Below are 56,903 nucleotides of genomic sequence, written 5' to 3' on the forward strand. Positions count from 1 at the left end.
CGGCAAGGAGGGGTGCGGGATCGCCATGGGCGACATGGATGCCGACATCGTTTCCCGCATCCGGCAGATGACTTGCGACGAAGGCTTTCGCATCCTCCCGCGCCAGGTTCGCCCGGCCTCGCTCGGAACCATCCTTGTCGTCGAGGAAACCGCGGAACGGCATGTCGAAGGCGTGGAAAAGCGTGATGTGGGCCGGCGGGAAGAGCAGGGCGCCCATTTCGAGCGCGCCGGTGGAGGCTTCGGAAAGGTCGCTGGCCACCACGATACGGCGATAGGCCTGCCGCACCCGCTTCTTCACCACCAGCACCGGCAGGCCGGCCTGGCGCACCACGCTTGCCGTCGTGCCGCCGACCAGCATGTGCCCGAGCGCATCGTTGCCGGCAATGCCGGTGACGATCATGTCGCAATTCCTTTCGCGCGCGACGGCGAGGATGACGTCGGCCGGCTCTCCCTCGCGGATGTCGATATCCCAGGCGATATCGCCGACATCTGCGAACTCGCGATCGAGATGGCTGGACGCGCGCCGCCTGGCCGCGGCGAGGATGGTGGAGGTCGTGCCGGTCATGCTGACGACGTCGAGCGCATGCACGATCGTCAGCTTCGCCTTCCATGCCCGGGCAAGATCGAGCGCACGGTCCTGCGCCCTGTCGCAGCGTGCGCTGAGGTCTGTCGCCAGGAGAAGGTGACGAGGGGGATTTTCGGTCATGGGCAAGCATCCTTGTCGTGTTGGCGCAGCGGGACGGTGCGGTTGCTGGCGGCGGTCACCTCGCGATGCCCTCCAGGATCGAGACGGTTTCCTCAGCGATCACCTGCTCCTCGTCGGTAGCGATGACGAAAGCGGTGATGCGGCTTTTCGGGGTGCTGATGCGGGTGGCGTTTGCGGCATTGGCGGCGGGATCGAGGTCGAGGCCGAGCCAGCCGAGCCGCTGGCAGACATCGGCCCGGACCGCCGGCTGGTTCTCGCCGACGCCGGCGGTGAAGACGACGGCGTCGAGACCGCCGAGCGTGGCGGCGAGCCGGGCGATCTCGCCGGCGATGCGGAAGGTGAAGAGCTCGATCGCCTCCCTCGCCTCCGGCGCATCGCTGGCGAGAAGATCGCGGCTGTCGGCGCTGATGCCGGAGACGCCGAGAAGGCCGGACTTGTGATACAGGAGATCCTCGACATCCCGCAGAGTGCGTTCCCCAGGCCCCAGGAGATGCAGCAGCACGCCGGGATCGAGTGCGCCGCATCGCGTCGCCATCGGAATGCCGTCGAGGGTCGAAAAGCCCATGCTGGTGTCGCGGCTGGTGCCCTCGTTGAGGCCGCACAGGCTCGCGCCGCTGCCGAGATGGGCGACCACGACCCTGCCGCTGGCCCTTTCGGGCGCAAGGCGGGTGAGTTCACCGGCGATGAACTTGTAGGAGAGGCCGTGGAAGCCGTACCGCTTGATACCGTGCTCGTGGAGGGCGCGCGGGATGGCGAAGCGGCGCACGAGCGCGTCGTTCGTCCGATGAAAGGCGGTGTCGAAGGAGGCAGCCTGCGGCAGGTCCGGCAGCACGCTGCCGATCGCCCGGATCAGGCGCAGGCTCTGCGGCTGGTGGAGCGGCGCCAGTGCCGTCAGCGCGTCGATCGCCGCGATCGTTTCCGCATCGAGGCGCACGGGACCGTCGAACCTGTCGCCGCCGTGCACGACGCGATGCCCGACGAGCGCGACCTTCCCGAGGTCGAAGTTGCGGCCGAGGATGGCGAAGGTCTCTGAGAGGATGTCGCTCAGGTCCTCGTCCGGCCGGGCCTCCAGCGTGGTTTCGATCCGCTGCTCACCCTCGCCTGCCCGCAAGGTCAGCGGATCGTGGCGAAAATCTATCACGCCGCGCGCGATCCGGGCAGGACCGGCGACATCAAGCTCGAACAGGCCGATCTTCACGGTGGAGGAGCCGGCGTTGAAGGTCAGCAGGGTTTTCCGGCTCATGCGGACAGTCCTTTCATCGGATACGGCGTTCCGGCCATCTTGGCGGGCAGGAGGCCGACCGTCCACAGGCCATGGGCGACGAACCGGGCGATCGAGGCGGTATCGCCGGGTCGAGGTGCGCCGAAGGTCCTGTTGCGGAGAATGTCGGCCAGCGGAGTTTCACCTTTGCAAAACATAGGTCCCCGGAGCATCGGCGAGCGATCTGTTGCCCTTGCGGCGGGCGCCCATCGCCGGTGCTGCGACCCGCTCCGGCGCCGAACGCGCGGCAAGCCATCTCGTCCAGGCCTCCCACCACGAGCCCGGTCGCCCCTCGGCGGTTTCCGCCCATTCGTCTGCGCCCACGCATAGCCCTTCGGCCGCGCGCGTGGCGATGCGGTAGCGGCGGCGCGGGTGGCCCGGTTCGCTGACGATGCCGGCATTGTGGCCGCCGCTGGTGAGGACGAAGGTGAGGTCGGTATTGCTGAGGTAATGGATCTTGTAGACCGATCGCCAGGGCGCGACGTGATCGCGCTCGGTGCCGACCACGAACATCGGCACACGGATGTTCTGGATGGCGGCAGGGTGCCCGTCGACCAGGAAGCGCCCGGCGGCAAGCTCGTTGCCGAGATAAAGGCGTTTCAGGTATTCGGCATGCATCCGGTAGGGCATGCGGGTGGAATCGGCGTTCCAGGCCATCAGGTCGATCATCGGCGTGCGCTCGCCCATCATGTGCTCGTGCACGATGCGCGACCAGACGAGGTCGTTCGAGCGCAGGAGCTGGAAGGCGCCTGCCATCTGGTCGGCCGAGAGATAACCGCGGTTCCACATCATGCTTTCGAGCACATGCAACTGGCTGTGGTCGATGAAGAGCGCGAGTTCGCCGGGCTCCGTGAAATCCGTCTGCGCCGCAAGCAATGTCAGGCTCGCCAGCCGGTCGTCACCCCGGCGTGCCATGTCGGCGGCTGCGATGGACAGCAGCGTGCCGCCCAGGCAATAGCCCGCGGCATGGACCCTGCGGCCGGGAACGACGGCATCGACCGCCTCGAGCGCCGCCATCACGCCGAGCCGGCGATAGTCGTCCATCGTCAGGTCGCGGTCGGCCGCCGTCGGGTTGCGCCAGGAAATGCAGAAGACGGTGTGGCCCTTCTCCACCAGGTAACGCACGAGCGAATTGTGCGGCGAAAGGTCGAGGATGTAATATTTCATGATCCAGGCCGGCACGATCAGCACCGGTTCGGCCAGCACGGTTTCGCCTGCCGGCGCGTACTGGATCAGCTCGATCAGGTGGTTGCGGTAGAGCACCTTGCCCGGCGTTGCGGCGACATCCCGGCCGACGACGAAATTCTCCGTGCCGGCCGGCTGCTGTCCGGTGGCGAGGCGCCCTACATCCTCCATCCAGTTGCGCAGGCCGTCGAGGAAATTCATGCCGCCGGATCGGATCGTCCTTTCCAGCACCTCCGGATTGGCGAAGGGCAGGTTGGAAGGCGAGAAGACATCGAGGATCTGGCGCGCGGCGAAGGACACGATATCCTGGTGATGCGGCGCCACACCGGGCACCTCGTTCGTGACATTGTGCCACCATTGCTGCTGGAGCAGGAAGGCCTGCGCCCAGATGCTGAACGGCGGCTTTTTCCAGCGCGGGTCGGCAAAGCGGTAGTCTCCGGCGAGAGGCTCGATGCAGGGCGGTGCATCCGGATCGGCTGCCGCTGCCGCGAGATGGCAAAGCAGGCGGACGGCCTTGCGGTTGGCCTTGTCGAGGAGTTCCAGCCGCTTGCCGGGCGCGGAGGCGAGATGGATCGACCAATCCATGAGGGCAAGCGCGAAGGCGGCAGGCGACAGGCCCGCGCTGAACTGCCCGGTGAACGCCTCCCGCATGCGGTCGATCGCGCGGAAGGCTTCGCTTCCCAGCTCCTCCATGCGCGGAACGGGCGGCAGGCCTGCCGCGTGCCGGAAAGGCAATGTCTCGCTCATCGGGCTGTTCATGGATGTCTCCTTCGGCAGGTTCATGTGCACTGCTGGAAGCAACCGCATTCGCATTGCGACCCCATGACCGGATGGCGGATCGAGCGCCACCCTATACAGGGCAGTCTCCATCTCCGTTGACACAGATCAAGTTTCATTGTGCGAAATCGCCTAGAATGAAATGATGTCGAAACGGGAAAAAGGGAGTTCGTCATGCCTGAAGTCAATGCGACGGATGCGGAGCGGGTTGTTGCGGCCTTTGCCCCCATGGCGGCCGATCCGCTTCTCCTGACGCCCTTCGAGATCGGAATGGCGATGTACCGGCACTGGCTGGGCGCGACGTCGCGCCTGCTCCAGGACCAATCCGCCCATCTGCAGAATCTCGCCGAATGCGACAATCCCTTCAACATGCTGGTCTATCAGACGTAGTTCGCCGAGAAATCCGTCGCGGCCGGCCTCGATGAACTGCGCCGGGGCGTCGATACGGTCACGGAAGCCGCCCGTGGCCATATGGCCGTCGGCGGGACGTTGCCGCAATAGGACCGTGCCGTTGCCGGAGCAAACCGGAGGGTATGGGCGTTGAAGCCTTCGAACAGGCGACAAGGAGAGAGGGCATGGCGAACGATCCTGACACCGGGGACCTCGCGCTGATTGACCGTTACTGGCGGGCGGCCAACTATCTTTCCGTCGGCCAGATCTACCTGATGGACAATCCGCTGCTCCGCGAGCCGCTCAAGGCGGAGCATGTGAAGCCGCGCCTTCTCGGCCACTGGGGCACCACGCCGGGTCTGAATTTCATCTACGCCCACCTCAACCGGATCATCAAGGCCCGCGATGCCGACATCCTCTACATCTGCGGCCCCGGCCACGGCGGGCCTGGCATGGTGGCCAACACCTATCTGGAAGGCACCTATTCGGAAATCTATCCGGAGGTGGGCGAGGACGAGGCAGGGCTGAAGAAACTCTTCCGGCAGTTCTCCTTCCCCGGCGGCATTCCGAGCCATGCGGCGCCCGAGACGCCCGGCTCGATCCACGAGGGCGGCGAGCTCGGTTATGCGCTGGTGCATGCCTATGGCGCGGCCTTCGACAATCCCGACCTCGTCGTCGCCTGCGTGGTGGGGGACGGCGAGGCCGAGACCGGCCCGCTCGCCGCCGCCTGGCATTCCAACAAGTTCCTGAGCCCCGTCAGCGACGGCACGGTGCTGCCGATCCTGCATCTCAACGGCTACAAGATCGCCAACCCGACCGTGCTGGCACGCCTGCCGGACGAAGAGCTTGCCCATCTCTTCACCGGCTATGGCTACGATCCGATCTTCGTGGAGGGCCACGAGCCGCAGGCCATGCACCGGGACATGGCGGCGGCGCTCGACACGGCCTTCGACCGCATCGCGGCCATCCGCGCCGCAGCGAAGGGCGAACCCGCCCGAAGGCCGCACTGGCCGATGATCGTGCTGCGCAGCCCCAAGGGCTGGACGGGGCCGAAGGAGGTGGACGGCAAGGTGGTCGAGAACCATTGGCGCTCGCACCAGGTACCCGTTTCCGAATGCCGCTCGAACGCCGCCCATCGCGACATCCTCGAAGCCTGGATGCGCAGTTACGATCCGGAAGATCTCTTCGACGCGGCCGGCCGCCTCAAGCCGGACCTGCGGGCGCTCGCGCCGACAGGGGAACGCCGCATGGGTGCCAGCCCGCACGCCAATGGCGGCGTCCTGCGCAAGGCGTTGCGCACGCCGGACATTCGTGACTATGCGGTCGCCGTCGACAATCCCGGGGCTATCGACGCGCAGGCGACGAAGGTTCTCGGCGACTATCTGCGCGACGTGATCCGGCTGAACGCGGCGGAAAGCAATTTCCGCGTCTTCGGCCCGGACGAGACGGCCTCGAACCGGCTCGGCAGCGTCTTCGAGGCGACGGATCGCGCATGGATGGCCGAGACGCTGCCGACGGACGATCATCTTTCGCCGGACGGCCGCGTCATGGAAGTCTTGAGCGAGCATCTTTGCCAGGGCTGGCTGGAAGGCTATCTCCTCACCGGCCGCCACGGCTTCTTCTCCTGTTACGAAGCCTTCATCCACATCGTCGATTCGATGTTCAACCAGCATGCCAAGTGGCTGAAGGTCGCGCGCGAGCTGTCCTGGCGCAAGCCGGTCTCCTCGCTCAACTACCTGCTGACCTCCCATGTCTGGCGGCAGGACCACAACGGCTTCTCGCACCAGGATCCCGGCTTCGTCGACCTCGTCGCCAACAAGGGCGCGGATATCGTGCGCGTCTACCTGCCGCCGGACGCCAACACGCTGCTTTGGGTCGGCGATCATTGCCTGAAGACCTGGAACCGCATCAACGTCATCGTCGCCGGCAAGCAGCCGGCGCCGCAATGGCTGGCCATGGATGAGGCGGTGCGCCATTGCGAGGCCGGGCTCGGCATCTGGGACTGGGCGGGCACGGAAGAGGGGCTTGGCCCGGACATCGTGATGGCCTGCGCCGGCGACGTGCCGACCATGGAAACGCTCGCCGCCGTCGATCTCCTGCGCCGGGCGCTGCCGCACCTGCGCATCCGCGTCGTCAATGTCGTCGACCTGATGGTGCTGCAATCGCCGCAGCACCATCCGCACGGCATTTCGGACGCGGCTTTCGACCGGATCTTTACCCGCGACCGGCCGGTGATCTTCGCCTATCACGGCTATCCCTACCTCATCCATCGGCTTGTCTACAAACGCACGAACCACACGAACGTGCATGTCAGGGGCTTCATCGAGGAGGGCACGACCACCACGCCCTTCGACATGGCCGTGATGAACGAGCTCGACCGCTATCATCTCGCCATCGAGGCCGTCGAGCGCCTGCCGGCTCTGGGTGAAAAGGCGGCGGATATCGTTGCCGCGCTGAAGGGGAAGCTTGCCGAGCACCACGCCTATGTGCGCGAGCATGGCGAGGACATGCCGGAAATCCGGGACTGGAAATGGCCCTATCCGCGGCAGTAGCCGTGCCGTGGGCAAAGCGGTCCGTGAGGGGAGGGGATCATGCTGTCACTGAAATCGCTCGGCGGCGCCGGAACCGTCACCGGTTCGAAGCATCTGCTTTCCCTCGGCGAGCATCGCATCCTGGTCGATTGCGGTCTCTTCCAGGGCCTGAAGAACCTGCGTGACCTCAACTGGACGCCCCTGCCGGTCTCCCCGCACGCCATCGATGCGGTGATCCTCACCCATGCGCATCTCGATCATAGCGGATACCTGCCGCGTCTGGTGCATGCGGGCTATCGCGGCAAGGTCTATGCAACGCCGGCCACCCGCGACGTCGCCGAACTGATCCTCATGGACAGCGGCCACCTGCAGGAAAAGGATGCGGACTTCCTCAACCGGCACAAGTTGTCGCGCCACCAGCCGGCCCTTCCGCTCTATGGCGTGCGGGACGCGCAACGGGCCGTCGAGCACTTCTCGACCGTGGAGTTCGGACAGGCGGTGCGGCTTGCCAACGGCGCGACCTTCCGCTTCCGTCCCGCCGGGCACATTCTGGGCGCAGCGAGCGTGGACCTCGAATGGGGCGGCCGCCGGATCGTCTTTTCCGGCGATATCGGGCGCTACAGCGATCCGCTCATGCCGGACCCGGCTCCGCCGCCGGAGGCCGACTATATCCTCATCGAATCCACCTACGGCAATCGCATCCACGACAGGACCGACCCGGCCGATGCCCTGCAAGCGGTCATCGACCGGACGGTCAGGCGCGGCGGCACGCTCGTCGTCCCGGCCTTCGCCGTCGGCAGGGCGCAGGAACTGCTCTACTATTTCTGGAAGCTGAAGCGGGCGGGCCGTCTTCCGGCCGTTCCGCTGTTCCTCGACAGTCCGATGGCCATCGACGCGACGGGGCTTCTGGGCCGGCACATGCAGGATCACCGTCTCGATATGGAAACCTGCAAGGCCGTGTTCTCCATCGCGCGCTACACCGACGACGTCGAGGCTTCGAAGGCGATCAGCGCCAACCGGTTTCCCAAGATCGTCATTTCGGCTTCGGGCATGGCGACGGGCGGGCGCGTCCTGCATCATCTCAAGGCGTTCGCGCCCGATGCCCGCAATACGATCCTGCTTGCCGGCTTCCAGGCGGCCGGCACGCGAGGCCGCTCGCTCCAGGAAGGCGCGAGGGAGCTGAAGATCCATGGCTCCTGGGTGCCGGTCAATGCGGAGGTGGCGCATCTCGACATGCTCTCGGCCCATGCCGATGCCGACGAACTGATGCGCTGGCTCTCCGCCTGCCCGCGCCCGCCGCGCAAGGTCTTCATCGTGCACGGCGAGGCCGAAGCCTCCGAAGCGTTGCGCATCCGCATCGCGCGGGAGCTTGGATGGGCGAGCGTCGTGCCGCGGCTCGATCAGGAATTCGTGTTGTGAGCCCGGCAGGCCGGGTTCAGGCGGAGCGGAGGTCCTTGCGGATCAGGACGAGGGTCGCGTCGTCGGGATAGGGGATCGCGACGAAACCCTGCTCCCGTTCGAGTTCAATGGCCTCGTGGTTTTCGCGGCTTTCGAGCGATTCCAGGGTCTCGACGCCGCGAGACTGCGCGTAGCGGGCCGCATGGCGCAGCATTTCCCAGGCGATGCCCTTGTGCTTGTCCTCGGCGCGAACGGAGATCGCCACCTCCGCCTTCGTCATCGACGGATCGCAGGCAACCATCGCCGTCGCGACAATCGCCTTGCCGTCATCGGCAAAGGCAAGGAAGTGCTCGGTCGCGCGATGATCGACCTGCGTCATGGCGAGGAGACGTTCATGGCTCATCTCGCGCACGCCGCGCGAGGAGACGTTCATGGCTCATCTCGCGCACGCCGCCGAGGAAACGGAAGCGTAGGTCTGCGGGCGCCACATGGGCGAAGAACGCGGCCAGAAGCGCCTCGTCCTCGGGGCGGACCGGGCGAATGTGGAGCACGAACCCGGTGCGGGTCACCAGATCGCAGCTCCAGAGGTCGGCGGCCGGCCGCACGGATGAACCGCCCGCTCGTTCCGGTTCCTCGTAGACAAGTGCTATCATCGCATTCTCCTTCGCAAGGTTCGAGATCGATTTCCGATATCGGCCATTGTGCACCCGCTGCCGCAACCGGGCTTTGATGCGGGTCAAGGTGATGCGGAGGGACCGGGTGCAGTCTTTCCACATTTTCGAATGCCGGGAGGCGGTGCCGTGCCTGACGCAGAACATGGCCGCCAGGGCCGCGGCGGGGGCCACTGCATGACCTGCCCCATCGCGCGCGATCCGATCTGACAGAGGAGAAACCAACATGCCCGTCAATCTGCATGGCTGCAGTGTGCTGACGCTGGACGATTTTTCCGGCGCGGAGATCCGCTACCTGCTGCGTCTTGCCGCCGAGCTCAAGGCGGCGAAGCAGGCCGGCACGGAGGTGCCGCGTCTTGCCCGCAAGAACATCGCCCTGATCTTCGAAAAGGAATCCACCCGCACCCGCTCCGGCTTCGAGGTCGCGGCCTACGATCAGGGCGCGCACGTCACCTATATCGGCCCGTCCGGCAGCCATATCGGCCACAAGGAAACCATGAAGGACACGGCGCGCGTACTCGGACGCATGTACGACGCCATCGAGTTCAGGGGCTTCAGCCAGCATCAGGCGGATGTGCTGGCCGCCTATGCCGGCGTGCCGGTCTATAACGGGCTGACCGACGAGGCGCATCCGACCCAGGTTCTCGCCGACTTCATGACGATGCGCGAATTCACCCACAAGCACCTGTCGGACACGACGCTCGTCTTCGTCGGCGCGGGGCGGGACAATGTGGCGACGTCGCTCGCGATCGGCGCGGCGAAGGTCGGCATGGACATGCGCATCGCTTCGCCCCGCGCGCTCTGGCCGGACGATGCGTTCTGCGATCGCGTCCGGTCCATGGCAGAAGCGAACGGCGGCAGCTTCCGGCTGGATGAGGATGTCCATGCCGCCGTGCTCGGGGCTGATTTCGTCTATACCGACGTCTGGCTTTCCATGGGCGAGAACGAGAGCGCCTGGCGGGAAAGGATAGAGCTCCTGACGCCCTATCGCGTGACCCGCGCGCTGTTGGCCGCGACGAGAACGCCGCATACAAAGTTCATGCATTGCCTGCCGGCCTTCCACAATGCGGAGACGGAGGTCGGGCAGGACATCGCCCGAAGCTACGGCATCGATTGCATGGAGGTCACCGACGAGGTCTTCGAATCCGCCGCATCGATCGTGTTCGACCAGGCGGAAAACCGCATGCACACGATCAAGGCGATCCTCGTCGCCACTATCGGAGCGTGACATGAGGATCGGTGCCCGGCGGGTTTGCTGCACTTGATCGGCGTCAAGGTGACGTTTTGCATGTGCACTATCCTTTACCCAGATAGAAAACAGGACGGAGGAGCAGTCCGATGAGCTACAAGTCCATTCTCGTGAATCTGGATGTCGACGGGCCGATCGGTCCGGTCGTGAAGGCGGCGCGTGCGCTGGCGCAGCGATGGAACGCCAGGCTGATCGGATTTTGCGCGGCCGACGTGTATCTGCCGGTCACCGGGCCGGAGGGCGCGACGCTCGCCGCGGAAGTCTGGCAGCAGATGCGCGACGACGACGAGCGCCGGTTCAAGGAACTGCGCAAGGAATTCGAGACCCTGGTTGCCGGCGCCGTCGAGACCGAATGGCGCGAAGCCCTGGAAAGACCGACCTACGCCCTTGTTCAGGCATCGAGAGCGGCCGATCTCGTCGTCATGCAGGCGGCCGATGGCGCCGCGACGCGGGATACGGCGCGCCGGTCCGATCCGGGGAGCGTCGTCCTGCAGGCGGGGCGTCCCCTGCTGATTGTCGGGACGGAGGCGGAACACAGGCTCGGCAGGAAGATCGTGGTCGCCTGGAAGGACACGAAGGAAGCGCGGCGGGCGGTCCTCGATGCCGTGCCGCTGCTCCAGGCGGCCGACGATGTCATCGTGGTCACGGTGGCGCCCACCATCGATCAATGGGCTCGCGAGAGCATGGCCGACGTTACTGCGTTTCTCGCCCGCCATGGCGTGGCCGCGCGCAATGAAACCATGGAGAGCTACCACGAGAGCGACAGCCTGATCGCGCTCGTCGACCGCTACGATGCCGATCTCGTCGTTTCGGGCGCCTTCGGGCACAGCCGGCTCAGGGAATGGGCTTTCGGAGGCATGACCCGGTCGTTGCTCGACGAAGTCCGGCTCAACCGTTTCATGTCGAGCTGACCGGGCCGCTTGCGGCTGAACAAGGAACGCATGGTGGAAGGGTTTCGCAGTTCTGATTGTTGCAGCGCAAGCTCTGCGGCAATTCGGCAGGTAAGGAGCCTTTTCATCGCGAGGCACGATTGGTAAGCCTTGCGGGAGAGGTTTCGATGAACAAGCGTCTGCAACAAAGCCGGATTGGAATGGTGGCCTTCGCCGTCGCCATCCTGATGGCGTTGCAGGTGCTCCTCAGCCCGTTCGCCGTTGCAGCCAGCGCCGCCACGTCGCCGGTCGATGCCTTCGGCAACCCGCTCTGCATCACGCATATCGAGGAGCAGGAACCGGCGTCCGCGCCGGGCAAGGAGCGTTCGCTCGCTCCCGATTGCTGCGTGCTTGCCTGCGGCTCGGCCGCAGCCTTCGTGCCGACGCACCACGCCGTCCCTATCCTGTTCAATCCGCTTGCCCAGCCATCGCAGCGGATCCTCGATGGCTATGGCGACACTGTCCCGTCGGTGTATGACGCGCTCCCCGGACATCCGCGCGGTCCCCCCACGAGCGCCTGATCGCCAGGCAGCGACCGTTCCGCGGCCATGATGATCAATCTGCCTTGGGCCCATTGACGGGCAGGGCAGGTGACGTCGCGCGCCTCCTTCTTCCTTCAAATCTTGCCGGCAGGGATGACCGGCCTCATGGAGACTGACTATGCTGAAAAGAATGCTTGCAACCGTTGCCGCCCTCGCAATCGGTTCCGGAACCGCCTTCGCCCATGTTTCGCTGCAACTGAAGGAGGCGCCGGTCGGCTCGACCTACCGCGCGATCTTCCAGGTGCCGCATGGTTGCGAAGGCAAGCCGACGAATGTGGTCCGCGTGCAGATCCCGGAAGGCGTCATCGCGGTCAAGCCGCAGCCGAAGGCCGGCTGGACGCTCGAAAAGATCAAGGGCGCCTATGCGAAATCCTACGACTACCACGGCACGCCGACCAGTGAAGGCGTGAAGGAGATCGTGTGGAGCGGCGGCAGCCTTGGCGATGACGAATATGACGAGTTCGTCCTGCGGGTCTATCTGACGAAGGACCTGAAAGCGGGCGAAACGCTCCACTTCCCCGTGGTGCAGGAGTGCCCGGATGGCATGGCCGAGCGCTGGATCGAGATTCCGGCCGAGGGCCAGTCGGCCGACGATCTCGAGCTTCCCGCGCCCGGTGTGAAGTTGCTGGAGGCCGCAGGCGGCCACTAAAGCATGTCGCAACGGCGCGAAGCGGTTTTGCGCTCGCAATTGCGGAGAAGCAAAAAGGTCAGGGTGGTGTTTCCGCGGTTCGGTGAAAAGCGGAAGACATCCTGACCCCGTGAAGGCCGGCGCCATCGGGGTGCCGGTCGCATCTGTCCTTCGGAGATCGTTCGTGCGGGAACATCTTGGCCGATCCTGTATCCGGGTATTTCTAACCGGCATCCTCTGGTGCTGCCTCATCGTGGCGGCGATGGCGCATGCCGCGCTGACGGGGGCGGTGCCGGCGGATGGGGCGGTCGTCGAAACACCCCCGAAATCCTTGTCGCTGTCCTTCAGCGAGCCGGTTTCGCCGCTCGTGCTGAGGCTCATCCTGCCGGATGGCCAGGCAAGGACGCTCGGGACATTCGTCCTTCGAGACCGCGTGCTTGAAATCGCGCCGCCGGATGACCTCGGGGCCGGTACCCATGTCCTTGTCTGGCGCGTCGTCTCCGAGGACGGGCATCCGGTTGCGGGTTCCACGGTCTTTTCGATCGGTGCGCCAGGCAACGTGCCGCCCGTCGCGGAAGGGTCGGTCGACTGGCCGGTCAGGATCGCGCTGTGGGTTGCGCGGGTCGTGAGCTATGCCGGTCTTTTCTTCGGGATTGGCGGCCTCTTTGCCGTCCGCTGGCTGATCCCGGGCGGGGCCGATGGCCTGCGCGTCATAAGGGCGGCAACGCTGCTCGGTGCGGTGGCGACCATCCTCTCCCTGGGTTTTCAGGGGCTGGACGCACTCGGCGCTCCCCTGTCTGCTCTCGCGGATAGAGCGGTATGGCAAGCCGGCCTCGCCACGCGTTTCGGCTTGACCGTCATGGCGCTTCTGGCGGCATTCTGTCTGGCATTCGTTGCCCCTTCGAGGGCGGGATTTGCGGGCCGGGCGGCATCCCTGGTGTCTCTCGTCGTCGGAAGCGGCGCCTTGGCGTTGAGTGGCCATGCAAGTTCGGCCGCGCCGCAGTGGCTGATGCAACCTGCCGTCCTTGTGCATGCGATCACGATAGAGGTCTGGATCGGCGCCCTTCTGCCGCTGGCCTACGCCCTGCGGCGGGGCGGTGATGCGGGCCGGCAGGCGCTCGGCCGATTTTCACGCCTGATCCCCGTCTGCGTTGCCGTCCTGACCGTGGCCGGCCTGCTGCTTGCGGTCGTTCAGGTTCAGCAATTCGGCGCGCTTTTTTCAACGGCCTACGGCAACGTGCTGCTGGTCAAGCTGGCGCTGCTTGCCGTCCTGTTTGCGCTCGTGGCTCTCAACCGCTGGGTTTTCACCAGGTCTGCCGTGCGTGGGGATCGCGGCGCAGCGCGGCGGCTCGGGCGCGCGATCATTGTCGAGACCATGATCGTCCTTGCGATTTTTGCCGTCGCTGCGGCGTGGCGGTTCACGCCGCCACCGCGCGCACTGGCGCTCGTGGCGGCGCAACCGGTCTCGACCCACATCCATTCGGACAAGGCGATGGCCGAAATCACGCTCACTCCCGGGCGCTCCGGTCCGGTCCAGGTATCCGCCGTCATCTTGTCGCCGGACTTCACGCCCCTGACCCCGAAGGATGTCACGTTCGTCTTCTCGAACCCGGAAGCGGGCATCGAGCCGATGCGCAGGCGAGCCGTCCTACAAGCCGACGGGACCTGGCGGGCCGTGGACGTCGTGATTCCCCTGGCCGGGCAATGGCGCGTGAGGCTCGACGTTCTCATCAGCGATTTCGAACTCGTGCGGTTACAGGAAACGGTTGAAATCGCGCCCTAGAACATCCGGCCCTCCACGGGGAAGTCTACCACGTATAGCTCAGGTTCGCCTTGACGGCTCGGCGGTTTCCAAACAGGACGGTGTCGGAATAGAAACCGGGCGTGAAGTATTTCTCGTCTGTCAGGTTGCTGCCCGAGACGGTGAACTTCAGCCCGTCGAAATCCGGGTTCCGCGCGCCGAAATCATAGCTGACCGCCGCGTCGAGCAGCGTATAGCCCGCAACCTTGACCTGCGCGCCCGTGCCTCCGTCCATCACCGCCATCGAACTTCCGACGAAGCGTACGCCGCCGCCGACCGTCAGGCCCGACAGCGCTTCCTGCTGGAAGGCATAGTCGAGCCACAGCGAGGCCTGATGATAGGGAACCGCCGCCATGCGGGTGCCGGCCTTGCTGATGCCGGTCGCATCCGCATTGTCCTTCGTTATGCGCGTGTCCGTGTATGAATAGGCGGCCGTCAGCGCCAGCGCGTCCGTCAGGTCCGCCTTCGCCTCGATCTCGAAGCCGCGCGAGCGCACCTCACCCTCCTGCACCAGGAAGCCGGGATGGAGCGGGTCATTCGTGGTGACGTTCTGCTGGGTGATCTGGAAGAGCGAGGCCGTGATCAGGCCGTTCCAGCCGAGCGGCTGATACTTGATGCCCGCCTCCCACTGTTCGCCCGTCGTCGGCTCGAAGGCGCGGCCGGAAAAGTCCGTGCCGGCCTCCGGCTGGAAGGAGGTGGAATAGCTGAGATAGGGGGCGAGGCCGTTGTCGAAGAGATAGCCGATGCCGGCCCTGCCCGTGAAGGCGTGATTGCGCTCCGATGTGCTGATGGCGCTGGCAAGGTCGTCCACATCGGTCTTGACCCAGTCGTAGCGGCCGGCGAAAGAGAGCACCCAGTTGTCGATCCTGACCTGGTCCTGCGCATAGAGGCCGACCTGGGTCTGGATGAGGTTCTCGTCCGACCAGGGTACGCCGAAGGTCAGGCCCGAGGGATCGTAGACCGGGTCGAAGATGTCGATCGTGATGAAATTGGTCGAATTCGCGCGGCGCTCGTGGCTGTCGTAGCGGCCGTAGTCGAGGCCGAAGAGCAGATTGTGTTCGCTTGCACCAAGCTCGACGGTGCCGCCGATATTGTTGTCGACGAGGAAGCTGTTCGTGGTCTTCGGCCGCTGCTGTGCGCCGATGCGCGCATAATGCCCGTCGAAGAGCGTCGTCGGCCAGTCCCAGATCCAGCCGGCCGTATAGTCGACCTTTGCGTGGCTGTAGCGAACATTCTGGTTGAAGGTCCAGCCGTTGTCGAATTCGTGCTTGAATTCGTAGCCGACGGAGGTGTTCTGCGTGTTCCATTCCGTCACGCCGGGAATGCCGAGATAAAGGCTGGACGGGATGCGCACGCCCTTGTCGAAGATGGTGTTGTCCATCGGCAGGCTCTGCTCGCCGCCGCCCTTGTGGACCTTGTGGTAGTTGGCAAGCAGGGTGAGCGACGTGCCCTCGTCGGGCTTCCAGGTGAAGGCGGGCGCGATGTAGAGCGCGTCGTCCGGCGAATGGTCGATCTGGGTGCCGCTGTCGCGGAGAAGCGCGGTGAGGCGATAGAGGAAAGCGTCGTCCTCTGAAACCGGACCGCCGAAATCGGCGGTCACCTGCCGGCGTCCGTAGCTGCCATATTCCACCTGTACCTCGCGGTAGGGCGCCTCGGTCGGGCGCTTGGAAGTGGCGTTCACGAGGCCGCCGGGCGTCGACTGGCCGAAGAGCACCGAGGACGGTCCCTTGAGAACGTCGAGCCGTTCCAGCCCGAACATCTCGATGTCGTTGTCGTAGGAATTGAAGCCATTGCGGATGCCGTCGCGATAGTTGGCATATTGGCCGATGGCGCGGAAACCGCGCAGATAGAGGTCGGGCATGCCCTGGCCGCCCGGATAGTCGATGACGCGCAGGCCCGGCGTGTAGGCGACGGCCGCGTTGAAATCGCCCGCGCCGCGCGCGTCCATCTCCTTGCGCGTCACGACGTTCACGGTCTGCGGCACTTCGAGGATCGGCGTGTCGCTCTTGGTGGCGATGCGGCTGCCCTTGGCGACGATGCCGTTGGTGCCGCCGCCCTCGCCCGTTACCACGATGGGCGAAAGGGCGGTGGAACCTTCCGTACCGCCGACGCTGCCGGTCTCGGACGGGTCGATCAGCATGACGGTCCTGTCGGTCCGGAAACGCCAGGTCAGGCCGCTGCCGCCAAGCAGCTTCGCCAGCGCCTCATCGGCCGGGAGCGTGCCGCTGACGCCCGGCGAGCGGATGCCGGCAGGCACCGTGCCGTTGAAGACGATGTCGATGCCGGTCGTTGCGGAAAAGCGCACCAGGGCGGCAGGAAGCGGCTGCGCGGCGATGGAGAAGCTGTAGGACTGGCTGGCCGCCTGCGCCGCTGCCGGCTGGAGCGGCGCAAGGAGCGCCATGCCCGCCGTGCTCGCCGCCAGCATCAAAGGCATGGCGATGGCCATCCTGCCCTGTCCCGATCTCTTCCGATAAGCTGCGCGCACCATGAACCCCCTGGATACTCTGAAATCCTGCCGTCGAAACGGTCTCGAAGGATTCGACGAGCGATGTTCCGAAAAACCTGAGTAGTTCTGGAAATTTTTATCGGCGGTAGATGAGGGTAAGCCAGGGCGAGAGCGGGACGACGCGGATCGGCAGGCCGAGTTCCATGGTTTCGAGGATCCGGTCCGATCGTTTCACGTCGACGATGAGCGTGACGGGCTGGCGCGCGAGCTGCCTGTCCATCACAACGATCTTGCCCTGCCGCCAGCGCCCGATATCCTCGACCACCTTGCTGAAGGGGGTGGAGAGGAAGACGAGCTGCCCGCGACGCCAGGCGAGCCGGGCCTGCGTGTCGGCATCACCCGGCTCGGAAAGCCGGCCTTCGCTGTAGGAAAGGCTTTGGCCCTCATCCAGGATGAGGCTCCGTCCGCCGGCGGATACTTCGACTGCGTGTTTCGTCACCAGCACGGACGTTTCTTCCGGCGCTATGGCGACGGAATATTCGGTGCCGAGTGCCGTCGCCCTGAGGTCGCCGGCCTCGATCGTGAAGGGGCGCGCTGCGTCGGCCGCGACGTCGACGAAGATCTCGCCCTCCTGCAACCGCACACGCCGGGCCGTCTCGCTGAAGTCGATGGAAAAGGTCGTGCGCGGGGAAAGTTCGACGCGCGTGCCGTCGGCAAGTTTCACCGTGGCCGTTTCACCGGTGCCGGTCGCGTGGTCGCCGAAGGGGCGGGTAAGCCTCAGCGCAGTCAAGCCGGTGCCGGCGGCAATCAGGGCAAGGCCGGCCCCCTTCAGGACGGTTCGCCGGGAAACACCGGTGGTGGAGCCAGGCTCGCCGGCAAGGCCGGCCCCGGTCCACAGGCGCTCGAGTTCGCAATAGGCGTGCCCATGCCGTTCGTCCGCCAGCAGCCAGGCGCGGAACCGCTGGTGGTCGGCCGCGCTCGGCGCGTCGAGAAGGCGCGCAAACCATTCCGCGGCTGCCGTGGAAATGGCTGCTTCGCTTTCGCTCGTCTCGCCGGTTCGGGATTCCTTTTCCATGCTTTACTCGCTGCGGCCGGATATGCGCTCCGTCACTCTTGTGGACGGCGGGGCACGGTGAAAATCTGGGTCAGGTCCGCGCCATTTCCGCTTTCAGGCGTTCCAGGGCCGTCACCATGTGGCTGAACACGGTTTTCGGCGAGATGCCGAGGCGTGCGCCGATTTCGGCATAGGTCAGCCCCTCCAGCCGCGACAGCAGGAACACCTGCCGGCACTTCGGCGGCAGGCTGTCGATCGCCGCCTGCAGCCGCCGCAGATCGTCGCGCCCCATGACGACGTCTTCCGCCGAAGGCGCGGGATCGGCGATGCGCTCAAGGCCCTCGATGCCGTGCAGAAAAGGAGCGATCCGCCGTCGCCGTTCATGGTCGGCGGCAAGGTTGCGCCCGGTGGTGACGAGATAGCCGGCGAGATCCGCCACGCCCGTCAGCAGGCTTCGGCGTTCCCAGAGCTTCAGGAATGCGTCCTGCGTCAGATCCGCCGTCGTCGCGCGGCAGCCGACCCGGCGGTAGATGATCGCCCGCATGCGTTCCTGGACGGCAAGAAAAGTGTGAAGCAGCGGGGAATGACGGGATTCGCTCATGCCAGTCGGCAGACCACGGGACCGATTGAGGCGGGTTGTCGCCCGCAAAGTTGAGAATTAAATTCATCTTATTTGATGATTGCCTTCTTTGCAACGCTGGCCGGTTTGCCCGATCCCGGGCGCGTCATCGGAAATTTGACTGTTGTTCCAGATTAAGCGCCTCGACATTTGAATGGCAAAATCCAGACCCTAGCCGGAAACCGATGACAGAAACGCCTCGGTCGGCATTGCGTCCATCTGGGTGGTAAATCTGCGTTCGAGCAGCTTCAGCGATGCGTCATAGGTTTCGTCCGTGCCGCTGCAGACGGCATCGGTCAGGATGATTGCGCGATATCCGAGATCGATGGCACCCAGCGCGGTGGCGAGGACGCAGACATCGGTTTCGCCACCGGTAATCACCAGTGTGTCGACCTCAAGGCCCTTCAGATAGGCGTTCAGCCGACCGTCGATCCAGGGGGAATAGGTCCGCTTGTCGAAGACGATCGCGGGGGGCGTGAATGCTGCGAGTTCCGGGAGCAGGCCATACATCTCCGCCGGCAGATGCTCAGCCGTCATCATCCACCACTTCTCGTAGTAGACGCGCCACATGCCGGCTGCATCGGCAGGACGCGTCGGCGGCAGGAAGCGGGAGAAGATCGTGCGCTCGGTATGCCGGCCCGCGACCTCAAGGACCTGCGGCGAAATCCGCTCCATCCAGGACACTTTCCAAGGCGTGTCCTCGGCAAACATGCGCTGCATGTCCACGCAGATATGTCGCCACTCTCCGGTCATTCTCCACTCCCGTAGATGCCTGCAGCCGCCTGTCGCGCTGCAGGGGTGGGCGGAGATCTCGTCTCTCCGCCCATGCCGGGTCAAGCGGCCTTGGTCTTGCTCTCGCGGTTGACCTTCGCCTCCGCGAGCTGCGTCAGGGCCTGATCGGTCTTGGTTTCCTCGGCGAGCGTCTGGTCGAGCAGCTTGGCGATATCGTTCTTGCCGAGCTGCATGGCCCAGGACTTCAGGGTGCCGTAGCGGGCGATCTCATAGTGCTCGACGGCTTGGGCTGCCGCGAGAAGGCCGGCGTCGAGCGCGGGCGAATTCTTGAACTCCTCGAGAATCTCCTGGCCTTCCTCGAGGATGCCGTCGATCGCAGGACACGTCTTGCCCCGTGCCGGCTTGCCGAGAAGGTCGAACACCTGGACAAGCCGTTCGACCTGGCCCTCGGTTTCCTGCAGATGCTTGTCGAAGGCGGCCTTCAACTCCTGCGCCTCGGCTCCCCGGATCATCTTCTTGAGGCCGGCGATGATCTTGCGTTCGGCGTAGTAGATGTCCTTGATGCCGTCGACGAAAAGGTCTTCCATTGTCTTCGTGGCCATTGGTCTCTCCTGGTTGTCTGGGTTCGTGCCGAAATGGCGAGCGCGATTGCTCAGGGATTGAACAAGCCGCCCGGGCCTTTGTTCCTTGCAGATACGGCAAAGCGCATCGTCCGCTATGCGGACGGAACGGAAGCCTTGCCGAGCTTGACGGAAGGCTCGCGCGTCCATAGGCGCAGCTTGCCCAGTTCCGTGACGAAGGCCGAAAGGCCCCCTTCGCCGGGAAGCTCGATCACGCCCTCATCGAGCTTGTCGGCGATCCCCGCCATCTGCATGAGCGGGAGGGCATCGGCGACATAACCGATGAACTTGCAGTGCTGAAAGGCATCGGCGACGAAGTCGCGCGCCGTCGCCTCCTGCAGGAGGTCGTCAGTGGCTTCCTTCGCCGGCAGCAGGGCAACCGCGTCGAAGAGGACGGAGGGGCCGCCGTCGATCATGAAATGCGCCGGTACCCACGACCCATCGGATGCGGTGACGCCGCCGATTTTTGGCGCGATCAGAGCGACTTCCGCCTTTTCGGCCAGAATGGCGTCCTGAAGACCGGTCAGCAGGTCGATATCGACGCCGTCGGTAATGAGAATGCCGAGCTTGCGTCCCTCGAAGCGCCTGGGACCGCGCTCCACGATGCTCAGCGCCGGCGAGGGATCGAGATCCTGCCGGGTCGGCAGGGCGGCGGCCGCCGGCTTTGGCATCGACTGGAAGCCGAGTTTGGCGGCGACGGTATTTGCCAGCGTCTCGTCGATGTTCCTCAGATGCGAAACGACCCTCTCGCGGATGACCGGCGTTTCGACCTTGCTGAGTTCGAAGGTCAGCGCGGCCGCGATGTGTCGCTGCTCGGGCGGCGTCTGGCTGATATAGAACTGGCGTGCCTGGCTGTAATGGTCGGCGAAGCTTTCGGGGCGCAGCCTTGCCTTCTCGCCCTGTTCCTCGGCGCGAAAGTGCGGGAAACCGCTGGCTGGCGATTCACGGGGCCCTTCGCCCCAGGAGTTCGGTTGGTAATTTGCCCGGCCGACGGGGTTGCGCATGGCCATGTGCCCGTCCTGCTGGAAGTGGTGGAAGGGACATTTCGGAGCGTTGATCGGGATATGCGTGAAGTTCGGGCTGCCCAGGCGCTTGAGTTGCGTATCGAGATAGGAGAAATTCCGGCCCTGCAATAGCGGATCGTTCGAGAAATCGATGCCAGGCGGCACATTCTGGGTCATGAAGGCGACCTGTTCCGTCTCGGCGAAGAAATTCTCCGGCATGCGATCGAGGACGAGGCGGCCGACCGGCTTTGGCGGCAGCACCTCCTCGGGAATGATCTTGGTGGGATCGAGGATGTCGAAGTCGAAACTGTCGGCGAAATCCTGATCGAAAAGCTGGAGACAGAGTTCCCATTCGGGGAAGTTGCCGGCCTGGATCGCGGTCCACAGGTCGCGGCGGTGATAGTCGGGATCGGCGCCGTTGATCTTGACCGCCTCGTTCCAGGCGACGGATTGCAGGCCGAGCTTGGGTTTCCAGTGGAATTTCACGAAGGTGGATTCACCCTTCGCGTTGACGAGGCGGAAGGTGTGCACGCCAAAGCCCTCCATGAAGCGGAAGGAGCGCGGGATGGCGCGGTCGGACATGACCCACATGATCATGTGCATGCTCTCGGGCGTCAGGCTGATGAAGTCCCAGAAATTGTCGTGCGCGCTCTGGGCCTGGGGAAAGGCCCGGTCCGGCTCCTGCTTCACCGCATGCACCATGTCGGGAAACTTGATGGCGTCCTGGATGAAGAAGACCGGGATATTGTTGCCGACGAGGTCCCAGTTGCCCTCCTGCGTGTAGAGCTTCACGGCGAAGCCGCGTACGTCGCGAGCGAGATCGAACGAGCCCTTGTTGCCGGCGACGGTGGAAAACCGCACGAAGGCCGGCGTCTTTTCGCCGGGGCGCTGGAAAAGGTCCGCTTTCGTATAGGCGGCGAGCGACTCGTAGGTCTCGAAGAAGCCGTGCGCACCATAGCCGCGCGCGTGGACGACCCGTTCGGGAATGCGCTCGTGATCGAAATGGAAGATCTTTTCGCGGAAATGGAAATCGTCCACCAGCAGCGGGCCGCGGGCACCGACGCGCAGCGAATTCTGGTCGTCGGTGACGGGGCCGCCCTGCGCGGTGGTCAGGACAGGCGTTTCGCCTTCGGCAAGCTGGTGCAGTTCGCCGCCATTGCCGCGCACCAGCTTTTGGTCGTGGATCTGCGCGGCCGCTGGCATGGACTTCTGGGATTTCGACGCTGCGGATTTCGATGCGGTGCTCTTGGCCATGGTTCGCTCCCTGTTTTGCGAAGGGCCAACAAAGCATGCCGCGAAAAGTTCCGCGGAGAGCGCCCCTGCAGACCTGCGTGCGAAACCGTACAGGAACTTCGCGCCTCTCCCGCCATTCCGCTGGTTCGAACAGGAGGTCGTCATGCTGATCAAAACGTACGTTTATTGCGGCGATGGTTTGCAGGATGTCGCGATCATACGTGTCAAGGAAATCACGGTGCGGCTGCCGGCTTTGGGAACCGAGCCCGCGCGGCAGGGGAATGCCGAACGGGACGCCAGCGCGGGACGTGAAGGGAACACACGCTTTCCCTCCGACATACGGGGATGACGATGGCTCTTCCCGTAGCGATGATAACCGGGGCCGGCTCTGGAATAGGCCAGGCCACGGCGGAGCTCCTTGCGGCGGCAGGCTACAGGCTTGTCCTCTTCGACCGCGACGAGAAGGCTGTGTCCGACACATGCCGGGCACTTCCGGCCGATGCGCAAGCAATCGCCGTTACCGGCGACGTCTCATGCGAAGAGGATGTTCGCACGATGGTTCGGCAGGTGACGGAGCACTTCGGCCGTCTGGATGCGGTTGTGGCGAATGCCGGCATAAACGGCGTATGGGCGCCCATCGAAGACCTGAAGCCTTCCGAATGGGACGAGGCGATCCGCATCAACCTCCGTGGCACCTACCTTACGCTTCACAATGCTGTTCCGCTCCTGAAGAGCGCTGGAGGCGGGGCGATCGTCATCGTCTCGTCCATCAACGGGGTGCGCACGTTCACAAATCCCGGCGCGACCGCCTATAGCGCCTCCAAGGCGGCCCAGGTCGCCATGGCGAAGCAGCTCGCCCTCGAACTCGGAAAGTACCGCATTCGCGTGAATGCCGTCTGCCCGGGAGCAATCGACACGAATATCGTCGCCAGCAGCGAGATCCGCAACCGCGAGGCGGCGGAGGTGCCGGTCATCTGGCCGCAGGGCAGCATTCCCTTGACCGATGGCGAGCCCGGTCGGGCAACCGACGTCGCCAAGGTCATTCGTTTCCTTCTCAGCACCGATGCATCGCACATTACCGGCTCGCCGGTGTTCGTTGACGGCGGTCAAGGGCTGCTGAGATGATGCGAGCCGCATCTCGGCGAGGATGGTTCTCCGGCGTTCCAACTCCGGGGCCTGCCGGTTCCTGAGCTTTGTCAGACGTGCGACAGCCATTTCCGCGAGGGGCGGCCTGCCGTTCGAACGCCGAGACGAACGCGCGCTGTTGCCGGCGCCTTTCCGAAATGACGAAGGGCGCTCGACCCTTTCGGGGAGCGCCCTTCCGACCCGGACGACTGCGAACGCGCGAGAGAGCACCATCGCTGCAGGCAGTCATCGATTACGGGCAGTGAGCGACAGATGGGGAGAAGGGGTCGCGATTTCAAGACCGTCCAGATCATCTGTCGCGCGAACGGGTACACCGAGGCACGCATCACAGATGCCGCAGCCGTCATCGTCCATCGGTTGGTCCGCCCGCTCACAACAGAGACAGACGACCGAGCATCGGAGGCGATCCTTGCTTTTCTTCGGCACCATGATTTCGATCGCATCGTCCGATACGACATTGATGACGAGTTTCTTCATCGCCCGGTTCTCCGTTGACCTCCGCAATAGAAGATAAGAGCTACTGGACGCTTTGCAATGTTCGAAGGTTTGGAAACCGCGGCCGTCATCCCTTGCAACCCCGCCCGAGAATCCCCCCTGTTAAGGGCGGCCTGCGCATGTTTGGTCCCAGCTTTGATGGTGCGATTTTTTCGCCGAGGGGAAGGAAGCACCATGGGGCAAATATACTACGGCAGCGCCGCGACCACGCAAGCAGTTCGCGTGGCGAGGCGTCTGCGCCGTCAGGCATCGTCGCGCTCCCAGTACCACGCGGCGTAGGTGCGCTTGCGGTCGTGCCCGCGGCCCTTGAGAAAGGCGCGGATGAGCCGCACGTCCTCCCGTTCGCAGGCGACCCAGACGAAGGTTTCGCTATCCACGGCAGCGAGTGCCGCTATCGCCGTCTGCGCGAGGACGTTCTTGGCGCCGGCGGCATAAGTCGCGCGATGCAGCCAGTGTATCTCGAGCTTTCCGGCGGTCGCGAGCGGCTGCTCTTCCGCTGCATCCTCCACCTCGATGATCGCCTGCATGCGGGTGCCTGCCGGCACCTCCGCGGCAATGCGGGCGATAGCGGGCAGGGCGCTTTCGTCGCCGGAAAGGAAGATGGTTTCGGCCTGCGGCAGGTCGCCGCCGCCGGGGCCGAGCAGGGCGAGCCTGTCTCCCGGCTGCGCGTCGCGGGCGAAATCAGCGCCGGGCGTCGGAACGCCGGATTGGGGATGCTGGAGAAAATCGACCCAGAGTTCGCCGCGTTCGGCATCGACGGCGCGGATCGTGTAAACACGGACGAGAAGTGCGTCCTCGCCCTCCGGCCAGGCGATGCGGCCATCGTCACGCAATCCTGGCCAGACTGGCGTCCGGCCTTTCGGCGGAACGAGCAGGCGCACATGCATGTCACCACCGATGAAGGGCTTGACGTCCGCGCAGGCGAAGACGACGCGCCGCATATGCGGCGTCACATCGAAAGCCGAGACGACGGTCACCTCATGGAGGTTGGCGAGCCGCGTGCGCCTGGCCGGTTCGGACCAGGTGAGCTCCAGCGGGTCTTCGCCTGCGAAATAGAAGAGGTGCTCGGCGATGACCGTACGGCTCATCTGGAGCGCCTCGTCGTTCGGGCAGGCGAGGTCGATGAGGAGCCGGCCGTCATCAAGGCGCATATGGGCGATGCCGATCTCGCTTGTCAGCGTTGCGGTGTTTTCCGTGCGTTGCACGTCGGCGTGCTCGATGAAATGCTCGCAGACCTCGTCGAGCAGTTTCGACGCGTCCTTGGGCAGCGCGATGCCGTTGAGCTTGAATTCCGGAAGGGCGTTCATACTGGCTCCTTGGTGGCGGAGGCGGTCATGCGATGGCGGCCGATCGGCAGCATGGCCGGCCGGCCCGAGGTCGGATCGATGATGATGCGGCTTTCGAGGCCGAAGACCCGGCGCACATGGTCTTCCGTCAGCACGGTCTCCGGCGGGCCGGCGACATGCAGCCGGCCCTTCGCCATCGCGACGAGATAGTCGGCGTAGCGGGCGGCGAGGTTGAGGTCGTGCAACACCATGACGATGGTCGTGCCACGCGTCTGGTTGAGGTCGGTCAAGAGGTCCAGCACCTCGATCTGGTGGCTGATGTCGAGGAAGGTGGTCGGTTCGTCGAGCAGCAGCAGATCCGTCTGCTGGGCGAGCGCCATAGCGATCCAGACGCGCTGGCGCTGTCCGCCGGAAAGCTCGTCGATCGGCCGTTCGGCAAGGTCGTCGGTCTTCGTCGCCGCAAGCGCGGCGGCCACCGCCTCGTCGTCCTCGCGCGTCCAGCGGGAGAAGACGCCCTGGTGCGGGTGCCGTCCGCGGCTGACGAGATCGGCGACGGTGATGCCCTCCGGCGCGATCGGCGATTGCGGCAGCAGGCCGAGCGTGCGCGCGAGGTCGCGCGAGGGGATGCGGTGGATCGACTTGCCGTCGAGCATCACTTGGCCCTTTTTCGCCGGCAGCAGGCGCGACAGGGTGCGCAGCAGCGTGGACTTGCCGCAGGCGTTCGCACCGACGATCACGGTGATCCTGCCCGGCGGCACGATAAGGTCCAGCCCGTCGAGAATGAGGGTTTCGCCGTAGCCGGCCGAAAGGCCGTTGGCGATGAGGGTGTGCGGCTTCATAGGGAACCTCCGGACCGGTTGACGCGCACGATCAGGAAAATCAGGTAGGGCGCGCCGAGCGCGCCGGTGACGACGCCGACGGGATAGCGGCTCGGCAGCAGGAACTGGCCGCAATAATCGCCGACCAGCACCAGCGCTGCGCCGGTGAGTGCGGCGGGGAGGAGCAGCGAACCGTTGTTGCCGACGATGCGCGCGGCGATCGGCCCGGAGAGGAAGGCGACGAAGGCGATCGGCCCTGAAATGGCGGTGGCGCTTGCGATCATGCCGACGGCGGCGATGATGATCAGCACGCGGGTGCGGCCGACACGGACGCCAAGCGCGGCGGCCGTGTCGTCGCCGAGCCGCAGGGCTTCGAGATCGCGGGCGCGGGAGAGCAAAAGCCCGCCGAAGACGGCGAGCGCCATGAGGAGCGGCAGCGCCTGGCCGAGCTGCGCGCCGTTGACGCTGCCCGTCAGCCAGCGCAGGGCCTCCTGCAGGGTCCAGGCGGGGGCGGTGGAAAGGATGTAGGCGATGACGCTTTCCAGCATGGCCGAAACGCCGATGCCGACAAGGATGAGCCGCGTGCCGGCGACGCCGTTGCGGAAGGAAAGGGCATAGACCAGGAGCGCCACGCCGAGCCCGGCGGAAACGGCCAGGATCGACACGATCGGCCCCTTAAGGCCGAGCACGACGATCGCAAACACCGCCGCCGCGCTCGCGCCCCAGCTGATGCCGATGATGTCGGGACTGGCCAGCGGATTGCGCAGCATGATCTGGAAGGCGACGCCGCCGAGGCCGAAGCTGAGGCCGGCAAGGACGGCGAGGATGGCGCGCGGCAGCCGGAGCTGGCCGACCGTGAAGGCGACGCCCGGCATGTCCTCGCCCATCAGCATGCGAAGAATGTCCTGCGGCGGGGTGAAGGACTGGCCGAGCAGCAGGGTCAGCACGAAGGTCGCGGCGACCAGCGTGAGGAGAAGGCCAAGAACGCGGCGATGCCGACGGGCGCGGCGGCGGCGGTTTGTCACGATGGAATCGACGAGCGGCGCAAGCATGGTCACAGGTCCCGCACCCGCTGGTGGCGGACGATCCAGATGAAGACCGGCGCGCCGACGAGGGCCGTTACGATGCCGACGTCGAGTTCGGCCGGCCTTGCGACGATGCGCCCGACGATGTCGGCGGCGATCAGGAGGCACGCGCCGCCGAGGGCGGAGAAGGGCAGCAGCCAGCGGTGGTCGCTGCCGGTGAGGAGACGGGCGAGATGTGGCACGACGAGGCCGAGGAAGCCGATCGGGCCGCAGACCGCCGTCGTCGCGCCGCAGAGCAGGATGGCGCCGAAGGCGGCGACGGCGCGGGTCGTGGCGACGTGTTCGCCGAGGCCGGCGGCAAGCTCGTCGCCGAGCGCGAGCGCGTTCAGCTTGCGGGCCGAGAGAAGGCTGACGACGAAGCCGGCCGCGAGGAACGGCAGGACCGGAAAGATCCGCTCGAAGGTCGCCCCGCCGACGCCGCCGATCTGCCAGGCGCGCACGCCGCCGGCAATGTCGGCGCGCGGCAGCACGATCGCGATGACCAGCGAGGAGAAGGCGATGGAGGTGGCGGCGCCGGCAAGCGCCAGTTTCAGCGGCGTCGCCCCGCCGCGCCCGAGCGAGCCGATGACATAGACGAAGATCGCCGCCGCCCCCGCGCCGAGGATGGCGGTGACGATATAGGCATGGGCGGTTTCGATATGGAACCACGCGACGCCGACCACCACCGCGAGCGACGCGCCCATGTTGACGCCCAGAATGCCGGGATCGGCGAGCGGGTTGCGCGTGACGCCCTGCATGATCGCGCCGGCGAGGCCGAGCGCCGCTCCGGCGAGGAGCGCCAGAACCGTGCGGGGAATGCGCATCGCCACCGCCGCTTCGCCGATCGTCTCGACCTTGCCGCCGAGCGCCGAGGCAATATCGCTGAGGCCAACGTCCCGCGTGCCGATCGCGACGGACAGCGCGACCAGCACGAGGAGCGCGGCGGCGACCAGCAGCAGCCACAGGGCGCGCAGCCGGCGGAGGCGCCCGATGGGCGCCGGCACGCTGCGCGCCGTGGCGGCGTCAGGCCTCATTTCGCTTTCCCGGCGGCTTCGGCGAGAAGCGCGACATAGTCCTTCAACACCCAGGAGATCGACAGCGGTGTCGGGTTGGCGGCGGTGCCGACCGGGTCGCGGCCGAGCATGACGAGCGCATCCTTGCCGACGGCGGGCATGCGCGAGAGCAGGAGATCGGCCTTCACGGCATCGAGCAGCGGCGTGCCGCCGTAGCTGACGACGATATCGACGTCTTCGAAGGCATCGACCTGCTCGGCGCTGACGCTGGCGGCGAATTGTCCGGGCTTCGTCGCTTCTAGCACGCTTTTCGGGGAGGTGAGGCCGAGGTCGCCGAAGAATTTCACGCGCGTATCGTTGGCGGTGTAGAAATTGACGGTGCTGAGATCGGTCGCGTCGAGATGGGTGACGAAGATCGCCGACTTGCCCTTGAGGACCGGGTAGCCCGCAACCGTGTCGGCGATCTCCTTGTCGATGCGCGCGATCAGCGCTTCGCCGTCCTTCGCCATGCCGAGCCCGGCGCTGTTGAGCCGGATCATCTCGCGCCAGTCGGTCGACCAGGCCGATTGCGGATAGGCGACGACGGGGGCGATCTGGCTCAGCGTCTCGTAATCCGCCTGGCTGAGGCCGGAATAGGCGGCCAGGATGACATCCGGCCTCGTCGCTGCAACCGCCTCGAAATCGATGCCGTCGCCTTCGTCGAACAGGACGGGCTTTCCGCCGCCGAGTTCCTGCAGCTTCTCCGCCACCCAGGGCAGCAGGCCGTCGCCGTCGTCATCGCCGAAATTGGCCGCGGCGAAACCGACGGGCACGACGCCGAGCGCCAGCGGCACTTCATGGTTGGCCCAGGCGACGGACGCCACGCGCTCCGGCTTCTTTGTGATCGTCGTCGTTCCGAAGGCGTGCCTGATAACGATCGGATAGGTGGTTTCGTCGGCGGCCCAGGCTGTCGTCGCGATCCAGAGGCAGACGGTGAGAAGGATCAGTGGAAAGCGCAAAAGCCGCGGCATTGGTGAAACCCTCCAGGGCGGTTTAAAGTGGAGTTTCCGTTTCAGGTTCATTGGACGGCGTCAAGGCGAAGGCGCACCTTGCGGCGGGAGAGCGGCGAAGTTTCCGGGGTTTCGTACAAAACCATGGAAATCTACAATACTGGATAATACGTCTCAAGTTATTGCCGCTTCAAGGGACAGCCGCATCGACCTGAGGGGGTTTTGATGCGCAGGGATTTACGCCTGTTCCGACTGGCGTTCGGCATGACCTGCCGTGCGCCGGCCAGCGCAACTTCAATTTCTGGAACACGATGATGGACATCAAGACGACCGGCGCCGACATCAGACAGCCTCTCAACCGTTTGAGGACCGCGATCCTTCTTGGCTGCACCGCGCTCGCTCTTGCGCCTTCCGTCTCGTTGGCCCAGCAGGCGGATGCGGGCTCCACCACGGTTCTCGAAACCATCACCGTCGAGGGCGACGGCTCCGCGACGGGCGTCGACAACGACGCGAAGTCGATCGTCGCGAGGAAGACGACCGCGGGCGGGCGGATGGCGACGGAGATCCTGAACACGCCGGCGACGGTTTCCGTCATCACGGCCAAGGAAATCCAGCAGCGCGGCGCCGAGACGGTCGAAGAGATACTGCAATATACGGCCGGCGTCACCACGGACTTCTATGGTTCGGACGACCGCTACGATTTCTTCAAGATCCGCGGCTTCGACGCGACGACCTACCGCGACGGGCTGATCCTCGGGCGCCCCTTCGGCGGCGTACGGGAAGAGGCCTATGCCTTCGAGCGCGTCGAGGTGCTGAAGGGCGCGAACTCCACGACCTTCGGCGTTTCCGATCCCGGCGGCGCGGTGAACTATGTGACGAAGCGCCCGAGGAGCGAGAAGTTCGGCGAAGCCTATATCACCGGTGGCTCGTTCGACCGCAAGGAGGTCGGCTTCGACTTCGGCGACAACCTGACGGCCGACGACACGCTCTCCTATCGCTTCACCGGCAAGCTGCGCGATGCGGACGCGGAATATGACCATTCACGGGACGACGAAAAGTTCTTCATGGGCGGGCTCACCTGGCGGCCGACGGATGCCACCAGCCTCACCATCGTCTATGATCACCTGAACAAGGACGGCGTGCCCGGCAGCGGCGGCCATCCGGTCGGCACGGATTTCGACCGCAGCCGCTTCTTCGGCGAGCCGGACTACAATTATCGCGGCACGAACCGCGACACGGTCAGCGTGATGTTCGATCATGATTTCGGCTCGGGCCTGACCTTCGGCGCGAATGCACGCTACAGCAAGTCCGACACCGATTTCGGCTATGCCTATATTTCCGCGACGCCGACGGACGGCTCGACGACGGCATCGCGCGCCTTCTTCGGCAACGAGGCCACGAACCGGCAGTTCATCATCGACGCGCATCTGCAATACGAGGCGAACCTCGACGCGGTGGACAGCCGCACCCTGGTCGGCGTCGAATACAACGACATGAAGGGCGACAACGACACCTGGTGGGGGCCGGCACCCGGCATCGACTGGACGAACCCGACCTATACGGGCCGACCGACCAACCTGCCGCTGATCGCCAGCACGCGCAGCGACCAGACGGGCAAGGCGCTCTATATCCAGCAGGAGCTGACCTTCTGGGACAAGTTCATCGTCACGGCGGGCCTTCGAAACGACTGGCTCGACCTCAGCGAGACGAACAGGCTGACGGGCGTGAAGAGCGAGGGCGACTTCAGCGAACTGACGAAGCGCATCGGCCTCACCTATCGCCTGACGGATGAGATCGCGCCCTTCGTCAGCTACGCCGAATCGGTCGCGGCGCCCTCCATCGGCCTCGCACCCGAGCGCGGCGAGCAGATCGAACTTGGCGTGAAATACCAACCGGATGCCTTCCCGGCCCTCATCACGGCCTCGATCTACGACCTGACCAAGAAAAACATCACGCGGACCAACCCGGCGACGAACCTGCAGGAGACGATCGGCGAGGTGCGGGTGCGTGGCCTCGATCTGGAAGCGAAGGCGGAGCTGACGCCGAACTGGAGCCTGACGGCCGGTTATTCCTATCTCGATGCCGAAATCGTCGAGAACGGCACGGCCGGCAACGAAGGCAACCGGCCCTACCATGTGCCCAAGCATACCGCCTCGCTCTGGGTCAACTACCTGCTCGAAGGCGACGGCAAGCGTGGCGACATGACCTTCGGCCTCGGCGGCCGCTATACCGGCTCCTACTACTTCAACGACGCCAACACGGTGAAGACGGGCAGCAACTTCGTCGTCGATGCGGCCTTCACCTACAAGGTGTTCGAGAACACCTCCTTCGAGGTGAACGTCTCCAACCTCTTCGACCGCAAGCATGTCGACTACGGTGGCTTCGGCGCGGACTTCTACAATCCGGGCCGCTCGATCTCGGCGACGCTGCGCCAGACCTGGTAAGGCGCGCTGGAGCAATTCCAGCAAAAGCGCGAAGCGGTTTTGCGTCCGGAATTGCGTTTAAACAGAAGCTGGAGCGTTTTCGCGATTCGAAGAAAAGCGGAAATGTTCTAGCGGGCCTGCTGCACCCGCCGCCAGGCGGCGGGTGTCTCGCCGGCGATCTGGCGGAAGGCCTTGGTGAGGTGCGCCTGATCGGAGAAGCCGAGCTTGGCGGCGATGTCGGCGATGGTCAGCTCGCTTTCGGCCAGCAGTTTCTGCGCAAGATCGATGCGCTTGCCGAGCTGCCATTGCAGCGGCGTCTTGCCGGTCGTCTGCTTGAAGACGTTGGCGAACCAGCTCTCCGAAAGGCCGACCGTCTCTGCCATTTCGGAAACGGTCAGGCGGCCGTCGCTGCGGGCGTTCACGCGGGCGATGAGCCGGTTCATCTGCGCCTGTGTGAGCCGGCCGTTTTGCGGCTCGCTGGAAAAATCCTGGATGTCGAGCAGGCCGCTGACGATCGTGCCGACCAGGCTTTCGGCATAGAGCGCGTGCTTCGTCGGGCTCGATACCTCCTCGACGAGCAGGCTCGCCAGCGTCTCGATCGCGCCGACATCCTGGATCTCCACCGGGCGGCGCAAGGCGGCGAGCGCCGCCGACGTGCCGACCGTGGGCGACAGGAAACGCAACATGCGGTCCTTGTGGAGGTGGAGGTCGAGATGGGAGAAACGGTGCGCGGCGGTGAAGCTCGTCCAGAGCGGCACCCCCGCGGGCACATAGACCGCGCGGGTCATCGGGCGGGAGTGCTCGATCATGCCGTCTTCGCGGTTGGTCATCTTGATGTGCGACGACACGTCATTGAAGAAGATCACGATGCGCGGATCGGGCGAAAGATAGTAGCCGCGCGCGCCGGGATGGCCCTCCGCGTCCCAGAAGACGCCGACCAGCCCGTCGAGGCTGCGCCATTTCACCGGCGCAAGCACCTTGATACCTTCCGTATGGCAGGTCATTGCGTGCTGGTAGTTCACTGGTCAAAGTCGTCCATGTTTCGAGCCGTCAGGGCATGTCTCCCTGCGTTTAAGGCCTGGCAGAGGGCGATGGCAACCGCTCCTGGACACGCTCCGTCCGCCTGAAAAAGATGATTGAAAATATCATGTTTTTGCGGCTGAGCAAGTCACCAGAATGGCAATCCGTCGACGGCTCGATCGAGCGGCGTGCCGCCGGGCGTGGCCGGGGAGGACGGCGGGCCGCCGCTTGGCGTATCGGACTGTCAGACGTCGTCCCGGATGCAGGCCTTGAAGTGGCCCGGCGCGACTTCGCGGAGTTGCGGCACGGCCGCGGCACATGCATCGAGTACCTTGGGGCAGCGGGTGCGGAAGACGCAGCCGCTCGGTGGATTGGCGGGACTGGGAATATCGCCCTTCAAGATCTCGCGCGTTCTTGCGGCATCCGGGTCGGGGGAGGGGATCGCCGACATCAGGGCCTGTGTGTAGGGATGCTGCGGACGGGTATAAAGGTCCTCGCTTGTGGCGATCTCCATGATGCGGCCGAGATAGAGCACGATGACGCGGTCGCAGATATATTCGACGACGGCAAGGTCATGCGAGATGAACAGCATGGTCAGGCCGAGGCGCTGCTGCAGGTCGCGCAGCAGGTTCACCACCTGCGCCTGGATGGAAACGTCGAGCGCCGACACCGGCTCGTCGGCGACGATGAAGTCGGGCGCAAGCGTCAGCGCCCGCGCGATCCCGATGCGCTGGCGCTGGCCGCCGGAGAATTCGTGGGCGTAGCGGTTGATGGCGTCCGGCGGCAGTTCCACCTGTTCGAGCGCCTTCCTTGCCCGTTCCAGCCGCTCCGCCCGCGAACCGATGCCCTGGATCTTCAGGCCTTCTGTCAGGATCTCGCCAATGGTCATGCGCGGCGACAGGGAGGCGTAGGGATCCTGGAAGATATATTGCATGCGCGGGCGCCGGCGGCGCATCTCGCCGCCCGAAAGCTTCGTCAGGTCCGCGCCGTCGAAGACGACCGCGCCGGCCGAAGGCTCGATCAATCTCAGGACCGACCGGCCGATGGTGGTCTTGCCGCTGCCCGATTCGCCCACCAGCCCCACCACTTCGCCCTTTGCAATATCGAAGGAGATGTCCTGAAGGATCTTCAGGGTAGCGCCGCGCGTCTGGTAGTGCTTGGCAAGGCCGCGGACGGAGAGGAGGGGCGCTTCGGTCATGCGGAAATCTCCTGCCAGCGGATGCAGCGGCTGCCGTGATGGTCGTTGACGGGGGAAAGGGCCGGCATGGCCTGCCGACAGGCGTCCCGCGCAAAGGCGCAGCGCGGCGCGAAGGCACAGCCGGCCGGAAGGTCGGCAAGGCTCGGCACCATGCCGGGAATGGCGGGCAGCTTTGCGCCGGTCCGTTTCATCTCGCTCGCCGTGCCGAGGCGCGGCATCGATTTGAGCAGCCCCATCGTATAGGGATGGCGCGGGGCCTTGAACACCTCGGCGACGGGGCCGGTCTCCACGATGCGGCCGGCATACATCACCGCAACCCGGTTGGCGATCTCGGCGACCACTCCGAGATTGTGCGTGACGAACAGCATGCCCATGCCGCGCTCGCGCTGCAGCGCCTGCATGAGATCGAGGATCTGCGCCTGGATGGTCACGTCGAGCGCCGTGGTCGGCTCGTCGGCGATCAACAGCGTCGGATCGCAGGCGAGCGCCATGGCGATCGTGGCGCGCTGGCGCATGCCGCCGGACAGTTCGTGCGGATACTGGCCCGCCCGGCGGCGCGCATCGGGGATGCCGACCTTGTCGAGCAGGCCGACGGCCGCCTCGACGCCCTCGCGCCGGCCAAGGCGCCGGTGGACGCGCAGCGATTCGGAGATCTGGTCGCCGATGGTATAGACGGGGTTGAGGCTCGTCATCGGTTCCTGGAAGACCATGCCGATGTCGTTGCCGCGGATCTGCCGCATCTCCTCCTCGCCGAGCGTGACGAGGTCCTTCGTCTTGCCGTCCTTGCCGCGGAAGCGGATCGAACCATTGTCGATCACGCCGATCCTGCGCGCAAGCAGCCGCATGACGGAGAGGCTCGTCACCGATTTGCCCGAACCCGATTCCCCGACCAGCGCCACCGTCTCGCCGGGGCGGATGACAAGATCGATGCCGTTGACGGCCGCGATCTCCCGGCCACGCACGCGGAAGACGGTCCTGAGGTTGCTGATCTCGAGAATGGGTTCGGACGTCATCGGCAACCTCAGGCGAGGAGGCCGACGGAGCGCAGGATCTCGTCGATCCTGCGCGATTCGGCCTCGTTGAGCGGGGCGCGCGGACGCGCCATGACATTGGTGGAAATGATGCCGAGGCTGCGCATCGCGGTCTTGAAGCCGCCGACGCCGGTCGCCCCCCCGCTGACGCGGCCGGCGGCGACCCAGACGATCTCGAACAGGCGGCAGAGCCGCTCCTGTTCCGTGCGGGCGGCGGCCCAGTCGCCGCGCTTTGCGGCGTCCCAGAGGCGGACATAGCCTGCCGGATCGACATTGGCGAGGCCCGGCACGACCCCGTGCGCGCCCATGGCGAGCACGCTGTCGACGACGATCTCGGACCCGGTCATCAGGAAGACGTCCTTGTTGTCCGCGAGATCGCCGAGGGCATAGCGGAAATTGCCGTCGTCGCCGGAGGAATCCTTCAGGCCGATGATCGTGCCTTCCTGCGCCAGCGTCACGACGGTCTGGCGGGAGAGCTTGGTGTGGACGCAGACCGGGATGTCATAGGCGATCAGCGGGATGTCGACGGCGTCGCGGACCATGCGAAAGTGATCCAGCGTCTCGGCCTGGCTGGTGATGGTGTAGAAGGGCGCGGTGACGACGACGGCATCGGCCCCCACCTCCCTGGCGGTGCGGGCATGGCGGATGACGCGGTCGGTCGCCGGATCGATGACGCCGGCGATGACGGGCACGCGGCCGTTGGCGACCTTCACCGTGTGCTCGAGGATCCTGCGGCGCTCGGCCTCGTCGTAGAACACCACCTCGCTGGTCGAGCCGAGCGGGAAAAGGCCGTGGCAGCCATTGTCGATCAGGTGTTCCAGGACGCGCGTATAGGAGGCGTAGTCGACGGAGAAATCGTCGTTGAGGGGGGTGACGACGGGAGGAACGACACCGAAGAACTTGGACATTTGCTTCTCTTTCAGGGGTTTCAATTGAGGTCTGCGCGGGGGTCGAAGGCGTCCCTCAGACCGTCGCCGATGAAGTTGATGGCCAGCACGGCAAGCACCAACGCACCGCCGGGAAACAGCCATTGCCAGGGATACTGTTCGAGCACGGCGGTGGAGCGTGCGGCGTTCAGCATGTTGCCCCAGCTCGCCGCCGGCGGCGGCACGCCGAGGCCGAGGAACGAGAGGCCCGCCTCCAGCAGGATGGCGTTGGCGACCTGCAGCGTGGCGTAGACGACGAGGATGTCGATCGAATTGGGCAGGCCGTGGCGGAAGAGCAGGTGGCCGATGCCCGCGCCCATGCCGCGCGAGGCCATGACGAATTCCCGCTCCCGCAGCTCCAGCAGGCGGGCGCGGATCATGCGCGAAAGGACCGGCCAGGACAAAAGCGCGATGACGACGACGGTCGACCAGATGCCGGAGCCGACGATGGAAGCGAGGACCAGAAGGAAGATCACCGGCGGCAGCGTCATGGCAAGGTCGACCGAACGCATGGCGAGCGCATCGGCGAACCGCCCGCCGAAGGCCGAGATCGCACCGACGAGAAAGCCGATGGCCGTCGACAGGACGACGGAGGCGGCGGCGACCAGCAGCGAGATCCGCCCGCCTTCCAGCGTTCTTGCAAGCACGTCGCGCCCGACGCCGTCGGTGCCGAACCAGTGCGCCGCCGATGGGGCGGCATTCATCGCCAGGAGGTCGATGTCGTTGGGCCTGTAGGGCATCCAGAGGGGATAGGTCAGGACCGCGGCGAGCAGCGGAAGCAGCAGCGCCACGCCGAGGAGGGCCGCCCGGTTGAGGAGGAAGCGGCCGGTTGCCCGCGCCAGCGGACCGGAGGAGGAAGGGGAGGCGGGCATTGTCATCTCAGGCTACCTTGATGCGCGGATCGATGACCGCATAGGCGAGGTCGGTCAGGATGTTGACGACGATGACGCAAGCGCCGATGACGAGGGTGGCCCCCATGATGACCGGATAGTCGCGCGTCTCCACTGCGCTGATCAGAAGCAGACCCATGCCCGGCCAGTTGAAGACGCTTTCGACGAAGATGGCGCCGCCGACGGCAAGGCCTATGGTCGAGCCGATCAGCGTGACGACGGGCAGGAGCGCGTTGCGCAGGGCATGCTTGGTGACGACCCAGAACTCCTTGACGCCTTTGGCGCGTGCTGTGCGGACATAGTCCTGGTTCAGCACTTCGAGCATCGAGGCGCGCATGTAGCGCATGATCAGCGCCGCATGGCCGATGGACAGCACGGTCGCCGGCAGGATGAGGTGGTGCAGGAGATCGCCCACCGAAAAGTCGGTCGCCGGGGTGAGCATGCCGCCCGACGGCGTCCATTTCAGCCGGACGGAAAAGACGTAGAGGCCGAGCAGGGCGGTGAGGAAGGCGGGGCTGGAAATGCCGAGCAGCGCCAGAACCGAAAGCGAGTAATCGGGCACGGTGTTGCGGCGCACCGCACTGAGGATACCGCTGGCAATGCCGATCACGATGGCAATCGAGAGGCCGGCGCCCATCAGCAGGAGGGTGGGGCCGATGCGCGAGAGGATGAGGCCGGATACCGTCTCGTTGAAGCGCTGCAGCGAATGACCGAGATTGCCCTGCGCGGCCTGCGACAACCAGGCGAGATATTGCACGGGCAGCGGCTGGTCGAGGCCGAGCCGCGCCCGCAGCGCGTCCATCGCCTCCTTCGTCATGGCGACGTTGGGATCGATATAGGCATCGATCGGATCACCCGGCGTCAGTTGCAGCAGCGTGAAGATCAGCACCGTCAGCGCAAGCAGCATGGCGAGCCCGACGAGCAGGCGATGGAGACAGTAGCGTAGCATGCGGGTTCAACACCTGATCGAGTGGCTGGCCAGGGATGGTCTGCGGAAAGGGGCGCGGGGCAGCCCGCGCCCTCTTGTCTGCGCCTATTCGGCGATCGACCACTTTTCGACATGGGCCTGGTACGGGCCGCCGGCCGGCGCCGGGGTCCACACGAAGTCCTTGAGCTTCGCCGAGGCGACGCCGTAGCGGTTGGCGACCCACATCGTCGCCCAGGGCAGCTCGGCATTGGTCGCCTTGCAGACGTCCTGGTAGCGGGCATCGCTCCTGGCGGCATCCGTTTCTGCCAGGGCGGCGTCCAGCGCGTCCGTCACCGCCGCCATGCGGATGCGCAGGATGTTGGCGCCGGCCGGCGGGATCTGCTTCTCGTTGAGGCCGATATTGATGTTCGAGGCATCCGGGCCGTTCTGCAGGCCGGCATAGATCAGCGGGTAGTCGCCGGCATTGCCCGACTGCTGGTAGACGATCGAGTTGTAGGTCGGCGTGTCGACGGCGCGCGGCACGATGTTGATGCCGACCTGTGCGAGCATGGCCTGCATGGCGGCGAGCACGTTGGTCGCCAGCGGCGAGGTGTAATAGGTCAGGATCGTGATCGGCTTGTCGCCGTTGATCTTGTTCCAGCCCGCCTCGGCGAGAAGCTGCTTGGCCTTTTCCGGGTCGTAGCCGTAGCTCTCGATGCCCTGCGGCACGAGCTGGTCGGCGACGTAGACGCAGTTGGCCGGCTTGGCCGCCCCGCCATAGAGGCTCTGGATGATGGCGTCGCGGTTGATCGCATACATGAAGGCCTGCCGGATACGCAGATCCTGCCAGAGCGGGACTTCCTGATTGAAGCCGACATAGTTGACGACGTAGGAATCGCCTTCGATCACCTTGAAATTGCTGTCGCTGCTGAAGGTCGAGACATCATTGGAATCGACATAGGTGAACTGGATCTCGCCGGACCTCAGGGCCGCGATGGCGGCGGCCGGATCGGCGAAGTAGCGGTTAATCAGCTTGTCGGCCGCCGGCTTGCCGCCGCGGTAGTCGGGATTGGCGGCAAGTTCGACATATTGGTCGGCGACGTATTTGGTGAACTTGAACGGGCCGGTGCCGATCGGCGAGCTGGACCACCAGGCATGTTTTGCGATCTGCTCGGCCGGGATCGCTGCAAGGGCGTGTTCCGGCAGCATCATCACCTTGGTCAGCGTGTCGAGCATGCTCGGCGACGGCGCCGACAGGGTGATCACGACCGTGCGGTCATCCGGCGCCTCGACGGACTGGACCACGCCGAGGCGTGCGGCGAAGACGGAGCCCGCCTTCTCGTTGCGGGCAAGCTCCAGCGTGAAGCGGACGTCCTTTGCGGTGAACGGCTGGCCGTCATGCCATTTGGTCTCGGCGAGCTTGAAGGTGTAGGTCTTCTGGTCGGCGCTGACCTCGTAGGTGTCGGCCAGCGCGCCGACGATTTTCGCCAGCTTGTCGTCGTAGATGACCAGAGGCTCGAAATAGGTGACGAGCCAGGTAAAGCCGCTCGTCGCCGCCAGCGGATTGAAATTGCCCTGGAAGCCCCCCGGACCGACATCGAAGCCGCCCGAGATGGTGCCGCCCTGGGCGAGGGCATTGCCATTGCCCGATGCCAGAGGCAAGGCGCCGAGCAATGCCGCCGAAAGGGCAAGTGCCGAGAATGTGGTCTTCAGATTCATGTCATCCTCCCTGATGAAACGGTGGTCTTGTTGTCGGCGATTACGCGGGTGATGCCGGCATAGTGCTTGTCGAGCCGGTCCCGGGCGGCGGCGAGGTCGCGCGCCTCCACGGCATCGACGATGGCGGCGTGGTCGCGCCAGGTCTGCATGGGGTCCGTGTTGTTGAGGTTGACGAAGTCGGATGCCTTGTAGAAGGCCAGCCAGAACACCTCGATCAGCCGGAGCAGAACCTCGTTCTTCTGGCAACGGAAGAGCAATTGGTGGAAATGCCGGTCCTCTTCGGGAAAGCTCTCGCCGCGCTCCGCCCGGACCCGCATCCGCTCGACGGTCTCGCGCAGCTCGCGGATATCGTCGGCGTCGATGACCTCCAGCGTCCGCCCGATCAGGCCGACCTCCAGCGTGCGGCGGATGATGATGACCTCCTCGATCTGCTTCAGCGCGCCGCCGAGGCCATAGGCGAGGTTTTCCAGCAGCGGCTCGAAGGAGAATGCCTTGACGAAGACGCCGATGCCACGGCGCGTTTCAAGAACCCCGACGGATTCCAGGGCCTTGATGCCCTCGCGCACCGAGTTGCGGCTCACCCCAAGCTGGGTGGCAAGCTCGCCTTCGGGCGGCAGGGGCGCGCCCGCATCGAGATGGTTGTCCTCGATATAGCTGCGCAGGCTTTCCTGCACAGAGACATGCAGGAGCGGGGCTCGTTTCAGGGGCTTGATCGACTTCACGTTCATCTTCGTCTCCGGTTGCCTTTTGACTCCGAAAAGACAGCGGCCTACGTTTATTAGCTTGTAGGATATCTGTCAATTGGATATCGAAATTGCCAATAGGTGGCTGACCTAGAGATACGCCAAATATGTCTCCCGGCGAAGCGCAAACGGCATCGGCCACGATGGCCAGCGCAGCGCCGCGCTGTGCGCAAAGCGAAATCCATTGCGCAAAGCCAATACCAGTTTAACATCAGAGAAATATTTTGACGGGGATTCGCCGCAAGGAGTATGCTTTCCGTGACCGATCGACCGATCCTCGACTTCCTCGCCGCGGAGCTTTCCGCAACAAGCAGCGATCCCCTTTACCGACAGTTGGAAAATGCCCTGAAACAGGCGATTGCCACCGCGCATGTCAAACGCGGCGGCGTCATCCCGAGCGAGCGGGTGTTGAGCCAGGTACTCGGCCTTTCGCGCGTCACCGTGCGCAAGGCCATCGATGGCCTCGTCTCGGACGGGTTCCTCGACCGACGGCAAGGCGCCAAGACGGTCGTTTCCTCCCGGCTGGAGAAATCCCTGGCCACAATGACCAGCTTTTCCGAGGACATGCGTTCACGCGGGCTGGAGCCTGGTTGCACATGGATTTCACGGGAGATTTCAAGGCCTTCTCCAAGCGAAATGATGGCTCTTGGCATTTCCGGCAGCGAAAAGGTCGTGCGGCTCCGCCGGTTGCGGACGGCTGATGGCGTGCCGATCGCCATCGAGATGGCGACGCTGCCCGCCCGCTTCGTACCCGAGCCGCAGGCTGTCGGGGACTCGCTCTACGACTATCTCGAAAGAAACGGTGCTCTGCCGGTGAGGGCGCTGCAGCGCATGCAGGCCAAGCCCGGCACCGACGAAGAACGACGGCTTCTCGACGCCCCCGACGATGCCTCGCTGCTCATCATGGAGCGCCGCTGTTTCCTTGCCGACGGGCAGATCGTCGAGTTCACGCAGACCAAATATCGCGGCGATGTGTATGATTTCGTCATCGAGCTGATGAGATAATACCAGTTTAAAGCCTGTTGCCATCTGGTCTTGTTTTGCTACCATCCTGCCAACGACAGGAGATAGCCGGTGCCGCTTGACTTCAAATCCCTCGACAAGGGTCTGATCGTATCCTGCCAGCCCGTGAAGGGCGGCGCCATGGACAGGGCCGATATGGTCGTCGGCTTCGCCCTGGCTGCGCTCGACGGTGGCGCAGCCGCCCTGCGCATCGAATCGGCGGACTACGTCGCCGCCGTTCGCGCCGCAACCGACAGGCCGATCATCGGTCTCGTGAAACGCGACCTCGACGACAGCCCTGTGCGCATTACACCCTGGATCGAGGATGTCGACGCGCTGGCACAGGCCGGTGCCGATATCATCGCCTATGACGCGACGCAGCGCCTGCGGCCTGTGCCGACCCGCACGCTTGTCGAGCGCATCCACGGCCACGGCCGCATTGCCATGGCCGACTGCTCCATCCTCTCGGATGCCGAACGGGCGCTTTCTGAAGGCGCCGATGTGGTCGGCTCCACGCTCGCCGGCTATACCGGTCCGGTCGAGCCCACCGAACCCGACCTCGGCCTCGTCGCTGCCATGCGCCGACTGACGCCGCATGTCGTTGCGGAAGGCAACATCCGCACGCCGGCGCAGGCCCAGCAGGCGCTGCTTGCCGGGGCCTCCATGGTCGTCGTCGGCTCCGCCATCACGCGGCCCGAATATGTCACCTCCTGGTTCCGCTCGGCGCTCGACACGGCCCTTGCCGAACAGGGAGCCTGAGGCCATGGCCCGCCCCGACACCGTTCTTGCTCTCGACATCGGCGGCACCAAGATGCTCGCGGCGCTGGTGCGCGACGACAGGCTGATCGAGGCGCACACCATGCCCACCCCGCGCGGGGGCGATCCCGAGGCCTGGCTTGCCGCGCTCTTTGCGGCGATTGCCGGCTGGAAGGGTCGCTATGACACCGCGGGCGTCGCCGTCACCGGCATCATCGACGAGGGCTGTTGGTCGCCGCTCAACCGCCGAACCCTCGATATCCCGGATCGCTTTCCGCTCGTGGCCTTGGTCGCACGGCTTTCCGGTGTCGATCGGGTACTGGCGGCCAATGATGCGCAGGCCGCCGCCTGGGGCGAATATGTCTTCGGCGCCGGCCAGGGCCATGATCTCGTCTTTCTCACCGTCTCCACGGGCATCGGCGGCGGTATCGTCGTCAATGGCCGCCTGCTCGGTGGCCTCGCCGGCCATTTCGGTCAGTTCCGCAGCCTCGGCGAGGAAGGCCGCGCGCTGGAAGACAAGGTTTCCGGCCACTGGATCGCCAGCGAGGCCTCACCGCACCGGCCGGGCGCCACCGCGCGCGATGTCTTCGACGCGGCTGCCGCCGGTCACGGCTGGGCGCAGGCCATCATCCAGGCCTCGGCGCGCCAGACCGCGCTTCTGTGCGGCAACATCCAGCTCGCGCTCGACCCGGCCCGCATCGTCATCGGCGGCGGCATCGGCCTTGCGCCTGGCTATCTCGAATCCGTCCGTCAGGCCCTGGGAGGCCTGCCGCCGCGGCTCACCCCGCAGCTTCACCCCGCCGCACTCGCCGAAAAGGCCGGCGTCGTGGGGATCGCGGATCTCGCAAGACGTCAGAATTAACCTGAGGGAGAACCAGACCATGACTTTTGCCAGAATGAAGAAGGGCGGCCTGATCGCCGCCGCGATCGCCAGCCTGCTGGCCGCCCCCGCCTTTGCGAAAGTGACCGTGCTCGGTTGGCCGGGAGGCCCGGAGGAGGCCGCGCTGCGCGCCGCCGCCGATACCTACAATGCCAAGTCGGATGTGAGCGACGACAACAAGGTCGAACTGCTGTTCTTCAACCGCGACGGCTTCTGGGACAAGCTGCAGGCCGACCTTGCCGCGGGCTCCACGGCTTTCGACGTGAACCTGCTGGCCACCTATTCCATCGGCCGCTACGCGCCGTTCATGGAACCGGTCACGCTGTCCGACGAGGCCAAGTCCGTCTATGGCGACCAGGTCCTCACCACCATGCAGTACGAGGGCGAGCAATTCGGCGTGCCGACCGACCTTTCGCTGCACTTCATGTATTACCGCAAGGACCTGATCGAGGCGCTGCTGAAGGACGATGCCGCCAAGGCAAGGTTCGCCGAGATCTCTGAAAAGCATCTCGGCAAGAAGCTGGAGCCGAAGACCCCCGACGAATGGACATGGGACGACTATGCCGCGACCGCGCTCTACTTCACGCAGGCCGTGAACCCCGACAGCCCGACCCGCTACGGCACCGTGCTGCAACTGAAGAACCTCCTCTTCAACATGATGGTGTTCCAGTCGCTGCCGCGCGCCTATGGGGCCAACTGGATGGACGACGCCGGCAAGATCACGGTGGATTCGGAGGCCTATCGCAAGGGTCTCGAAACCTACAAGATGCTCTACGACGCCGGCGCGAGCCCACGCGACTCGCTGTCCTACGAGTATGCCGAAGCGAACGCGGCCTATGCCTCCGGCCAGGTCGCCGCCATGGTGCAGTGGAATGCGGCCGCCTCCGAGCTGATGTCGAAGGACAAGTCGCCGGCCGTCGGCGAGGTCACGGAGGCCATCGCCCCGCCGGCCGGCCCCGAAGGTCGCTTCACCCACATTCACGGCCTCGGTTTCGGCCTCAACAAGAACGCCGCGAACAAGGAGGGCGCGAAGGCCTTCATCTCGTGGCTGTCCTCAAAGGAAGCCGCACTCGTCTATGCCCGGAACAGCGGCGCACCGGCGTTGACGCCCGACGTCGTCACGGAGGTTGCCGCCGAGCGGCCGGACCTCGTCAAGCTCGGGGAATTCGCCGGCAAGTACGGCTACGTCATGAATGGCGGCACGTCGGCCAAGGCACTTTCGGTCTACGAGCTTCAGGCCAAGGAATTCACCGGCTACTGGTCGGGCCAGCAGTCGCTCGACGACGCCCTGAAGAACACCGAGAAGGGTATGAGCGACCTGCTCAAGTAAGGTGTTTGCCGATGGCGGCCCTATCGCCGCCATCGGCCCATCGTGGCGACGGTGATGACGCCGTCGCCGGGCTCCGGCGTGCTGTCGCTGTTCCCGAAAAGACCGAACCAGGATCGATCGATGACAACGAAGACACATCGCAGCCCCGTGTCCGAATTCCGCCTGCTGACGATCCCGCTGGTCGTGTTCCTGCTCGTCTTCCTGGGCTTTCCGGCCATCGTCAACCTTGTCTATTCGGTCTCCGAGGTCAGCTTCGAGACGTTGCGCCGCCCCGAAATCACCGGCTTCGGCAATTTTGCGGCCGTGTGGAGCGATGCCGCTTTCTGGCGGGCAAGCTGGTTCTCCTTCCGCTTCGGCCTGCTGACAGCCGTGCTCGAATGCGCGCTCGGCCTGTTCCTTGCCATATTCCTTGCCCCGCTTCTCGAAAGGCGAAGCTGGCTGATGGCGATCCTCATGCTGCCGCTGATGGTGGCGCCCGCACTTGTCGGCCTGATGTACCGGCTCGTGTTGCACGAATTCGCCGGCCCCGTGCCCTATTATCTCTGGGCCTGGTTCGGCGCGAGCCTTTCCTTTCTCGGCCCCGGCTCGGCCTTCTGGACCCTGATCGTCGTCGAGACGCTGCAGTGGACGCCCTTCGCCTTCCTGCTGTTCTACATGGCCTACCAGGCGATCCCCCGTGAGATCATCGAGGCCTCGTCCATGGACGGCGCGCGCTACCACCACCGGCTCTGGTACATCGAGCTGCCGCTGATGACGCCGACCATCGTGGTGGCGCTGCTCATCCGCTTCATCGACGGCTTCCGCGTCTTCGACAACGTCTATGTGCTGACCGGCAGCGGCCCGGGCGGCTCCACCGCCTCGCTGTCCATCTATATCTATGAGGCCTTCTTCAAGCAGGGCGCCATCGGCAAGGCCGTCGCCGCCTCCGTCATCCTGTTCGCCGCCTCGTTCGCCGTGCTCTACGGCCTCAACGCCATTGCCGCCCGCCGCAAGGGAGCCACCCGATGATCAATATGCTGCGCTGGATCGTCTTTGCCCTCGCGGCCATCGCGATGAACTTCCCGATCCTCGTGACGCTCTCCACCTCCTTCAAGAGCGCGCGCGAGCTGACCACCAATCCGGGCCTCTGGGTCCAGGCTCCGACGCTTGAGAACTACGCTGCGGTCTTCACCGTCTCCGACCGGCTGAACATCTTCCTCTATCTCGTCAACAGCTTTGCCGTCGCCGCGCTGGGCACGCTGCTGGCGGTGGCGCTCGCCCTGCCCGCCGCCTATGCGATCGCGCGCGGCAAGGTCGGCGAACGCACGCTCTTGCCGCTCATCGTCAATCTGCGCGCCGTTCCGCTCGTCATCTTCGCCATCCCGCTCTACATGATGTTCCAATGGCTCTCGCTGCTCGACACGCGGCTCGGCCTCGGCCTCATCCTCGCCATCGTCAACCTGCCGCTCGCCCTCGTCATCCTCGTCAACGCCATCCGCGACCTGCCGAGCGAGCTCGACGAGGCTGCGCTGATGGACGGGGCGACGCGCACGCAGATCCTCGCGCGGGTCATCGCCCCGCTCTGCCGGCCGGCCATCGTCACCGGCGTGATCTTCGGCTTCATCACCGCCTGGAACGAATTCCTCTTCGGCCTGATGCTGACGACATCCAAGGCCGTGCCGATCACCGTCGGCGCCTCCTTCTTCTTCGCCGCCAGCGGCGGCGGCGTGCAATGGGGCGTCGCCTCGGCCGTCATGATCGTGGGGGCACTGCCGCCCATGCTGCTCGGCCTTCTCATGTATCGCCAGATCAGCGGCTCCATGACGGCCGGCGCGGTCAAGGGCTGAAACAGGGTTTCCCGGAGGTTCAAATGGGTACGATTCTGCTGGAAAAGGCCGGAAAGCGTTATGGCGGCGTCGAGATCATGCGCGATCTCGACCTTGCCATCGCCGACGGGGAATTCGTCGTCATCGTCGGGCCGTCGGGATGCGGCAAGTCCACGCTGCTGCGCATGATCGCCGGCATCGAGGAGACCACGTCGGGCAGGATCCTGATCGACGGCCGGGATGTGACCAATGCTCCCCCGGTCGAGCGCGAACTGGCTATGGTGTTCCAGTCCTATGCGCTTTATCCGCATATGACGGTGCGCCAGAACATGGGCTTCGGCCTGAAGCTCGCCAAGCTGCCCGCCGCCGCCATCAAGTCCAAGGTCGACGAGGCCGCCGAGGCGCTGAAGCTGACGCCCCTCCTCGATCGCTATCCCAGGCAGCTCTCCGGCGGCCAGCGCCAGCGCGTCGCCATCGGCCGTGCCATCGTGCGCCAGCCGACAGCCTTCCTCTTCGACGAACCGCTCTCCAATCTGGATGCGGCGCTGCGCGTCGACATGCGGCTGGAGATTGCAAGGCTCCACCGCTCGCTCGGCGCCACCATGATCTATGTCACTCACGACCAGGTGGAGGCAATGACGCTTGCCGACCGCATCGTCGTGCTGAAGGAAGGGCGCATCATGCAGCATGGCAGCCCGCACGAACTCTACGAACGGCCGGCCAATCTCTTCGTTGCGCAATTCATCGGCAGCCCCAAGATGAACGTGCTGGACTGCGCGCCCGCCGGCGAAGGTGCACTCGACCTTGCCGGCGAAGGCCGGATCGATCTTGCCTTTTCCGGTGCACCGGCTCGGCTTGGCGCACGCCCCGAACATCTCCGGCTCGTTTCACCCGAGGCGGGCCATTGCCGCGGCACCGTGGAGGTCGCCGAATATCTCGGCGGCAGCACCAGCGTCTTCGTGCGCAACGATCGCCTCGGCCTGGTCAATGTCAGCGCCCCAGCCGACATGCCGGTGCGCATCGGCGAAACCGTCGGGATCGCCATCGACCCCATCCGCGCCTCCCTCTTCGACGCCGACGGTTTCAGCCTCGCAAGACAGGCCGGCTGATACGCTTCACCGTGTGGCTGAGAATGGTGCCGTCTTCCGCAATCCTCCGCTCAGCCGCATCGTCAAGACGACGGTGCTCTTCGGCTATCATCTCCTAGGAGGATGGCGAGGCATGGCGGAAAACGGCACACAGGGACGACAACACAGCGTTCTGCAAAGGGTGCCGCCCATGACTGCCTATCCGATCGACCTGATCCGCGCCTCTTTCCCTGCTCTGGAAAATTCCCGCACGGCCTATCTCGACAATCCGGCGGGAACACTGGTTCCGCAAACGGTCATCGCGGCCGTGGCGGAGGCGATGGCGACGGCCTCTTCCAATCTCGGCGGACGATTTGCCGCCTCGCAGCGGGCGGATGCCACCTGGCGCCTGGCGCATGAGGCGGCGGCGGAATTCGTCAATGCCCGGTCCTGGCAGGAGGTCGTCATCGGCCCGAACATGACGACGCTGGCCTTCCAGATGGGCCGGGTCCTCGGCAAGACCTTTTCGCAGGGCGACGAGATCATCGTTACCCGCATGGACCATGAGGGCAACGTCTCGCCGTGGCTTGCGATGGCCGAGGAATACGGTCTCGTGGTGAAGTGGCTGCCGTTCAACAGGGAAAGCTGGCGCATCGAGCCTGATGATCTTGCAGCCCTTCTGACGCCGCGTACGAAATTCCTCGCTCTCAACTACGCCTCCAACATGACCGGCAGCATCAACGACGTCACCGCGCTGACGGCGATGGCGCGGGCGGCGGGCGCGCTCGTCTGGATCGACGCCGTGCAGCTTGCGCCGCATCGCCTGCCCGACGTGCAGGCGATCGGCTGCGATTTCCTCGTGTGCTCGTCCTACAAGTTCTTCGGCCCGCATCTCGGCGTGCTGTGGGGGCGCGGCGATCTGCTGCGCGCGCTGCCGCCGCACCGCGTGCGCTGCCAGAGCGACGACATTCCGGACCGCTTCTGCACCGGCACGCCGCAGACCGAACTTCTGGCCGGCCTGACGGCGACGATCGACTATCTGGCTTCGGCAGGCGAGGCGACCGGCAACACCGGCACGCGGCGCGAGAAGATGGCCGGCGCCTATCAGGCCTTCGACGCCTATGAGGCCGGTCTCACGCGGCGGCTGATCGGCGGGCTGACCGCCATGCCGGGCGTCCGGCTGGTCGGCATCGCCAATTCCAATCTCTTCGCCCATCGCGTGCCGACGATCTCCTTCACGCATGAGCGTGTTTCGACCCATCGCTTTGCCGAGGCGCTGGCGGCCGAGGACATCAATGTCTGGTCCGGCCACAACTACGCGCTGGAGCCGGCCCGTCATCTCGGCCTTTCCGAGGAGGAAGGGGTGGTCCGCATCGGCATCGCCCATTACAACTGCGCCGAGGAGATCGAGCGCACGCTTGCGGCAATCGACAAGCTTGTCGCTTAGGACGGGGTGTCGTAAGGCGTAGAAGTAACCGTTTTCCTTGGGAATCTTGCAGATGGCCCCATGACAGAAACCGTCGCCGCCAGTTGGATCGCGCCTTTCGCGCATGCGCTCGACCGCTACGACCAGCCCGATAGCGTTTCGGCGCTTCTGGCGGCCATCGGTTCGGTCGCGCGGTTCCATGTGGCATTGTCGGTGGTTCATCGCAAGAACGGCGGCCCGAGCTATGTGTTCGACACGTTCTCCGGGCCACGGGCCAAGCGCGCGGTGCAGCTTTTCATTGCCGGCACCTACCTGCTCAATCCCTTCTACAATGCTTATCTCGCCGGCCTGCCGGCCGGCATTTACCTGATGCGCGATCTGGCGCCCGATCAATATCTCGATTCCGATCTCTACCGCGGCCTCGACATCCGTCGCCACGAGGACGAGGAGCTGGGCTACCGCACGCATGGCTGGCCGGAGGGCATGGAGGAGCTGCTGATCGCCATGGACCTGCCGGGCGGGGAGATGGCGGAGATCAGCCTGTCGCGCATCCGCAGCGAGGGCGGTTTCGACGAGGCCTCGATCGCCCGGTTGCGCGAGGCGCATCCGATGATCGCCGCGATCTTCCGCCGGCTCTGGGCGCATCTTTCACGCAGCGAGAATACCCCGCAGGCGCGCCCCATCGATCATCTTTTCAGCGATTTCGGCCGCGATCTCCTGAGCCCCCGGGAACGGGAAGTGGCCCTTCTCATCCTGAAGGGCCATTCCAGCGAGTCGATCAGCTATCACCTCGGTATTTCGATCGCGACGGTGAAGACCCACCGGCAGAAGCTTTATGCAAAGCTCAATCTGTCCACGCAGCAGGAACTGTTTTCGACATTCCTGCGCAGCCTCAATCTGTGAGGCGAGGGGACGAACCGGGCTCGCCCCCCTCCTTTCCTTTCAACCCTTCAGGTTGTCGCGGATCGCGGCGGAGATGGCGGCAAGGCCCTTGCGCAGCTCGTCCTCGGTCGGCCAGGCATAGCCGATGCGGAAATGCCGGTCGTCCTGCTCGAACCAGCTGCCGCGGCCGACATAGGCCTGGTGACGGCTGTAGAGGCTTTCGTGGAAGCCGGCGAGATCGACATCGGCCGAGGGCACGATGCGCGGGAAACAGACGCAGCCGCCCGACGGTTCGATCCATTCGACAAGCGGTTCGGAAGCGATCCAGTCCTTGACGATGGCAAAGGCGCTGGCGATGCGGGCATTGTTGAAGGCGAGCCATTCGTCGCGCTGGCTGAGCGCGACATAGGCGATGTATTCATCCACCGTGCTGCCGGAAATGCCGATCTGCTCGCGGGCGGCAAGGAAGGTTTCCATGAGCGCGGCATCGCGCGTGATCAGCCAGCCGATGCGGATGCCGGGAATGCCGTAGGTCTTGGAGAGCGAGGAGACACTGATCACCCGGTCCGACAGGCTTGCGGCGACCGGCAGCATCGGCCCCGAGGTCATCTCGCGATAGGTCTCGTCGAAGAGGAGGCACGTGCCCTTGCGCTCGACCAGTGCAACCAGCGCCTTCATCTCGTCCTCGCAGATCATCACGCCGGTCGGATTGTGCGGATAGGTGACGGAGACATATCTGGTCTCGGGCCGGATTGCCGCTTCGATGGCCTCGAGGTCGAGCCGGTAGCCGGTCTCGAAGGTGAGGTCGACGATGCTCATGTCCGCGCCGATGGTGCGCGGCGTTTCGAGGTTCGTCGCATAGTTCGGGCGCACAACGACGATGTGGTCGCCGGCCTGAAGCATGGAGGTGGCGATGATGAAGAGCGCGCCCGCGGCGCCTGCGGTCACGAGCACGTCGTCGGCCGAAAGGCCTTCACCGGTGCGGGCGATGAGGCCGCGCAGGTCCGGCGCGCCGCGATGGTCGCCATAGCACAGGAGGATATCGTCCAGCTTCAGGTTCAGCTCGCCGAGGCGCCGGTCGGCGACGGAGCTTTCCGAGAGATTGTAGCGGATCGTGTCGTAGCCGAGCTGTTCGGGCGATTCCAGCTCGATGGGCATGCGGACATATTTCATGGGGCTCTCCTCTGGCCTGCATGTGACAGGGCTAGATCAACCGCGCGTCACATTCCATCCTCCCCGAGGGTGATGACGGGCATCATCCCCTAGGTGGATTTCCTCCCCCTTCCTCCCGGCGCATCGTTCCCCATCGGCGGAGTGAGGACCGTCGCAAGAACTGACCTAACAAAGAAGGGGAATGCCATGAAATTCATGACCGGTCTGTTGTCTGCTGCAATCGTCGGCTTGGCGGTTGCCATGCCTGCCCAAGCCGAAACGCTGCGCGTCGGCATGGAATGCACCTATGCGCCCTTCAACTACCGCACGCCGGAGGGCGAGATGGCGGGTTACGACGTCGACGTCGCCAAGGGCATCGCCGAGCGTATCGGCGTCGATCTCGACTATGTCTGCCAGGAATGGGACGGCATGATCCCGTCGCTGCTTGCCAACAAGTTCGACCTCATCGTCGCCTCCATGTCGATCACCGAGGAACGCAAGCAGAAGATCGACTTCTCGATCCCCTACCGCGTTTCCGTCGGCCGCATCCTCGGTTCGAAGGAAGCGAGCCTCAAGCTGTTCGACGAGGCCGGCAATCCGATCCCGGATGCCTTCAACGGCCTGCGCTTCGGCGTGGAGCGTGCCTCGACCTATGCGAAATGGGTGGAAGCCAAGCTGCCGGGCGCCGAGATCTCCCTTTATGACGGCGCCCAGCCGATGCTGCTCGACCTGCAGAACGGCCGCATCGACATCGCCATCACCAACCCGATGAAGGCTTATCTCGACTTCCTCAGCAAGGAGAACGGCGCCGGCTTCGAATTCGTCTCGCCGCCGATCGACGAAGTCGAGTATTTCGGTCCGGGTGTGGGCGTCGGCCTGCGCAAGGGCAATGACGAGCTGCTCGCCAAGATCGACACGGCGCTGGACGAGATGATCAAGGACGGCTCGCTCGAAAAGTACAGCCTGCAATACTTCCCCTTCTCCATCCATCCGTCGAACTGGAAGGGCGTCGGCCAGTAAGCATGACCTCCGGGCGTCGCGCCAGGCGCGGCGCCCGATCTCGCATGAAGATTACGGAGGTATGGCATGTCGGTTCTCGACGGCTGGTGGGACGACTTCTTCTTCGGCCTGATGACGGTGTTGCAGGTCTTTTCCGTGGCCCTGGTGATTGCCGTCGCCTGCGGGCTGCTCGGCGCCTCGGCCAAGCTTTCCAAAAGCCGCATCCTGCGCGCCATCGCCCAGGCCTATACGGTGGTGTTCCGCGGCGCGCCGGAGCTCCTGGTGCTGCTGCTCTTCTATTTCGGCATGGCCATCACGCTCACCTCGATCGTGCAGGCCTTCGATCCCTCGGTGAAATTCATCGATCTTCCGCCGTTCTGGGCCGGCTCCATCGCGATCGGCCTGATCGTCGGGGCCTATATGACCGAGACTTTCCGCGGCGCCTTCCTCGGCGTCGACCGGGGGCAGATCGAGGCCGCGCGGGCGCTCAGCCTCAAGCGCCACCAGATCTTCCGCTATGTGCGCCTGCCGCAGATGTGGCGGCTCGCCCTGCCGAATTTCGGCAATCACATGCTCTCCATCATGAAGGATACGGCGCTCGTCTCCATCATCGGGCTGGAAGAGATCCTCTTCGTCGCCAAGATGGCGAACTCGCTGATCCACCGCCCCTTCCTGCTCTACATGACCGTCGCCCTGATCTACCTCGCGATGACGACGGTGATCACGTTTGCCGTCGGCTGGCTGGAGCAGCGCGCCAACCGCCACCTGAGAGGTGCCCGATGAGCTTCGACCTCTCGCTGATCGCCGTCAGTCTTCCGAAGATCCTGCAAGGCCTCGGGCTGACGCTCAACCTGCTCGCCGTCTCGACCCTGTTCGGGCTGATCCTTGCCGTCGGCATCCTGCTGATGCGGCTCTCGCGCCGGGCCTGGCTGGTCTGGCCGGCCAAGGCCTATATCTACTTCTTCCGCGGCACGCCGCTGCTCGTGCAGCTCTTCGTCATCTATCACGGCCTGCCGCAGTTCGGCTTCATCAGGCAGAGCGTGCTCTGGCCGCTCCTGCGCGAACCCTACTGGTGCTCTGTCATCGCGCTGTCGCTCAACACGGCGGCCTATGTCTCGGAAATCCTGCGCGGCGGCGTGCTCGGCGTCGACAAGGGCCTCATCGAGGCGGGCAAGGCGCTCGGCCTCAGCAAGTTCCAGCGCACGAGCCGCATCACTGCTCCCCTCGCCGTCAGGCTGGCGCTTCCGGCCTACAGCAACGAGATCGTCTCGATGCTGAAGTCGACCGCGCTCGCCTCCACCGTCACGCTGATGGAAATGACGGGCGTTGCCCGCACCATCGTGGCCGACACCTTCGCCCCATACGAGATCTTCATCGCCGCGACGATCATCTACCTCGTGCTCGTCTGGATCATCCAGACTGGCTTCACGCTGGTCGAGACCTACGCGAACCGCCATGTGAGAAAGACCTGATGGCCGATATCATTGTCCTCGAAAAGATGAACAAGTTCTACGGCACCTATCACGCGCTGAAGGATGTCGATCTCACGATCGCCAAGGGCGAGAAGGTCGTGGTCTGCGGCCCCTCGGGCTCCGGGAAATCGACCATGATCCGCTGCATCAACCGGCTGGAAGAGCATGACAGCGGTCGCATCGTCGTGGGCGGGGAAGAGCTGACCGATGACGAGAAGAAGATCGATCTCGTCCGCCGCGAGGTCGGCATGGTGTTCCAGAGCTTCAACCTCTTCCCGCACATGACCGTGCTGGAGAACCTGACGCTCGCGCCGCGGCTGGTGCGCAAGATGGCGACGGGGGAGGCCGAGGCGATCGCCATGAAATACCTCACCCGCGTGCGCATCCCCGACCAGGCGAGCAAATATCCTTCCCAGCTTTCGGGCGGCCAGCAGCAGCGCGTCGCCATTGCCCGGGCGCTGTGCATGAACCCGGAGGTGATGCTCTTCGACGAACCCACCTCCGCGCTCGACCCGGAGATGATCTCCGAAGTGCTCGACGTGATGACCGACCTTGCCCGCGAGGGCATGACGATGGTCTGCGTGACGCACGAGATGGGCTTTGCCCGCTCGGTCGCCGACCGCATCGTCTTCATGGACCAGGGCGAGATCGTCGAGGTCTCCACCCCGGCCGAATTCTTCGCAGCCCCGAAATCCGAGCGTGCCCGCACCTTCCTCGGACAGATCCTTGCGCATTGAGAGAGCCATGACCGATCGTACCGAAACCTTTTTCGCCTTCGCCCAGGAGATCGCCAACGACTCCCGCGCTCTGCTCCTGGCCGCCGCCGAAGAGGCGCCCCGCGTCAACCTGAAACAGGATGCGAGCTTCGTCACCGCCACCGATCGCGCCGTGGAGGCACGCCTTCGCGAGCGGATCCACGCCACCTTCCCCGATCATGGCATCATGGGCGAGGAATATGGCAGCGAGCGGCTTGATGCCGAATTCGTCTGGGTGCTCGACCCGATCGACGGCACGGCGGCCTGGGTCGCGGGCATTCCGGTCTATGGCACGCTGATCTCGCTGGCGCGCGGCGGCAAGCCGCTGCTCGGCGTCATCGACCTGCCGGCGACGGGCGAACGCTTCACCGGCATTTCCGGCAAAGGCGCCTGGCACAATGGCAAGCCGGTCCGCTGCCGCAAGGGCACGGCTCTTTCGGATGCCTATATGACCTCATCGAACCCCCGCTTCATTCCCGAAGCCGACCGCGCGCCCTTCGCGCGTCTCGACGGTGCGGTGCAGTTCACCCAGTACGGCGGCAGTTGCTACAGCTATGCCTGCCTTGCGCGCGGACGCACGGACCTTGCCGTCGACGCCGGGTTCGACGCCTACGACCTCTTCGCCCCCACCGCCATCATCGAAGGCGCGGGCGGAATCGTCACCGACTGGCAGGGCGGCCCGCTCGATCTGAGCTGGAAGGGCTGTGTCGTCGCGGCCGGCGATGCGGCACTTCATGCGAGCGCCGTTCGTCTGCTTGCTGCCTGATCGGTCCAAAGGGCCAAACGGATTGGCGGTGGACGCGCCAAGAACGCTCTGCATGTTTGAATCCAGAGCATCCTGCATTCAGGCTATTCTGCCTGGGTGCAGGATGCTCCGGCGATAGCCTTGATGAGTGCGGCGGCGGACACCGCGCCGGGATCGGCATGGCCAAGCGAGCGCTCACGCAGGCGTGCGGCGCGGCCCTTGGTGGCGATCATCGTGGCAGTGGCGGCCGCGCCGTTTTCAGCGGCGTTTTCCACGGCCTTCCAGAAATCCGGTTTTGAAAGATTGCTGGCAACTCCTGCCGTGGCAGCCTCGGCGGCCGGCAACCAGACGTCGAGCATGGTCTTGTCGCCGCGCTGCGCCTTTCCGCGGTCGCGGATACCCTCGGAAATGGCGCCCAGCATGTCTCGGCAGGCGGCAAGATCGAGCTGATCACGGTCCGCGAGCGCTTGTGCGGCGCGCCGGAAGCCCGTCGCATAAAGCGGCCCGGTGGAAGCGCCGACGGCGTTGAGGAAACCGGACGCGGCCGTCGACAGCACGTCGGACGGGCTCGCGGTATCGAGATCGAGCGTGGAGAGGGCGGCGTTCACCGCCTTGAAGCCGATCGACATGGTGATGCCGTGGTCGCCATCGCCGATGGCGCCGTCGAGTTCGGACAGGTGATCCTTTTCCGTCTCGATCACCTCGGACATCCGTTCGAACATCCGGGCAAGCACTCGCGTCGCAGTTTCCGACATGTCTTCCTCCCCTTGAGCGCAGGCGGCCTCAGCCTCGCGCGGCTCCGTCCGTTTCAGGCGCATTGATGCTCAGGATCGCCGTCTGGCACGGATGGTGCAGCAGGTCGGTGAGCTGGCGGTCGAGATGCAGGATCGAGATGGAGGCCCCCACCATGTCGAGCGAGGTGCAATAGTGCCCGACCCAGTTGGCCTCGATCGTGATGTTCTTGGCGGACAGCCGCTGCTCCACCCGGCGGAACAGGATGTAGAGTTCCATCAGCGGCGTTGCGCCGAAGGAGTTGACGAGAACCGCCACCCGATCCCCGGGCTCGGCCTTCATCTCCTTGAATATGTTGTCCATGATCGTATCGACGATCTCGTCTGCGGTGCGGATGCGCTCGCGCGAGACCCCGGGTTCGCCATGGATGCCCATGCCGAGCTCCATGTCGTCGGGACCGATCTCGAAATTGTGCCGCCGCGTCTGCGGCATGGAGCAGGATTCGAGCGCGACGCCCACCGTATAGGTGCGGTCATTCGCCTTGCGGGTCACGGCCTCGCATTCATCGAGCGTCATGCCGCGGTCGCAGGCCGCACCCGCTACCTTGAAGACGAAGAAATTGCCGGCGACGCCGCGCCGGCCTTCCTTGTCTTCGACCGGCGAGGAGACGATATCGTCGGTGGTCAGCACGGTGCGGATGGGAATGCCCTGTTCCTCGACCAGTTCGGCGGCCATCTCGAAGTTCATCACATCGCCGGCATAGTTGCCGTAGACGAAGAGCACGCCCGCGCCGCCGGAGGCGGCTACGGCGCATTTGGCGATCGGATCCGGCGGCGGGGAGGAAAAGATGTTGCCGATCGCCACCGCGTCGGCCAGTCCCTTGCCGACATAGCCGACGAAGCAGGGCTCGTGCCCGGTGCCGCCGCCGATGACGAGGCCGACCTTGCCGGGCCGCGGGCCGTTGCGGGCGACGAGCGCGCGGCGCGAATTGCCGATCGGCTGGAGATAGGGCTTGTGCGCGGCGATCAGTCCGTCGAGCATCTCCTCGACTACATCATTGGGATTGTTGAGGAACTTCTTGACGTGGGTGCGATAGGCGTTGGCGACGGGCGTGCTCTTCTGGCGCTGAGAGAGCTTGCCGTCGAGGCTCGTCACGCCATCGGCGCGCAGGATACCGGCGCCGGTCGCCGCGTCCGTCACCAGCACGTTGACATAGCCCCCACGCAGCGCCGCCAGCAAAGCCGGCACCTTGTCGAAACCGCCCGCGACGGCGACGCGGGTGCCGATGCCACGCAGCATCTCCAGCGAGATACCGATCGTACGATCATCGAGGGGACCGGCGATGTGGCGGCCGCGCTCGTCGATGAAACGCCCGGCAAGCACGCCGGCGGCGCCCTTTGCGAGATAATGCTGCAAAGGCACGGATTCGAAGAAGCCGCTGGTGTGGATCGTCGAATTGGGACGGAGGGAGGAAATGCCGAAGACGATGCGGTTGGCGCGGGAAAGCGTGTCGAACTGTTCGCGGATCAGCGGCTCGGCCAGCAGCATGTCGTGCATCTGCGCGGAGGCGACGATGGCGGGGGCGGTGATGTTGACGCAGCGGGCGGAGATGGCGCGGGCGACGGCGGCCGTCGTCAGCTCCGGCGTATAGGCGAAGCTGGCGGTCGTGCCGCCGGTCGCCTGGACGACGGTGACATCCTGCAACGGGGCCATGTCCAGATGCTCGCCGACGGAGAGGACCGTGCGGCCCCAGGCGACGGCGAGTGTGTCGCCGGACTTGATCATCTTGGAAAGCGCCTGCGCGCCGGCAGCACCCAGCCTGCCGATCAGCGGGCGCGTGTTGTCGTCGTTCGGCACGACGAGACAATCGGCGAGGCCGAAATGGCGCTTCAGCTCCTGCGCGATGGTGAGCGAGGCGAGGCGGGCGGGCTCGATGGAGATGTTGACGATACCCTTTTCGCGGGCGTCGGCGAGGTAGCTGTTGACGGTGGCGCGCGAGACGCCCATCGCCTCGGCGATCTCGCCCTGCGTCATGCCGTCTTCATAGTAGAGCCAGCAGGCCCAGACATAGGGATCGTCGCCATAGCGCAGCGGGATCGAATCGAGGCCCTCCGGCCCGTTCGCCCGGCTGATGCCGCCCTTGCGCGGCGAGGAAGTCTTCAATGCCATCGGTTTCGCCGGTCCCCCTTCAGGCGGCGACCATGAAAGCAACGCCGCCGGTTTGCAACATGCTTCGGCAAAAAAGCGGCGCGCGACCCGTCACGATAGACGGGCCGCGCATCCTGGGAGGAACTCTTGGGCCGGCGTCAGACGAGCCGGGTGCGCGCGCCCTCGGACAATTCCTTGAGGATGATGGCGCAGGAGGTCGCGCCGGCATCGAGCACGCCGAGCGAGCGTTCGCCGAGCCGGCTGGCGCGGCCGATCTTGGCGACGAGGTCGATCGTCGAGTCGCGGCC

52 protein-coding genes and 1 pseudogene (2 of these 53 running past the window's edge) are annotated in these 56,903 nt (G+C 65.1%); 24 read left to right on the forward strand and 29 right to left on the reverse strand.

What is annotated here, in order from left to right:
* The 3 genes from EV665_RS17180 to EV665_RS17190 form a co-directional block, all read right to left on the reverse strand.
* Positions 1-706, reverse strand: partial view of a universal stress protein gene (locus tag EV665_RS17180; protein ID WP_133035042.1) — the 5' portion only. 161 nt of this gene lie to the left of the window's left edge; only the first 706 of its 867 coding nucleotides appear in the window; its start codon is at positions 704-706; its stop codon lies off the left edge, out of view.
* A gap of 55 nt (positions 707-761) precedes the next feature.
* Entirely contained in the window at positions 762-1,949 is a 1,188-nt protein-coding gene (locus EV665_RS17185; RefSeq protein ID WP_133035043.1) for an acetate/propionate family kinase, read from the reverse strand.
* A gap of 159 nt (positions 1,950-2,108) precedes the next feature.
* Positions 2,109-3,845, reverse strand: a complete 1,737-nt coding sequence (locus EV665_RS17190) for a PHA/PHB synthase family protein (protein WP_281048253.1) — start codon at positions 3,843-3,845, stop codon at positions 2,109-2,111.
* 258 nt (positions 3,846-4,103) lie between these two features.
* Here EV665_RS17190 and EV665_RS17195 point away from each other — a divergent pair, with 258 nt between their 5' ends.
* The 3 genes from EV665_RS17195 to EV665_RS17205 all read left to right on the forward strand — a co-directional run bounded on the left by EV665_RS17195 (position 4,104) and on the right by EV665_RS17205 (position 8,269).
* On the forward strand, positions 4,104-4,319 hold the full coding sequence (locus EV665_RS17195; RefSeq protein WP_133035045.1) for a hypothetical protein: 216 nt from the start codon (positions 4,104-4,106) through the stop codon (positions 4,317-4,319).
* A gap of 185 nt (positions 4,320-4,504) precedes the next feature.
* Positions 4,505-6,871: a phosphoketolase family protein gene (locus EV665_RS17200; protein ID WP_133035046.1), complete on the forward strand. Its 2,367-nt coding sequence runs from the start codon at positions 4,505-4,507 to the stop codon at positions 6,869-6,871.
* Between the two features lie 39 nt (positions 6,872-6,910).
* A complete protein-coding gene (locus tag EV665_RS17205; protein WP_133035047.1) occupies positions 6,911-8,269 on the forward strand; it encodes an MBL fold metallo-hydrolase RNA specificity domain-containing protein in 1,359 nt (452 codons plus the stop codon).
* Positions 8,270-8,285: 16 nt separating this feature from the next.
* Here EV665_RS17205 and EV665_RS32855 read toward each other — a convergent pair whose 3' ends face one another.
* Together EV665_RS32855 and EV665_RS32860 are read right to left on the reverse strand one after the other, a co-directional pair.
* A complete protein-coding gene (locus tag EV665_RS32855) occupies positions 8,286-8,681 on the reverse strand; it encodes a GNAT family N-acetyltransferase (RefSeq protein WP_245507746.1) in 396 nt (131 codons plus the stop codon).
* Positions 8,641-8,901 (reverse strand): hypothetical protein, encoded by a 261-nt coding sequence (locus EV665_RS32860; protein WP_245507747.1) that lies wholly within the window; start codon positions 8,899-8,901, stop codon positions 8,641-8,643. Before EV665_RS32860 ends, EV665_RS32855 begins: the two co-directional genes overlap by 41 nt.
* Positions 8,902-9,145: 244 nt before the next feature.
* On the opposite strand from EV665_RS32860, the gene argF reads away from it, so the two are divergent.
* The 5 genes from argF (at position 9,146) to EV665_RS17235 (ending at position 14,050) form a co-directional block, all read left to right on the forward strand.
* The gene (argF, locus tag EV665_RS17215) at positions 9,146-10,147 is read left to right on the forward strand and encodes an ornithine carbamoyltransferase (RefSeq protein ID WP_133035048.1); all 1,002 of its coding nucleotides are present in this window, start codon (positions 9,146-9,148) and stop codon (positions 10,145-10,147) included.
* 110 nt (positions 10,148-10,257) lie between these two features.
* A complete protein-coding gene (locus tag EV665_RS17220) occupies positions 10,258-11,079 on the forward strand; it encodes a universal stress protein (protein ID WP_133035049.1) in 822 nt (273 codons plus the stop codon).
* Positions 11,080-11,225: 146 nt separating this feature from the next.
* On the forward strand, positions 11,226-11,618 hold the full coding sequence (locus EV665_RS17225) for a hypothetical protein (protein ID WP_133035050.1): 393 nt from the start codon (positions 11,226-11,228) through the stop codon (positions 11,616-11,618).
* Between the two features lie 139 nt (positions 11,619-11,757).
* Positions 11,758-12,288: a YcnI family copper-binding membrane protein gene (locus EV665_RS17230; protein ID WP_133035051.1), complete on the forward strand. Its 531-nt coding sequence runs from the start codon at positions 11,758-11,760 to the stop codon at positions 12,286-12,288.
* A gap of 163 nt (positions 12,289-12,451) precedes the next feature.
* Positions 12,452-14,050: a copper resistance CopC/CopD family protein gene (locus tag EV665_RS17235; RefSeq protein ID WP_245507748.1), complete on the forward strand. Its 1,599-nt coding sequence runs from the start codon at positions 12,452-12,454 to the stop codon at positions 14,048-14,050.
* A gap of 25 nt (positions 14,051-14,075) precedes the next feature.
* Here EV665_RS17235 and EV665_RS17240 read toward each other — a convergent pair whose 3' ends face one another.
* The 6 genes from EV665_RS17240 to katE form a co-directional block, all read right to left on the reverse strand.
* Positions 14,076-16,514, reverse strand: a complete 2,439-nt coding sequence (locus EV665_RS17240) for a TonB-dependent siderophore receptor (protein WP_133035052.1) — start codon at positions 16,512-16,514, stop codon at positions 14,076-14,078.
* 136 nt (positions 16,515-16,650) lie between these two features.
* Positions 16,651-17,589: a FecR family protein gene (locus tag EV665_RS17245; protein ID WP_133035053.1), complete on the reverse strand. Its 939-nt coding sequence runs from the start codon at positions 17,587-17,589 to the stop codon at positions 16,651-16,653.
* A 70-nt stretch (positions 17,590-17,659) separates the two neighbouring features.
* Complete coding sequence (locus tag EV665_RS17250; RefSeq protein ID WP_133035054.1) at positions 17,660-18,169, reverse strand: RNA polymerase sigma factor; 510 nt, start codon at positions 18,167-18,169, stop codon at positions 17,660-17,662.
* Positions 18,170-18,358: 189 nt separating this feature from the next.
* Entirely contained in the window at positions 18,359-18,940 is a 582-nt protein-coding gene (locus EV665_RS17255; protein WP_133035055.1) for a cysteine hydrolase family protein, read from the reverse strand.
* An 80-nt stretch (positions 18,941-19,020) separates the two neighbouring features.
* Positions 19,021-19,521 carry a YciE/YciF ferroxidase family protein gene (locus tag EV665_RS17260; RefSeq protein ID WP_064334190.1) on the reverse strand — a complete coding sequence of 167 codons (501 nt, stop codon included), beginning with the start codon at positions 19,519-19,521 and terminating at the stop codon, positions 19,021-19,023.
* A gap of 113 nt (positions 19,522-19,634) precedes the next feature.
* Positions 19,635-21,746: a catalase gene (gene katE / locus EV665_RS17265; protein ID WP_245507751.1), complete on the reverse strand. Its 2,112-nt coding sequence runs from the start codon at positions 21,744-21,746 to the stop codon at positions 19,635-19,637.
* A 193-nt stretch (positions 21,747-21,939) separates the two neighbouring features.
* On the opposite strand from katE, the gene EV665_RS17270 reads away from it, so the two are divergent.
* Positions 21,940-22,125 carry a hypothetical protein gene (locus EV665_RS17270; RefSeq protein ID WP_133035057.1) on the forward strand — a complete coding sequence of 62 codons (186 nt, stop codon included), beginning with the start codon at positions 21,940-21,942 and terminating at the stop codon, positions 22,123-22,125.
* Positions 22,122-22,901, forward strand: coding sequence for an SDR family oxidoreductase (locus EV665_RS17275; protein ID WP_162853093.1), 780 nt, complete (start codon positions 22,122-22,124; stop codon positions 22,899-22,901). The genes EV665_RS17270 and EV665_RS17275 overlap by 4 nt, the downstream gene beginning before the upstream one ends.
* 246 nt (positions 22,902-23,147) lie before the next feature.
* Here EV665_RS17275 and EV665_RS17280 read toward each other — a convergent pair whose 3' ends face one another.
* The 6 genes from EV665_RS17280 to EV665_RS17305 form a co-directional block, all read right to left on the reverse strand.
* Positions 23,148-23,399: a hypothetical protein gene (locus EV665_RS17280; RefSeq protein ID WP_162853087.1), complete on the reverse strand. Its 252-nt coding sequence runs from the start codon at positions 23,397-23,399 to the stop codon at positions 23,148-23,150.
* Between the two features lie 260 nt (positions 23,400-23,659).
* Entirely contained in the window at positions 23,660-24,724 is a 1,065-nt protein-coding gene (locus tag EV665_RS17285; protein ID WP_133035059.1) for a DUF2218 domain-containing protein, read from the reverse strand.
* Entirely contained in the window at positions 24,721-25,542 is an 822-nt protein-coding gene (locus tag EV665_RS17290) for an ABC transporter ATP-binding protein (RefSeq protein ID WP_133035060.1), read from the reverse strand. Before EV665_RS17290 ends, EV665_RS17285 begins: the two co-directional genes overlap by 4 nt.
* Positions 25,539-26,573 carry a FecCD family ABC transporter permease gene (locus tag EV665_RS17295; protein WP_133035061.1) on the reverse strand — a complete coding sequence of 345 codons (1,035 nt, stop codon included), beginning with the start codon at positions 26,571-26,573 and terminating at the stop codon, positions 25,539-25,541. The genes EV665_RS17290 and EV665_RS17295 overlap by 4 nt, the downstream gene beginning before the upstream one ends.
* Positions 26,574-26,575: 2 nt before the next feature.
* Positions 26,576-27,619 (reverse strand): FecCD family ABC transporter permease, encoded by a 1,044-nt coding sequence (locus tag EV665_RS17300; protein ID WP_133035062.1) that lies wholly within the window; start codon positions 27,617-27,619, stop codon positions 26,576-26,578.
* Complete coding sequence (locus tag EV665_RS17305; protein WP_133035063.1) at positions 27,616-28,608, reverse strand: iron-siderophore ABC transporter substrate-binding protein; 993 nt, start codon at positions 28,606-28,608, stop codon at positions 27,616-27,618. The genes EV665_RS17300 and EV665_RS17305 overlap by 4 nt, the downstream gene beginning before the upstream one ends.
* Before the next feature lie 293 nt (positions 28,609-28,901).
* On the opposite strand from EV665_RS17305, the gene EV665_RS17310 reads away from it, so the two are divergent.
* A complete protein-coding gene (locus EV665_RS17310; RefSeq protein WP_133035064.1) occupies positions 28,902-31,031 on the forward strand; it encodes a TonB-dependent siderophore receptor in 2,130 nt (709 codons plus the stop codon).
* Between the two features lie 107 nt (positions 31,032-31,138).
* Here the strand turns inward: EV665_RS17310 and EV665_RS17315 are convergent, their stop codons facing one another.
* From EV665_RS17315 to EV665_RS17350, 8 genes are all read right to left on the reverse strand, one after another.
* Positions 31,139-32,032: a helix-turn-helix domain-containing protein gene (locus tag EV665_RS17315; RefSeq protein ID WP_210234650.1), complete on the reverse strand. Its 894-nt coding sequence runs from the start codon at positions 32,030-32,032 to the stop codon at positions 31,139-31,141.
* A 242-nt stretch (positions 32,033-32,274) separates the two neighbouring features.
* Positions 32,275-33,228 carry an ABC transporter ATP-binding protein gene (locus EV665_RS17320; RefSeq protein WP_133035065.1) on the reverse strand — a complete coding sequence of 318 codons (954 nt, stop codon included), beginning with the start codon at positions 33,226-33,228 and terminating at the stop codon, positions 32,275-32,277.
* The gene (locus tag EV665_RS17325) at positions 33,225-34,241 is read right to left on the reverse strand and encodes an ABC transporter ATP-binding protein (RefSeq protein WP_133035066.1); all 1,017 of its coding nucleotides are present in this window, start codon (positions 34,239-34,241) and stop codon (positions 33,225-33,227) included. Before EV665_RS17325 ends, EV665_RS17320 begins: the two co-directional genes overlap by 4 nt.
* 8 nt (positions 34,242-34,249) lie before the next feature.
* On the reverse strand, positions 34,250-35,167 hold the full coding sequence (locus EV665_RS17330; protein WP_133035067.1) for a dihydrodipicolinate synthase family protein: 918 nt from the start codon (positions 35,165-35,167) through the stop codon (positions 34,250-34,252).
* 20 nt (positions 35,168-35,187) lie between these two features.
* Positions 35,188-36,057, reverse strand: a complete 870-nt coding sequence (locus EV665_RS17335) for an ABC transporter permease (RefSeq protein WP_064334232.1) — start codon at positions 36,055-36,057, stop codon at positions 35,188-35,190.
* 7 nt (positions 36,058-36,064) lie between these two features.
* Positions 36,065-37,024, reverse strand: coding sequence for an ABC transporter permease (locus EV665_RS17340; protein ID WP_133035068.1), 960 nt, complete (start codon positions 37,022-37,024; stop codon positions 36,065-36,067).
* Between the two features lie 84 nt (positions 37,025-37,108).
* On the reverse strand, positions 37,109-38,701 hold the full coding sequence (locus EV665_RS17345; RefSeq protein ID WP_133035069.1) for an ABC transporter substrate-binding protein: 1,593 nt from the start codon (positions 38,699-38,701) through the stop codon (positions 37,109-37,111).
* Positions 38,698-39,429 (reverse strand): FadR/GntR family transcriptional regulator, encoded by a 732-nt coding sequence (locus tag EV665_RS17350; RefSeq protein WP_133035070.1) that lies wholly within the window; start codon positions 39,427-39,429, stop codon positions 38,698-38,700. Before EV665_RS17350 ends, EV665_RS17345 begins: the two co-directional genes overlap by 4 nt.
* 264 nt (positions 39,430-39,693) lie before the next feature.
* Here EV665_RS17350 and EV665_RS17355 point away from each other — a divergent pair, with 264 nt between their 5' ends.
* The 8 genes and pseudogenes from EV665_RS17355 (at position 39,694) to EV665_RS17395 (ending at position 48,613) form a co-directional block, all read left to right on the forward strand.
* On the forward strand, positions 39,694-40,449 hold the full coding sequence (locus EV665_RS17355; RefSeq protein ID WP_342636218.1) for a GntR family transcriptional regulator: 756 nt from the start codon (positions 39,694-39,696) through the stop codon (positions 40,447-40,449).
* Positions 40,450-40,587: 138 nt separating this feature from the next.
* Positions 40,588-42,064, forward strand: a pseudogene (locus tag EV665_RS32650) (putative N-acetylmannosamine-6-phosphate 2-epimerase).
* Positions 42,065-42,083: 19 nt separating this feature from the next.
* The gene (locus EV665_RS17370; protein WP_133035073.1) at positions 42,084-43,412 is read left to right on the forward strand and encodes an extracellular solute-binding protein; all 1,329 of its coding nucleotides are present in this window, start codon (positions 42,084-42,086) and stop codon (positions 43,410-43,412) included.
* A 120-nt stretch (positions 43,413-43,532) separates the two neighbouring features.
* The gene (locus tag EV665_RS17375; RefSeq protein WP_133035074.1) at positions 43,533-44,420 is read left to right on the forward strand and encodes a carbohydrate ABC transporter permease; all 888 of its coding nucleotides are present in this window, start codon (positions 43,533-43,535) and stop codon (positions 44,418-44,420) included.
* Positions 44,417-45,238 carry a carbohydrate ABC transporter permease gene (locus EV665_RS17380; RefSeq protein ID WP_064334172.1) on the forward strand — a complete coding sequence of 274 codons (822 nt, stop codon included), beginning with the start codon at positions 44,417-44,419 and terminating at the stop codon, positions 45,236-45,238. The genes EV665_RS17375 and EV665_RS17380 overlap by 4 nt, the downstream gene beginning before the upstream one ends.
* Before the next feature lie 23 nt (positions 45,239-45,261).
* On the forward strand, positions 45,262-46,326 hold the full coding sequence (locus tag EV665_RS17385; protein ID WP_133035075.1) for an ABC transporter ATP-binding protein: 1,065 nt from the start codon (positions 45,262-45,264) through the stop codon (positions 46,324-46,326).
* Between the two features lie 169 nt (positions 46,327-46,495).
* Entirely contained in the window at positions 46,496-47,731 is a 1,236-nt protein-coding gene (locus EV665_RS17390) for a cysteine desulfurase-like protein (RefSeq protein ID WP_133035076.1), read from the forward strand.
* Positions 47,732-47,791: 60 nt separating this feature from the next.
* Positions 47,792-48,613, forward strand: coding sequence for a helix-turn-helix transcriptional regulator (locus EV665_RS17395; protein WP_064334169.1), 822 nt, complete (start codon positions 47,792-47,794; stop codon positions 48,611-48,613).
* A gap of 39 nt (positions 48,614-48,652) precedes the next feature.
* Here the strand turns inward: EV665_RS17395 and EV665_RS17400 are convergent, their stop codons facing one another.
* Complete coding sequence (locus tag EV665_RS17400; protein WP_133035077.1) at positions 48,653-49,765, reverse strand: aminotransferase class I/II-fold pyridoxal phosphate-dependent enzyme; 1,113 nt, start codon at positions 49,763-49,765, stop codon at positions 48,653-48,655.
* A 186-nt stretch (positions 49,766-49,951) separates the two neighbouring features.
* Here EV665_RS17400 and EV665_RS17405 point away from each other — a divergent pair, with 186 nt between their 5' ends.
* The 5 genes from EV665_RS17405 (at position 49,952) to EV665_RS17425 (ending at position 53,736) form a co-directional block, all read left to right on the forward strand.
* A complete protein-coding gene (locus EV665_RS17405) occupies positions 49,952-50,764 on the forward strand; it encodes a transporter substrate-binding domain-containing protein (RefSeq protein WP_133035078.1) in 813 nt (270 codons plus the stop codon).
* 66 nt (positions 50,765-50,830) lie between these two features.
* Positions 50,831-51,526, forward strand: coding sequence for an ABC transporter permease (locus EV665_RS17410; RefSeq protein ID WP_133035079.1), 696 nt, complete (start codon positions 50,831-50,833; stop codon positions 51,524-51,526).
* Entirely contained in the window at positions 51,523-52,215 is a 693-nt protein-coding gene (locus EV665_RS17415; RefSeq protein ID WP_133035080.1) for an ABC transporter permease, read from the forward strand. The genes EV665_RS17410 and EV665_RS17415 overlap by 4 nt, the downstream gene beginning before the upstream one ends.
* Entirely contained in the window at positions 52,215-52,952 is a 738-nt protein-coding gene (locus tag EV665_RS17420) for an amino acid ABC transporter ATP-binding protein (protein ID WP_133035081.1), read from the forward strand. Before EV665_RS17415 ends, EV665_RS17420 begins: the two co-directional genes overlap by 1 nt.
* 7 nt (positions 52,953-52,959) lie before the next feature.
* Positions 52,960-53,736 (forward strand): inositol monophosphatase family protein, encoded by a 777-nt coding sequence (locus tag EV665_RS17425; RefSeq protein ID WP_064334163.1) that lies wholly within the window; start codon positions 52,960-52,962, stop codon positions 53,734-53,736.
* An 83-nt stretch (positions 53,737-53,819) separates the two neighbouring features.
* Here EV665_RS17425 and dhaL (EV665_RS17430) read toward each other — a convergent pair whose 3' ends face one another.
* The 3 genes from dhaL (EV665_RS17430) to dhaL (EV665_RS17440) form a co-directional block, all read right to left on the reverse strand.
* The gene (gene dhaL, locus EV665_RS17430; RefSeq protein WP_133035082.1) at positions 53,820-54,470 is read right to left on the reverse strand and encodes a dihydroxyacetone kinase subunit DhaL; all 651 of its coding nucleotides are present in this window, start codon (positions 54,468-54,470) and stop codon (positions 53,820-53,822) included.
* Between the two features lie 28 nt (positions 54,471-54,498).
* Positions 54,499-56,616, reverse strand: coding sequence for a bifunctional sugar-binding transcriptional regulator/dihydroxyacetone kinase subunit DhaK (locus tag EV665_RS17435; protein ID WP_133035083.1), 2,118 nt, complete (start codon positions 56,614-56,616; stop codon positions 54,499-54,501).
* A 137-nt stretch (positions 56,617-56,753) separates the two neighbouring features.
* Positions 56,754-56,903, reverse strand: partial view of a dihydroxyacetone kinase subunit DhaL gene (gene dhaL / locus EV665_RS17440; protein ID WP_133035084.1) — the 3' end only. The gene runs 492 nt beyond the window's last position; only the last 150 of its 642 coding nucleotides appear in the window; its start codon lies beyond the right edge, outside the window; it ends in the stop codon at positions 56,754-56,756.

This window comes from Shinella granuli, from assembly GCF_004341885.1.
Classification (GTDB): Bacteria; Pseudomonadota; Alphaproteobacteria; order Rhizobiales; family Rhizobiaceae; genus Shinella; species Shinella granuli.

Coding starts and splice junctions, on each gene's coding strand:
- EV665_RS17185 (WP_133035043.1), bottom strand. CDS start 1,949: ATGAGCCGGAAAACCCTGCTGACCTTCAACGCCGGCTCCTCCACCGTG.
- EV665_RS17190 (WP_281048253.1), bottom strand. CDS start 3,845: ATGGAGGAGCTGGGAAGCGAAGCCTTCCGCGCGATCGACCGCATGCGG.
- EV665_RS17195 (WP_133035045.1), top strand. CDS start 4,104: ATGCCTGAAGTCAATGCGACGGATGCGGAGCGGGTTGTTGCGGCCTTT.
- EV665_RS17200 (WP_133035046.1), top strand. CDS start 4,505: ATGGCGAACGATCCTGACACCGGGGACCTCGCGCTGATTGACCGTTAC.
- EV665_RS17205 (WP_133035047.1), top strand. CDS start 6,911: ATGCTGTCACTGAAATCGCTCGGCGGCGCCGGAACCGTCACCGGTTCG.
- EV665_RS32855 (WP_245507746.1), bottom strand. CDS start 8,681: ATGAACGTCTCCTCGCGCGGCGTGCGCGAGATGAGCCATGAACGTCTC.
- EV665_RS32860 (WP_245507747.1), bottom strand. CDS start 8,901: ATGATAGCACTTGTCTACGAGGAACCGGAACGAGCGGGCGGTTCATCC.
- argF (WP_133035048.1), top strand. CDS start 9,146: ATGCCCGTCAATCTGCATGGCTGCAGTGTGCTGACGCTGGACGATTTT.
- EV665_RS17220 (WP_133035049.1), top strand. CDS start 10,258: ATGAGCTACAAGTCCATTCTCGTGAATCTGGATGTCGACGGGCCGATC.
- EV665_RS17225 (WP_133035050.1), top strand. CDS start 11,226: ATGAACAAGCGTCTGCAACAAAGCCGGATTGGAATGGTGGCCTTCGCC.
- EV665_RS17230 (WP_133035051.1), top strand. CDS start 11,758: ATGCTGAAAAGAATGCTTGCAACCGTTGCCGCCCTCGCAATCGGTTCC.
- EV665_RS17240 (WP_133035052.1), bottom strand. CDS start 16,514: ATGGCCATCGCCATGCCTTTGATGCTGGCGGCGAGCACGGCGGGCATG.
- EV665_RS17245 (WP_133035053.1), bottom strand. CDS start 17,589: ATGGAAAAGGAATCCCGAACCGGCGAGACGAGCGAAAGCGAAGCAGCC.
- EV665_RS17250 (WP_133035054.1), bottom strand. CDS start 18,169: ATGAGCGAATCCCGTCATTCCCCGCTGCTTCACACTTTTCTTGCCGTC.
- EV665_RS17255 (WP_133035055.1), bottom strand. CDS start 18,940: ATGACCGGAGAGTGGCGACATATCTGCGTGGACATGCAGCGCATGTTT.
- EV665_RS17260 (WP_064334190.1), bottom strand. CDS start 19,521: ATGGCCACGAAGACAATGGAAGACCTTTTCGTCGACGGCATCAAGGAC.
- katE (WP_245507751.1), bottom strand. CDS start 21,746: ATGCCAGCGGCCGCGCAGATCCACGACCAAAAGCTGGTGCGCGGCAAT.
- EV665_RS17270 (WP_133035057.1), top strand. CDS start 21,940: ATGCTGATCAAAACGTACGTTTATTGCGGCGATGGTTTGCAGGATGTC.
- EV665_RS17275 (WP_162853093.1), top strand. CDS start 22,122: ATGACGATGGCTCTTCCCGTAGCGATGATAACCGGGGCCGGCTCTGGA.
- EV665_RS17280 (WP_162853087.1), bottom strand. CDS start 23,399: ATGAAGAAACTCGTCATCAATGTCGTATCGGACGATGCGATCGAAATC.
- EV665_RS17285 (WP_133035059.1), bottom strand. CDS start 24,724: ATGAACGCCCTTCCGGAATTCAAGCTCAACGGCATCGCGCTGCCCAAG.
- EV665_RS17290 (WP_133035060.1), bottom strand. CDS start 25,542: ATGAAGCCGCACACCCTCATCGCCAACGGCCTTTCGGCCGGCTACGGC.
- EV665_RS17295 (WP_133035061.1), bottom strand. CDS start 26,573: ATGCTTGCGCCGCTCGTCGATTCCATCGTGACAAACCGCCGCCGCCGC.
- EV665_RS17300 (WP_133035062.1), bottom strand. CDS start 27,619: ATGAGGCCTGACGCCGCCACGGCGCGCAGCGTGCCGGCGCCCATCGGG.
- EV665_RS17305 (WP_133035063.1), bottom strand. CDS start 28,608: ATGCCGCGGCTTTTGCGCTTTCCACTGATCCTTCTCACCGTCTGCCTC.
- EV665_RS17310 (WP_133035064.1), top strand. CDS start 28,902: ATGGACATCAAGACGACCGGCGCCGACATCAGACAGCCTCTCAACCGT.
- EV665_RS17320 (WP_133035065.1), bottom strand. CDS start 33,228: ATGACCGAAGCGCCCCTCCTCTCCGTCCGCGGCCTTGCCAAGCACTAC.
- EV665_RS17325 (WP_133035066.1), bottom strand. CDS start 34,241: ATGACGTCCGAACCCATTCTCGAGATCAGCAACCTCAGGACCGTCTTC.
- EV665_RS17330 (WP_133035067.1), bottom strand. CDS start 35,167: ATGTCCAAGTTCTTCGGTGTCGTTCCTCCCGTCGTCACCCCCCTCAAC.
- EV665_RS17335 (WP_064334232.1), bottom strand. CDS start 36,057: ATGCCCGCCTCCCCTTCCTCCTCCGGTCCGCTGGCGCGGGCAACCGGC.
- EV665_RS17340 (WP_133035068.1), bottom strand. CDS start 37,024: ATGCTACGCTACTGTCTCCATCGCCTGCTCGTCGGGCTCGCCATGCTG.
- EV665_RS17345 (WP_133035069.1), bottom strand. CDS start 38,701: ATGAATCTGAAGACCACATTCTCGGCACTTGCCCTTTCGGCGGCATTG.
- EV665_RS17350 (WP_133035070.1), bottom strand. CDS start 39,429: ATGAACGTGAAGTCGATCAAGCCCCTGAAACGAGCCCCGCTCCTGCAT.
- EV665_RS17355 (WP_342636218.1), top strand. CDS start 39,694: ATGCTTTCCGTGACCGATCGACCGATCCTCGACTTCCTCGCCGCGGAG.
- EV665_RS17370 (WP_133035073.1), top strand. CDS start 42,084: ATGACTTTTGCCAGAATGAAGAAGGGCGGCCTGATCGCCGCCGCGATC.
- EV665_RS17375 (WP_133035074.1), top strand. CDS start 43,533: ATGACAACGAAGACACATCGCAGCCCCGTGTCCGAATTCCGCCTGCTG.
- EV665_RS17380 (WP_064334172.1), top strand. CDS start 44,417: ATGATCAATATGCTGCGCTGGATCGTCTTTGCCCTCGCGGCCATCGCG.
- EV665_RS17385 (WP_133035075.1), top strand. CDS start 45,262: ATGGGTACGATTCTGCTGGAAAAGGCCGGAAAGCGTTATGGCGGCGTC.
- EV665_RS17390 (WP_133035076.1), top strand. CDS start 46,496: ATGACTGCCTATCCGATCGACCTGATCCGCGCCTCTTTCCCTGCTCTG.
- EV665_RS17395 (WP_064334169.1), top strand. CDS start 47,792: ATGACAGAAACCGTCGCCGCCAGTTGGATCGCGCCTTTCGCGCATGCG.
- EV665_RS17400 (WP_133035077.1), bottom strand. CDS start 49,765: ATGAAATATGTCCGCATGCCCATCGAGCTGGAATCGCCCGAACAGCTC.
- EV665_RS17405 (WP_133035078.1), top strand. CDS start 49,952: ATGAAATTCATGACCGGTCTGTTGTCTGCTGCAATCGTCGGCTTGGCG.
- EV665_RS17410 (WP_133035079.1), top strand. CDS start 50,831: ATGTCGGTTCTCGACGGCTGGTGGGACGACTTCTTCTTCGGCCTGATG.
- EV665_RS17415 (WP_133035080.1), top strand. CDS start 51,523: ATGAGCTTCGACCTCTCGCTGATCGCCGTCAGTCTTCCGAAGATCCTG.
- EV665_RS17420 (WP_133035081.1), top strand. CDS start 52,215: ATGGCCGATATCATTGTCCTCGAAAAGATGAACAAGTTCTACGGCACC.
- EV665_RS17425 (WP_064334163.1), top strand. CDS start 52,960: ATGACCGATCGTACCGAAACCTTTTTCGCCTTCGCCCAGGAGATCGCC.
- dhaL (WP_133035082.1), bottom strand. CDS start 54,470: ATGTCGGAAACTGCGACGCGAGTGCTTGCCCGGATGTTCGAACGGATG.
- EV665_RS17435 (WP_133035083.1), bottom strand. CDS start 56,616: ATGGCATTGAAGACTTCCTCGCCGCGCAAGGGCGGCATCAGCCGGGCG.